Origin of the sequence: Trueperella pecoris (genome assembly GCF_014926385.1) — a bacterium.
Taxonomy (GTDB): Bacteria; Actinomycetota; Actinomycetes; order Actinomycetales; family Actinomycetaceae; genus Trueperella; species Trueperella pecoris.
Genome location: NZ_CP053291.1, coordinates 2,185,992 through 2,243,662, shown reverse-complemented (window position 1 = coordinate 2,243,662; position 57,671 = coordinate 2,185,992). Strand labels below are relative to the sequence as shown.

The 57,671-nt window shown below is 60.6% G+C and carries 49 protein-coding genes, 2 tRNA genes and 1 CRISPR repeat array (2 of these 52 cut by a window edge); of the genes, 22 read left to right on the top strand and 29 right to left on the bottom strand.

The features are described 5' to 3' along the window. Positions 1-1,308, bottom strand: partial view of an EndoS/ChiA family endoglycosidase gene (locus HLG82_RS10215; RefSeq protein WP_193326716.1) — the 5' portion only. The gene continues 1,356 nt to the left of window position 1, outside the view; the window shows 1,308 of its 2,664 coding nt (coding positions 1-1,308); its start codon is at positions 1,306-1,308; its stop codon lies off the left edge, out of view. Positions 1,309-1,820: 512 nt separating this feature from the next. Here HLG82_RS10215 and HLG82_RS10210 point away from each other — a divergent pair. Then, positions 1,821-1,909, top strand: a tRNA-Ser gene (locus HLG82_RS10210). A gap of 274 nt (positions 1,910-2,183) precedes the next feature. Here the strand turns inward: HLG82_RS10210 and HLG82_RS10205 are convergent. Further along, complete coding sequence (locus tag HLG82_RS10205; protein WP_193326715.1) at positions 2,184-2,777, bottom strand: hypothetical protein; 594 nt, start codon at positions 2,775-2,777, stop codon at positions 2,184-2,186. A gap of 441 nt (positions 2,778-3,218) precedes the next feature. Between HLG82_RS10205 and HLG82_RS10200 the strand changes: the two genes are divergently transcribed. Then, complete coding sequence (locus HLG82_RS10200) at positions 3,219-4,790, top strand: SLC13 family permease (protein WP_193326714.1); 1,572 nt, start codon at positions 3,219-3,221, stop codon at positions 4,788-4,790. A gap of 253 nt (positions 4,791-5,043) precedes the next feature. Here the strand turns inward: HLG82_RS10200 and HLG82_RS10195 are convergent, their stop codons facing one another. Beyond that, on the bottom strand, positions 5,044-5,961 hold the full coding sequence (locus HLG82_RS10195; RefSeq protein WP_193326713.1) for a DUF1684 domain-containing protein: 918 nt from the start codon (positions 5,959-5,961) through the stop codon (positions 5,044-5,046). A gap of 87 nt (positions 5,962-6,048) precedes the next feature. Between HLG82_RS10195 and HLG82_RS10190 the strand changes: the two genes are divergently transcribed. Together HLG82_RS10190 and HLG82_RS10185 are read left to right on the top strand one after the other, a co-directional pair. Next, positions 6,049-6,121 (top strand) — tRNA-Arg (locus tag HLG82_RS10190). A 58-nt stretch (positions 6,122-6,179) separates the two neighbouring features. Then, complete coding sequence (locus HLG82_RS10185) at positions 6,180-6,752, top strand: NUDIX hydrolase (protein ID WP_193326712.1); 573 nt, start codon at positions 6,180-6,182, stop codon at positions 6,750-6,752. 75 nt (positions 6,753-6,827) lie between these two features. On the opposite strand, the gene HLG82_RS10180 is transcribed toward HLG82_RS10185, so the two are convergent. The 7 genes from HLG82_RS10180 to HLG82_RS10150 all read right to left on the bottom strand — a co-directional run bounded on the left by HLG82_RS10180 (position 6,828) and on the right by HLG82_RS10150 (position 17,482). Further along, positions 6,828-7,229, bottom strand: a complete 402-nt coding sequence (locus HLG82_RS10180; RefSeq protein WP_193326711.1) for a hypothetical protein — start codon at positions 7,227-7,229, stop codon at positions 6,828-6,830. A 58-nt stretch (positions 7,230-7,287) separates the two neighbouring features. Next, positions 7,288-8,259: a diaminopimelate dehydrogenase gene (locus tag HLG82_RS10175; protein ID WP_193326710.1), complete on the bottom strand. Its 972-nt coding sequence runs from the start codon at positions 8,257-8,259 to the stop codon at positions 7,288-7,290. A gap of 177 nt (positions 8,260-8,436) precedes the next feature. Further along, on the bottom strand, positions 8,437-9,342 hold the full coding sequence (locus tag HLG82_RS10170; protein ID WP_193326709.1) for an NAD(P)-dependent oxidoreductase: 906 nt from the start codon (positions 9,340-9,342) through the stop codon (positions 8,437-8,439). Between the two features lie 364 nt (positions 9,343-9,706). Then, a CRISPR array of direct repeats spans positions 9,707-12,850; the repeat unit is 29 nt; unit sequence GGAATTACCCCCGCTCGCGCGGGGAAGAG. Between the two features lie 21 nt (positions 12,851-12,871). After that, positions 12,872-13,234: a type I-E CRISPR-associated endoribonuclease Cas2e gene (gene cas2e / locus HLG82_RS10165; RefSeq protein WP_193326708.1), complete on the bottom strand. Its 363-nt coding sequence runs from the start codon at positions 13,232-13,234 to the stop codon at positions 12,872-12,874. Further along, complete coding sequence (gene cas1e / locus HLG82_RS10160; RefSeq protein ID WP_193326707.1) at positions 13,234-14,163, bottom strand: type I-E CRISPR-associated endonuclease Cas1e; 930 nt, start codon at positions 14,161-14,163, stop codon at positions 13,234-13,236. The genes cas2e and cas1e overlap by 1 nt, the downstream gene beginning before the upstream one ends. 4 nt (positions 14,164-14,167) lie before the next feature. Further along, entirely contained in the window at positions 14,168-16,816 is a 2,649-nt protein-coding gene (gene cas3, locus HLG82_RS10155) for a CRISPR-associated helicase Cas3' (RefSeq protein ID WP_193326706.1), read from the bottom strand. Positions 16,817-16,822: 6 nt separating this feature from the next. After that, positions 16,823-17,482: a type I-E CRISPR-associated protein Cas6/Cse3/CasE gene (locus HLG82_RS10150; protein ID WP_193326705.1), complete on the bottom strand. Its 660-nt coding sequence runs from the start codon at positions 17,480-17,482 to the stop codon at positions 16,823-16,825. Positions 17,483-17,695: 213 nt separating this feature from the next. On the opposite strand from HLG82_RS10150, the gene HLG82_RS10145 reads away from it, so the two are divergent. The 4 genes from HLG82_RS10145 to cas5e are packed head-to-tail and all read left to right on the top strand — an operon-like array spanning position 17,696 to position 21,740. Then, complete coding sequence (locus HLG82_RS10145) at positions 17,696-19,309, top strand: type I-E CRISPR-associated protein Cse1/CasA (RefSeq protein WP_193326704.1); 1,614 nt, start codon at positions 17,696-17,698, stop codon at positions 19,307-19,309. Further along, positions 19,302-19,937: a type I-E CRISPR-associated protein Cse2/CasB gene (gene casB / locus HLG82_RS10140; RefSeq protein WP_193326703.1), complete on the top strand. Its 636-nt coding sequence runs from the start codon at positions 19,302-19,304 to the stop codon at positions 19,935-19,937. The genes HLG82_RS10145 and casB overlap by 8 nt, the downstream gene beginning before the upstream one ends. Before the next feature lie 22 nt (positions 19,938-19,959). Then, the gene (gene cas7e, locus HLG82_RS10135; RefSeq protein WP_193326702.1) at positions 19,960-21,042 is read left to right on the top strand and encodes a type I-E CRISPR-associated protein Cas7/Cse4/CasC; all 1,083 of its coding nucleotides are present in this window, start codon (positions 19,960-19,962) and stop codon (positions 21,040-21,042) included. Continuing rightward, entirely contained in the window at positions 21,039-21,740 is a 702-nt protein-coding gene (gene cas5e, locus HLG82_RS10130) for a type I-E CRISPR-associated protein Cas5/CasD (RefSeq protein WP_193326701.1), read from the top strand. Before cas7e ends, cas5e begins: the two co-directional genes overlap by 4 nt. A gap of 296 nt (positions 21,741-22,036) precedes the next feature. Here cas5e and HLG82_RS10125 read toward each other — a convergent pair whose 3' ends face one another. After that, positions 22,037-23,788, bottom strand: a complete 1,752-nt coding sequence (locus HLG82_RS10125; RefSeq protein WP_193326700.1) for an RNA/DNA-binding domain-containing protein — start codon at positions 23,786-23,788, stop codon at positions 22,037-22,039. Positions 23,789-23,811: 23 nt separating this feature from the next. Then, a complete protein-coding gene (locus tag HLG82_RS10120) occupies positions 23,812-24,042 on the bottom strand; it encodes a hypothetical protein (protein ID WP_193326699.1) in 231 nt (76 codons plus the stop codon). Between HLG82_RS10120 and HLG82_RS10115 the strand changes: the two genes are divergently transcribed. Then, the gene (locus HLG82_RS10115; protein WP_193326698.1) at positions 24,041-24,565 is read left to right on the top strand and encodes a lipocalin family protein; all 525 of its coding nucleotides are present in this window, start codon (positions 24,041-24,043) and stop codon (positions 24,563-24,565) included. The genes HLG82_RS10120 and HLG82_RS10115 overlap by 2 nt on opposite strands. A gap of 82 nt (positions 24,566-24,647) precedes the next feature. Here the strand turns inward: HLG82_RS10115 and HLG82_RS10110 are convergent, their stop codons facing one another. Further along, a complete protein-coding gene (locus tag HLG82_RS10110) occupies positions 24,648-25,916 on the bottom strand; it encodes a class I SAM-dependent methyltransferase (RefSeq protein ID WP_193326697.1) in 1,269 nt (422 codons plus the stop codon). Between the two features lie 95 nt (positions 25,917-26,011). Here HLG82_RS10110 and HLG82_RS10105 point away from each other — a divergent pair, with 95 nt between their 5' ends. Continuing rightward, the gene (locus tag HLG82_RS10105; protein ID WP_193326696.1) at positions 26,012-26,275 is read left to right on the top strand and encodes a type II toxin-antitoxin system Phd/YefM family antitoxin; all 264 of its coding nucleotides are present in this window, start codon (positions 26,012-26,014) and stop codon (positions 26,273-26,275) included. Continuing rightward, on the top strand, positions 26,272-26,532 hold the full coding sequence (locus HLG82_RS10100) for a type II toxin-antitoxin system RelE family toxin (protein WP_193326695.1): 261 nt from the start codon (positions 26,272-26,274) through the stop codon (positions 26,530-26,532). Before HLG82_RS10105 ends, HLG82_RS10100 begins: the two co-directional genes overlap by 4 nt. 4 nt (positions 26,533-26,536) lie before the next feature. Here HLG82_RS10100 and HLG82_RS10095 read toward each other — a convergent pair whose 3' ends face one another. The 4 genes from HLG82_RS10095 to HLG82_RS10080 form a co-directional block, all read right to left on the bottom strand. Beyond that, positions 26,537-29,227, bottom strand: a complete 2,691-nt coding sequence (locus HLG82_RS10095; RefSeq protein WP_255313896.1) for an ATP-dependent RNA helicase — start codon at positions 29,225-29,227, stop codon at positions 26,537-26,539. Continuing rightward, positions 29,227-29,847, bottom strand: coding sequence for a TetR/AcrR family transcriptional regulator (locus tag HLG82_RS10090; protein ID WP_193326694.1), 621 nt, complete (start codon positions 29,845-29,847; stop codon positions 29,227-29,229). Before HLG82_RS10090 ends, HLG82_RS10095 begins: the two co-directional genes overlap by 1 nt. Before the next feature lie 121 nt (positions 29,848-29,968). Continuing rightward, positions 29,969-30,646 carry a potassium channel family protein gene (locus HLG82_RS10085; RefSeq protein ID WP_197551146.1) on the bottom strand — a complete coding sequence of 226 codons (678 nt, stop codon included), beginning with the start codon at positions 30,644-30,646 and terminating at the stop codon, positions 29,969-29,971. Continuing rightward, positions 30,639-31,979, bottom strand: coding sequence for a TrkH family potassium uptake protein (locus HLG82_RS10080; RefSeq protein ID WP_216858942.1), 1,341 nt, complete (start codon positions 31,977-31,979; stop codon positions 30,639-30,641). The genes HLG82_RS10085 and HLG82_RS10080 overlap by 8 nt, the downstream gene beginning before the upstream one ends. 182 nt (positions 31,980-32,161) lie before the next feature. Here HLG82_RS10080 and HLG82_RS10075 point away from each other — a divergent pair, with 182 nt between their 5' ends. Further along, positions 32,162-34,234 (top strand): choice-of-anchor M domain-containing protein, encoded by a 2,073-nt coding sequence (locus HLG82_RS10075; RefSeq protein WP_193326692.1) that lies wholly within the window; start codon positions 32,162-32,164, stop codon positions 34,232-34,234. A gap of 550 nt (positions 34,235-34,784) precedes the next feature. After that, a complete protein-coding gene (locus HLG82_RS10070) occupies positions 34,785-36,104 on the top strand; it encodes a DUF1444 domain-containing protein (protein WP_193326691.1) in 1,320 nt (439 codons plus the stop codon). A 45-nt stretch (positions 36,105-36,149) separates the two neighbouring features. Here HLG82_RS10070 and HLG82_RS10065 read toward each other — a convergent pair whose 3' ends face one another. From HLG82_RS10065 to HLG82_RS10045, 5 genes are all read right to left on the bottom strand, one after another. Then, on the bottom strand, positions 36,150-36,569 hold the full coding sequence (locus HLG82_RS10065; RefSeq protein ID WP_193326690.1) for a DUF2871 domain-containing protein: 420 nt from the start codon (positions 36,567-36,569) through the stop codon (positions 36,150-36,152). Positions 36,570-36,671: 102 nt separating this feature from the next. Next, complete coding sequence (locus tag HLG82_RS10060) at positions 36,672-37,868, bottom strand: ABC transporter permease (RefSeq protein ID WP_193326689.1); 1,197 nt, start codon at positions 37,866-37,868, stop codon at positions 36,672-36,674. Further along, on the bottom strand, positions 37,861-38,559 hold the full coding sequence (locus tag HLG82_RS10055) for an ABC transporter ATP-binding protein (protein WP_193326688.1): 699 nt from the start codon (positions 38,557-38,559) through the stop codon (positions 37,861-37,863). The genes HLG82_RS10060 and HLG82_RS10055 overlap by 8 nt, the downstream gene beginning before the upstream one ends. Continuing rightward, on the bottom strand, positions 38,559-39,566 hold the full coding sequence (locus HLG82_RS10050) for a peptidoglycan-binding protein (protein WP_193326687.1): 1,008 nt from the start codon (positions 39,564-39,566) through the stop codon (positions 38,559-38,561). The genes HLG82_RS10055 and HLG82_RS10050 overlap by 1 nt, the downstream gene beginning before the upstream one ends. Positions 39,567-39,610: 44 nt before the next feature. Further along, positions 39,611-40,099 (bottom strand): hypothetical protein, encoded by a 489-nt coding sequence (locus tag HLG82_RS10045; RefSeq protein WP_193326686.1) that lies wholly within the window; start codon positions 40,097-40,099, stop codon positions 39,611-39,613. A 467-nt stretch (positions 40,100-40,566) separates the two neighbouring features. Here HLG82_RS10045 and HLG82_RS10040 point away from each other — a divergent pair, with 467 nt between their 5' ends. Together HLG82_RS10040 and HLG82_RS10035 are read left to right on the top strand one after the other, a co-directional pair. Beyond that, on the top strand, positions 40,567-41,229 hold the full coding sequence (locus HLG82_RS10040) for a response regulator transcription factor (protein ID WP_193326685.1): 663 nt from the start codon (positions 40,567-40,569) through the stop codon (positions 41,227-41,229). 14 nt (positions 41,230-41,243) lie between these two features. Next, a complete protein-coding gene (locus HLG82_RS10035; protein ID WP_193326684.1) occupies positions 41,244-42,374 on the top strand; it encodes a sensor histidine kinase in 1,131 nt (376 codons plus the stop codon). 23 nt (positions 42,375-42,397) lie between these two features. Here the strand turns inward: HLG82_RS10035 and tgt are convergent, their stop codons facing one another. From tgt to HLG82_RS10005, 6 genes are all read right to left on the bottom strand, one after another. Then, the gene (gene tgt / locus HLG82_RS10030) at positions 42,398-43,630 is read right to left on the bottom strand and encodes a tRNA guanosine(34) transglycosylase Tgt (RefSeq protein WP_193326683.1); all 1,233 of its coding nucleotides are present in this window, start codon (positions 43,628-43,630) and stop codon (positions 42,398-42,400) included. A gap of 9 nt (positions 43,631-43,639) precedes the next feature. Further along, complete coding sequence (locus tag HLG82_RS10025) at positions 43,640-44,341, bottom strand: queuosine precursor transporter (RefSeq protein ID WP_193326682.1); 702 nt, start codon at positions 44,339-44,341, stop codon at positions 43,640-43,642. Between the two features lie 283 nt (positions 44,342-44,624). Continuing rightward, complete coding sequence (locus HLG82_RS10020; RefSeq protein ID WP_246462310.1) at positions 44,625-45,284, bottom strand: deoxynucleoside kinase; 660 nt, start codon at positions 45,282-45,284, stop codon at positions 44,625-44,627. A 129-nt stretch (positions 45,285-45,413) separates the two neighbouring features. Next, positions 45,414-46,286, bottom strand: a complete 873-nt coding sequence (locus tag HLG82_RS10015; protein WP_193326681.1) for a DUF4261 domain-containing protein — start codon at positions 46,284-46,286, stop codon at positions 45,414-45,416. A gap of 527 nt (positions 46,287-46,813) precedes the next feature. Beyond that, on the bottom strand, positions 46,814-47,344 hold the full coding sequence (locus HLG82_RS10010; RefSeq protein WP_193326680.1) for a DUF4825 domain-containing protein: 531 nt from the start codon (positions 47,342-47,344) through the stop codon (positions 46,814-46,816). Between the two features lie 187 nt (positions 47,345-47,531). Continuing rightward, a complete protein-coding gene (locus HLG82_RS10005) occupies positions 47,532-48,356 on the bottom strand; it encodes a CYTH domain-containing protein (RefSeq protein WP_193326679.1) in 825 nt (274 codons plus the stop codon). Positions 48,357-48,701: 345 nt separating this feature from the next. On the opposite strand from HLG82_RS10005, the gene ilvA reads away from it, so the two are divergent. The 7 genes from ilvA (at position 48,702) to HLG82_RS09970 (ending at position 55,567) form a co-directional block, all read left to right on the top strand. Beyond that, the gene (gene ilvA, locus HLG82_RS10000; RefSeq protein WP_193326678.1) at positions 48,702-49,955 is read left to right on the top strand and encodes a threonine ammonia-lyase IlvA; all 1,254 of its coding nucleotides are present in this window, start codon (positions 48,702-48,704) and stop codon (positions 49,953-49,955) included. A gap of 87 nt (positions 49,956-50,042) precedes the next feature. Further along, entirely contained in the window at positions 50,043-50,870 is an 828-nt protein-coding gene (locus HLG82_RS09995) for a DsbA family protein (protein WP_193326677.1), read from the top strand. A 43-nt stretch (positions 50,871-50,913) separates the two neighbouring features. Then, the gene (locus HLG82_RS09990) at positions 50,914-51,495 is read left to right on the top strand and encodes a 1-acyl-sn-glycerol-3-phosphate acyltransferase (protein WP_193326676.1); all 582 of its coding nucleotides are present in this window, start codon (positions 50,914-50,916) and stop codon (positions 51,493-51,495) included. 57 nt (positions 51,496-51,552) lie between these two features. After that, the gene (locus HLG82_RS09985) at positions 51,553-52,923 is read left to right on the top strand and encodes an alpha/beta fold hydrolase (RefSeq protein WP_193326675.1); all 1,371 of its coding nucleotides are present in this window, start codon (positions 51,553-51,555) and stop codon (positions 52,921-52,923) included. A 51-nt stretch (positions 52,924-52,974) separates the two neighbouring features. Continuing rightward, complete coding sequence (locus tag HLG82_RS09980; protein WP_193326674.1) at positions 52,975-53,805, top strand: aldo/keto reductase; 831 nt, start codon at positions 52,975-52,977, stop codon at positions 53,803-53,805. Positions 53,806-53,954: 149 nt separating this feature from the next. Further along, positions 53,955-54,884, top strand: coding sequence for a bifunctional hydroxymethylpyrimidine kinase/phosphomethylpyrimidine kinase (thiD, locus tag HLG82_RS09975; protein WP_193326673.1), 930 nt, complete (start codon positions 53,955-53,957; stop codon positions 54,882-54,884). A 14-nt stretch (positions 54,885-54,898) separates the two neighbouring features. After that, a complete protein-coding gene (locus HLG82_RS09970) occupies positions 54,899-55,567 on the top strand; it encodes an HD domain-containing protein (protein ID WP_193326672.1) in 669 nt (222 codons plus the stop codon). A gap of 160 nt (positions 55,568-55,727) precedes the next feature. On the opposite strand, the gene HLG82_RS09965 is transcribed toward HLG82_RS09970, so the two are convergent. After that, positions 55,728-57,671 carry the 3' portion of an exo-alpha-sialidase gene (locus HLG82_RS09965; protein WP_193326671.1) on the bottom strand. It continues 852 nt past the right edge of the window, so only the last 1,944 of its 2,796 coding nucleotides appear in the window; its start codon lies beyond the right edge, outside the window; its stop codon occupies positions 55,728-55,730.

Sequence of the window (57,671 nt, the reverse complement as noted above, 5' to 3'; positions counted from 1 at the left end):
GGCGTCGAGCGCCTCCTTCAGGGGGCCGACCTTGTCCTGCGCGACGCCGTTATCCTCAAGCGCCTTCGTCGCCTTCTCGATCTGGCCGAGCAGCGGCTTGATGTCAATCTTCATCAGGCCGGCCTCCAGCGTCGGATCATAGGTGTTTGAGTAGCCCTTACCCCAGTCGTCGCCGAGGAGCGCCTTGTTGACGTCGAAGAGATTCTTCGCGGAGTCGATGGCTTTCCGGATCGATTGATCGACTGGCTTCGTCGGCGCCATACGGTCAAGGTAGTGGTGGGCTGCCGCACGAGCAGTGTCTATGGTCATCGACTGCGTCTCGGCGATCGCAGTCTTCGTCCAAATCATGGTCGAGGGCTTGATAGCGTCGATGTCTGCACCGTAGTTGCGTCCGTCGCGGTCGAGGGCATAGACGAACATTCCTCCCATGTCGTTATCGCGGACATAGCGGGCGACGGCGGCGAAGTGCGACTTTTCATAGTCAGAGGCCGTATCGTACCAGCGGTTATGATCCAGCTCTTCTGGGAACGTCAGACCGGGGAGCACGCCAGGATTGTTCTTCATCTCCTTGAATGAGCTGTCGACCGTTTTCGTCGTCGTCGTACCGCGTCCGTACTGCTGGTAGGCGATGTAATTGAAGAGGTGAGCCACGTTCTCAACGGGCCGGAGGTTGGTGTTGTTCGTATCGTAGATGAGGCGCGTCTCGTTCGGGCGATCCGAGCCCGGGCCGAGCTTCTTCGACAGCGCTACGATGACGCGGTCCGAGATAGCGACATCCGCCGCACTCGGGTAAGTCTCCATGTCGATATCCAGGCCGTCGAGCCCCACAGAAGTCACGTACTCTTCGATGATCTTATCCGCGTATGCTGTGTAGTCGGCGTCGGTGGCCTCCTCCGCACTACTACCCTTCGACGTCATGAAGGCACGGAAGCCGTCGACCATCACGCGGTTGTAGTCAACACCGCGCACCAGCCTGATTCCGCGTTCGTGCAGGCGGGGTGCGTACTCGGCCTTGAGCTTATCGTAGAACGGCTTTGCTTTGGCCTCCTGCCCCGGCGGCACGTAACTAAAGACGTTTACGACGTCGACGCCGTAGGGCACGTCATCCATCGTGATCCAGTTCTTGTCCGGCAGCGTGGTGTTGACCCCATGCATGGTGACGTCACGCCATGCGCGGTAGTAGACCTGGAAGTGCTTCCCCTTGGGGTTGACGACGGGTGCGTGCGTGGACGCTTCGGCGTCGGGCGTGGTGGGCTCTGCGTGCGCAACCGAAGCTGCACCTCCCAGGCCTGCGAGCGCTAATGCCATGGTTGCAATAACACTGTTGAGTTTTCTAAAGGTGTTAGCGCTCCGCCGGCGCTCAGGTAAGGGGGTGTTCTCGCGGAAGTGGTGAATATTCACGCTTTGAACCTTTCGACGTTGAAAAGTTTTCTCAGCTAAACCGTTTTAGCTAGCTTTACGGTAACCTACACACCCGCACGGTGTAAAGGGTTTGCCCACGATTGCCTGAAATCCAGGCGGCCAGAAAACCCGCGGCGGCCAGCAAACCCGCGGCGGCCAGCAACTTCCACCATCGTTGCGACCACCCCAGGCGCACGACGCCGACAAGCCAACCCCACCATCTGGGCCGACGCCGATGCGGCAGGCTGTCGCCGACGGCGTCGTGAAGAGAAACGATACGAAAACCGTGACCGATTCTGGCGCCGCGACCCGATGTGTATCGGGCGGGTCGGGCGAGACGCCGTGCGGATGCAGAATCGGGCAGACGGCATGCTCCAATTGGCGTCACACCGAGAAGATCGGCTAGTCTAGTGGAGCCTGGAGATGTGGCTGAGTGGTCGAAAGCGCTCCCCTGCTAAGGGAGTAGCCGTGGAAACGTGGCTCGCGGGTTCAAATCCCGCCATCTCCGCACTAGACCCCGCTGGTTCATTGAACTGGCGGGGTTTTCAGCGCCGTGGCGCCGAAGATGCACCACCCCCCACTCCGGCGAGTAGACCCTAGTTTCATTTGGAGGACAGCCAGGTCTACTCTCGTCCGCTCTCTACTAAGGTGGCCGGCGGTCGGGTCGCCCTATGCCCGCGCTGTACTAAGGTGGCCGGCGGTCGGGATGCCCTCTACCCGCGCTGTACTAAGGTGGCCGCGACCGCACTAAATTGCGGACATTTCGCACACGTTTTTGCAGGTTAATACAGCGCGGTCGGGGCCGGCGGGCTGGCGTTGGCCGGCGGGCGGGTGTCGGCCGGCGGGCTGGCGTTGGCCGGCGTGCTGCCGCCGGCGACACTCGGGCTTTCGCTGTCCGCCCGGGTGTGATCCTTCCAGGCGGTCTCGATCAGCTCGCGAAGCACCTCCCGATCTAGCTCGGAAAATGGCGGAAGCGCGATGGCGTTGCGGCCATACGGCACACTTCCGAGCCGCTCGAGAATATGGGCGTAGTAGTCGTTGTAGCGGCGCAGCACGAGAATTAACGTTGAGCCCCGGCGAGCGAAACCGATCTCGAATCCGTCCGGCCCGCCGCCCGCAGCATCCGGCTCATCGCCCGAGCCGCACCCGCCGCCCGCGCCACCGACGTCGCACAGGGAGCCCCCAGATTCACCAAGCACACCCCTGGCCGGAGGCCCTTTTTCGCCAAAGCCCACCACCGACGGACCCCACATGACGGCGTCGTGCCCCGTGACGGAGGCCAATAAGCGGTAGAGCGCGTGGGCGTCGGCTTTGAGGGCGGGCGGGAAGCGATCGATGAACGCGCAGGGGTCGAGTGGCGTGCGAGCGTTAGCCACGGCGGCACCCCCTGACAGTCGGGATTTCGTCGCCTGCATTCTATCGCCCGCGACGCCGCAAGTGGCGGGCAACCGATTCCACCGGTGCGTATCGTATTTTTCACGACGCCGTCCAGGCGTTTTTTCGCCCCGCTACGGCGCCGTGCCAATTGTCAGACAAGCGCGCAATTTCAACGCTTTCGCGCTGTAAATATTCCAGAATTTGGCAAAAGCCTCCCACGACCCGAGATTTTATGTAACAATTTATAAACATCTCGACATCAAAGCATCGGAGCGGCGTCGAGATGCACCCCGGGACGGTTCGCCAGCGTGGCGCAACAGCTCGCAAGACCACACGGCACGCTTCGCTACCCGGCACGTAACGCCGCGGCGGCACGCGCCACTGGCACCGATGCCAGCACACAGCACACAGTCACACTCAGCATTTAGAGAGGAAGTCCGATGAGTACCCCAGAACTCCTGCACGACTCCCCGATCTCGGCCGGCTCGCAGGACCACGCCGACGAAACCATCATGCCCCAGGGGCGCCCCTGGCTACGCCACCTTGGCGGGCTGGGCCTCGGCGTCGTGGCGGGCTTGATTGTCTACCTGATTTTCCCCAAGGACCTTTCGCCGGCACTGCTTGAGCAATTCGCTGCGAAGGACATGAAGACCGACGGCAACGCCATCGCCATCACCGCCGGCATCGCCGTCATGATGGGCGCATGGTGGATGACCGAAGCGATTCCGCTGGCCGCCACCGCGCTCGTGCCCGTCACGCTCTTCCCCATCTTTGGCATCATGAGCTTCAAGGACGCGGGAGCGGCATACGCCTCCTCCACGATCTTCCTTTTCATGGGCGGCTTCTTCCTCGCCCTGGCGATGCAGCGCTGGAACTTCCACCGTCGCCTCGCCCTGACCATCGTCAAGGCGATTGGCACCAAGCCCTCCCGCCTCGTGCTGGGTTTCATGGTTGCCACCGGCTTCCTCTCGATGTGGGTTTCCAATACCGCGACGGCGGTCATGATGCTCCCGATCGGCATCTCCGTTCTGACGACAATCGGCCACGTCGACGCCGACGCCGACGGCCCGAAGCTGTCCAACTTCGGCACGGCCCTCATGTTGGGTATCGCCTATTCGGCGTCAATCGCCTCGCTCTCCACCCTCATCGGCACCCCGCCGAACGCCCTCCTGCGCGGCTACCTGCAGGAAAACCATGACATCACCCTGTCGTTCGGCATGTGGATGGTTTTCGCGACGCCAATGGCCTGGCTCTTCCTGCTCATCGCGTGGCAGTTCCTGATCCGCCTGTACAAGCCGGAGGTCGACGAGCTGCCGGGCGGCAAGGAGCTCATCCACCGCGAGCTTCGTGACATGGGCCCGATGTCCGCTCAGGAGAAGATCGTGGCAATCATCTTTGTGCTCGCCGCGGCGTCGTGGATCATCATCCCGACCTTCTGGCCCAACGGCCCGGTGTCCGACTCGACCATTGCCATGGTCCTCGCCATGGTCCTCTTTATTACGCCCGCTAAGCCCTCCGAGGGCGTGGCCATCCTCGACTGGGACACGGCCAAGCACATTCCGTGGGACGTGCTCCTGCTCTTCGGCGGCGGCCTGGCACTGTCGGCCGCATTTGGGAAGTCAGGCCTGTCGGCCTGGATTGGCGAGGTTGCCGGGTCGATGGCCGGCTGGCCGATCGTGGTGATCATTATCGGCGTGACGGCAATCGTCATCTTCCTGACCGAAATGACCTCCAACACCGCCACCGCTGCCGCCTTCCTGCCGATCATTGGCGCTGTGGCGCTCGGTATGGGTGTGGACGTGCAGCTGCTCGTCATCCCGGTCGCCCTAGCCGCGACCTGCGCATTCATGCTCCCGGTGGCAACCCCGCCGAACGCTATCGCCTACGGTTCGGGTTACATCACGATCTCGCAGATGGTCAAGGCCGGCGTGTGGCTGAACATCATTGGCGTAGTTCTCATTACGGTGTGGACGATGGCATTTGGCCCGATGTTGCTCGGTTTTAGCCTGTAGGTCGGGCGCCCGGGCGTGCTGAAGGGCGTGGTCGCCTGGCGGGCCTGGTGGGCCTGGTGGGCCGGTCGGCGCACCAGGCCCGCGCGGCTAGACCGCCCCGGGCACCATCCCGAGCACCACCCAGGGTTAGGCCGACAAACCCGGCACCTAGCATCGTCCGCCCCGGCAAACCGGTCAGGGTCTTAGTCGCACACCGTCCTTCGATGTAGAAATATGGACCGATCTTCGTATATATGAAGATCGGTCCATATTTCTACATCGAAGGTAAGCCCCGCGCCGAGGCCACCGGTTCGGGCCGCCGTTCACCCGCCTCGACAGCCAACGGAATCCGATTATCGGGCAGCGGCCGCGGGCACGTGCCATAGGGAGTGAATGCTGCCGGGAAATTCAGGGCGTAGTTGAAATCGATCTCGACGACATGGCCGCGATCACGGGAAAGGGGCTGGCCAGCGGCCTGACCGGCTTTCCGCGCGCCACCGGCCGCGCCACCCTCGGCACCGGCCGCGCCATCCTCGCCACCCGGCGCGTCCAGCCGAAAGGTCACGAATCGCCAGTCGGCGCTCTCGCGCCCGTTGGTGTCGTCATAGAAATTGAGTACGAGCTCGCCGTCGAGGTCACCCTCGAGCGCGAGCCTGACCACGCCCTGTTCCGCCGACCTCTCCTCCGGCAACTCCAGCTCCAGATCAGCAACGATGCGCGCCAGACTCTGGGTGTCCCGTCGGAAGGTCGCGCGTTCAACCACTTCCGGTTCGCGGGCCCGAACCACGCCACGCAACACGAAGGCCGGGTCGTAGTCCCACGCGGGAACGCCGGCAAATTCGCGTTGTAACGGGACGCTGTTGTCCCGCACCCGCACCGCATACACCCCGCCGCGCTTGGCGACCTCGGCCATGCGCCCGCCGCTGCGCAGCGAGAAATCGGATTCTTCGTCCAGCAATCGAATCACGACATCGCCCTCCACAGGATTGCCCTCTCGCTCAACCCCGTCTTCAGGAACGAAACTCGCCCAGACGGCGTCGTCCTCCACGCGCCAAACGCCCGGGAAGGAGTCAAGGCGGCTGGGCTCATCGCCGACCCACTCGAAGGAAACCAGTGTCAGCCAGCCGAAATCCTCGGCGAGGGAGTGGTTGCGGGAGGCTCGGAAGTTAGTCCATGACGAAGGTGGATTCATAATGCCAGTCTACGTAATCAAGACCACGTTTCCTCAAGTGGCACAACCCCCTGTTCGCGCGTAAAGTAAACCCTGTTGAAAAACAAAGCGCCCATAGCTCAACGGATAGAGCGTCTGACTACGGATCAGAAGGTTGGGGGTTCGAATCCCTTTGGGCGCGCTTCTCGGCTCAGTGGTTGATCTTGAATCCCGCTGGGCCGTTTTTGCTTGGAGGTTCCATGTTTCACGACGACGTGTTGGCGGCTCTCGAATCCTGGCGCGGCTCGGTCGCGCCGGCCGATCCCGATGCGAGCTACACACTCGATGACTACGTGCGTCTCGTACGCGAGGGCGGCGAGGCTGCGCTGTGGAAGGGGCTCGCGGAGCGGCATGTTACGTCGTCGTTGTTCGTCTTCTGCCCCGACTTGTCTGAGATCTTGCTCGATTTCCACAAGAAGGCCGGCATGTGGCTGCAGTTTGGTGGGCATCTTGAGCGTGCGGATGAGTCGTTGCCGGCGGCGGCGTTGCGGGAGGGCACGGAGGAGTCGGGCTTGGCGGGGTTCGTGGCGTTTAGCGATGCACCCAGTGACATTGACGTTCACGTGCTCGGTGGTGGCTTCAGCGTGTGCCGCGAGCACTGGGACGTCGGTTTTGTGGCGATTGCTGATCGCGACGCCGTCGTCCAGGTTTCCGACGAGTCCGAACGGTTGGGTTGGTTCCCGGTTGACGATCTGCCTGACGGCGGGGCTGGCAACATGTATCCGCGGGTGCAGGCGGCGTTGCGCCACGCCCGCGAGGTTTTCGCGCGCTAGCCGGCCGGCTTATGGCCCGGCTTGTCGCCTAGCGGCCGGCTTGGTAGAAGCCTGGCTGGCTAGGGCTTCGGTTGATTAGCGGACCGGCTCGCTGGCGGGTTCGGCGTCGGCGGGCAGGCGCTGGGGCCAGCGGCGCGACCAGTAGCTTTGCATGCCGATGATGACCAGGGCGATGAAGACTCCGTTGACCGCGGCGAAGGCGAGGCCCTCAACGTCAAAGGCGGTTTGTTTGGCGTAGAAGAAGACGCCGAAGGCGAGGCCGGCGATGACGTCGCCCCCGAAGCGCGCCCCCGCCGGAACGCTCTCGACGCGACGCGCGGCGATGTTGACCACGGCGAGGTAGACCACCGTGGCGAGGATGGCGAGCCACATCGGCGAGGATGCGCGGTCGCGTAGAGTGTCGATCCCGATCGCTGTTGCAAGGCCTGTTGCTGCAATGAGAACGACTGTCGCTACTTTCATCCACATCTGGGTCATGAGAAAAGGATAGCCCCTCGCGCCGCGCCCGAGGATCACCGCCCACCTGAACGCGCCCCTAGAGGTAGTGGGCGCGCAGCTCCTCGTCGGATAGCGGCGAGAGCTCGGCGAGGGTCACGTCGAAGAGGGTGATAGCGCCGGTCTGGCCACGCGCAGCCTTGCGTGCGACGGCGCGAGCCGCCGCTACCAGCACCGACCCAGTGAATTCGGGGTTCGAATCGAGGTCGAGTTGGAAGGTGATGGTTTCCCCGACGCCGTCGTCCGTGCTTCCGCTCCGAATCACCTGGCCGCCGTGCGGGATGCCGCGGTGTTCCACGGCGAGTACGTCGGCGGAGACGAAGTTGACGGTCGTGTCGTAGTCGGCGAAGTAGTTCGGCATCTCGACGATGGCGCGTTCGATCGCCGCGAGGTCTGCGCCTTCTTCGGCAACCACGTAGCATACGCGCTGGTGCATGGTGCGCGGGGTGAGTTCGACGTCGCGGCGCTCTTTGAAAGCGGCGACGGTTTCCGCCACGGGGACCGTGTACTGCTTGGCGTCCACGACGCCGCGGATGCGGCGGATAGCGTCGGAGTGGCCTTGCGAGACGCCGGGGCCCCAGAACGTCGTCGTGGAGCCGGTGGGCAGGACGGCTTCGCCGAGCACGCGCAGCATCGAGAAGAGGCCGGGGTCCCAGCCGGCGGAGATGAGGGCGAGGGTGGAGGCGGCGCGGGCGGCGTCGTCAACGGCGGCGAAGTGCGCCGGGATCTTGGCGTGGGTGTCAAAGGAGTCGACGGTGTTAAACAGGCTGGTCACAGCCGGACCCTGCGCCTCGAGGTCGGTGGCGGAGCCGCCGCAGTTGATGACGACGTCGAGCTTACCGACGTATGCGCCCATGTCGTCAACGTGTGCGACGGGCGTGCCGAGGGTCGTCACGGACTCGGGGCTGCGGCGCGTGAAGACCACGGCGGCCTCCATGTCGCTCGCGTGGGTGAGCGCGAGCTCGACGCCACGGCCCAAGTTGCCATAGCCGTTAATTCCTACACGGATCATGGGGGTCTCCTTCTTTTCGCCGGGCAGGCCCGGGCACGCCATGGATGACGGACCATGCGGCCCTTTCCGACGCCCTCGACATTCAGTTAGCGCTTAGTGTGGCACTTCGACGACGTGACGTCGCGCGTGGTCAAGGGGCGGACGCCCGGAGAATTCTCTGCTAGTTCACGGAGTCTGCTACTGGGGCAACACCACGTTGACGTAATCCTCCCCCGCGAGCGCCGCTTTGATCTGGCGTTCTACCAGGGCCTTCATGCGCGGATGCATGGCGTCCGTGTTGCCGCCGTTGTGGTGGGAGATGAAGAATGCGGCGTCCCACAGTGGCGAGTCGGACGGGAGAGGTTCAGGGTCGGCGACGTCGAGCACGATACGCAGGCGGCCAGATTCAGCCACCAGCGCCTCGTTGACCGCTAGCACTCCGCGGCCGGCGTTGACCAGCACCGCGCCGTCCTTGAGTTTGGCGAGGAAGTCGGCGTCAATCAGCCCCTTCGTGTCCGGGGTTGCGGGGATAACGACGACGACGGCGTCGGCCCGCGCCCACACCTTGGCGGGCACGGTGTCGAGGGAGAAGACGTGGCCGAAGTCCTCATCGCGCTCGCGGCTGGCCACGTACGTGACCTCGGCGTTGAATGCGGCCAGGCGCCGGGCAATCTCGGAGCCGACGCCGCCAACACCCACAAGGATGATCCTCTTGTCGGCAAGGCCGGGCGCGTAGAAGGGCTCCCAGGTGCGGGCCGCGGTGTTGGCGACCATGCGCGGAACGTCCCGGAGGGCGATGAGGAGATCGAGGAGCACGGTCTCGGCTGTGGCGGCCTCGTGAACGGTCTTGGCGTTGGCAACCTGGAGGCCCGCGGGCAGATCGGGGTCGATCATGTCAAACCCGATGGAGCCAATCTGAAGCAGGGAAGCACCAACCTTCTGCGCCATTTCCACACCGTTGGGAGTGGCCCAGTGGCTAGTCACCACGATGTCGGCATGCTCGACCGGCGGGTCGGACTCGAAGTCCCAGCGCACCACGGTAGCGCCGGGGATGTCGATGTCGAAGTTCCAGAACGGATGAATGGATACGGTGACGTTGCTCATGGGATAAAGCCTACGCCGGATGGGCGCGAGCCGGGAAGGTGTGTGCCGGGAGGCGAGCAACGGGAAGATGAGGGCCAGGAGGGTTGAAGGTCTCCCCTATCGTCTGGCTACGGATCAGAAGGTTGGGAGTTCGACCCCCTTTGGGCGCGCTTATCGGCTCAGTGGTTGATCTTGAATCCCACTGAACCGTTTTCCCTGATGTACCAGCGGTTCCAAGCTGAAATGTCGCTTGCGATTTGCGCTCGACGAGTGCGCAACGTGTGGCATTGCGCCGTCGTTGGTGTAACCATTCGTGTAGCCACCCGGGAATGCCCCGCTCGCGCGGGGAAGAGACCATTTGCGCCGCGATTCCGAGGCCGGATTGGGAATTACCCCCGCTCGCGCGGGGAAGAGCAATTTGCGTCATCGTCTTTGAAGACCCCGGCGGAATTACCCCCGCTCGCGCGGGGGAAGAGCGGCTCCATGCGGAAAACAGACGGGTCAGCCATGGAATTACCCCCGCTCGCGCGGGGAAGAGTCACGGCCGCGTTTCTCCATCTTCTGAACGCGGAATTACCCCCGCTCGCGCGGGGAAGAGCCGTGCCCCTCCCCAGCCGCTTCAAAGGTGACGGAATTACCCCCGCTCGCGCGGGGAAGAGGCGCTACTGCTGTGGCAATAGTGGATGCGACAGGAATTACCCCCGCTCGCGCGGGGAAGAGGCCACCCAGCCGAACTCGCCGCACTCCAAGGCGGAATTACCCCCGCTCGCGCGGGGAAGAGACTGCCGCCCCATGCCCAGATATTCGCTGATGGGAATTACCCCCGCTCGCGCGGGGAAGAGTCTCGCTCAGGAGTCTGTTTACTTCCCGCATGGGAATTACCCCCGCTCGCGCGGGGAAGAGATGTGACTAACCTAGGGTAAAGCGCACCCAGTGGAATTACCCCCGCTCGCGCGGGGAAGAGTCTAGATCTTGCGCCGTAATAGCTGCGATGCTGGAATTACCCCCGCTCGCGCGGGGAAGAGCGCAGCTGAGGAGAAAAAACAGTATTCATAGGGGAATTACCCCCGCTCGCGCGGGGAAGAGTCTAGATCTTGCGCCGTAATAGCTGCGATGCTGGAATTACCCCCGCTCGCGCGGGGAAGAGCCGCCGCCGCCTGCAGCTCACGAGCAAGCGACGGAATTACCCCCGCTCGCGCGGGGAAGAGCTCATCTGCTTGCAGGGCCTCCTCTTTCAGCTGGAATTACCCCCGCTCGCGCGGGGAAGAGTGCCTATGGCCAAGTTTTACTGGTTCGGCTCTGGGAATTACCCCCGCTCGCGCGGGGAAGAGCGGGTTGGGGGGTTTTTCTAACACGGTAGTCCCGGAATTACCCCCGCTCGCGCGGGGAAGAGCCCGCCCGGTCAGCGATGTGGGCGAGGGTGTCGGAATTACCCCCGCTCGCGCGGGGAAGAGATCAGTCTCGGCGTAGATGGAAACCTCGGGCCGGAATTACCCCCGCTCGCGCGGGGAAGAGCGTTTAGGCCGGGTGCCAAGTATGACTATGTCGGAATTACCCCCGCTCGCGCGGGGAAGAGTTCGGCCCATACGTGTCAATCGTTGACCACTTGGAATTACCCCCGCTCGCGCGGGGAAGAGCGTCCGACGATAAGACCATCCGGCCCGCATGGGGAATTACCCCCGCTCGCGCGGGGAAGAGTCGAAGGGATAGATCAGCTTTTCATCGTAGAAGGAATTACCCCCGCTCGCGCGGGGAAGAGGGCTCTCCTTGATATCGGTGATCGTGCCGATTGGAATTACCCCCGCTCGCGCGGGGAAGAGAATGGGATCGAATCCGACGACTACGGCCCCGTGGAATTACCCCCGCTCGCGCGGGGAAGAGTCCCACTCGGGGGATTCGGTGTCGATGCCGGCGGAATTACCCCCGCTCGCGCGGGGAAGAGACGACCTCACCACTCGGATTGACCAGCTCACTGGAATTACCCCCGCTCGCGCGGGGAAGAGATCAACAGCGCGAGGGAACGAATCTCTTGCCAGGAATTACCCCCGCTCGCGCGGGGAAGAGCAGTGGTTACCTCTGGGCCGACGACGGTCACGGGAATTACCCCCGCTCGCGCGGGGAAGAGTCGGGCCAAACTGCTATGACTGTTGCGGACTGGGAATTACCCCCGCTCGCGCGGGGAAGAGGCGTCGAGCGAGTCCGCCTGAGGTATGAAATCGGAATTACCCCCGCTCGCGCGGGGAAGAGGCGCCAAACGAATACATGCCCAGATTTGGGCGGGAATTACCCCCGCTCGCGCGGGGAAGAGAAGCCAAGCAACGCGAAATCGCCACACAAGGCAGAATTACCCCCGCTCGCGCGGGGAAGAGAGGTCAGCGCCCCGCAGGTCAGCGCCCCACAGGGAATTACCCCCGCTCGCGCGGGGAAGAGACCTTCGGCGTGAAATTCGTGGAAACGTGGCCGGAATTACCCCCGCTCGCGCGGGGAAGAGTCCGCCCACTCCTCAGGCTTATCCTCAGCCGTGGAATTACCCCCGCTCGCGCGGGGAAGAGCGCCTCGGCATCACCCTCGCCACCCTGCGCAAGGAATTACCCCCGCTCGCGCGGGGAAGAGCTCCAAGCGGCCATGAGGATACGAAACTCGGGGGAATTACCCCCGCTCGCGCGGGGAAGAGACTGACACCAAGATACCGGAAGTAGGTGAAACGGAATTATCCCCGCTCGCGCGGGGAAGAGGCAAGGCTGCCCGGTGCGTGAAACCGTTAAGCGGAATTACCCCCGCTCGCGCGGGGAAGAGGTTGACGTCGGGTATTTCTCGAACCCGAAGTGGGAATTACCCCCGCTCGCGCGGGGAAGAGAAAACAGTATCCATAAAGGTTATCCTTTCCGTGGAATTACCCCCGCTCGCGCGGGGAAGAGGGTGTGCCACATTCTCGTTACACTGTGGCTATGGAATTACCCCCGCTCGCGCGGGGAAGAGAAAGTGTGGCGCACACCACCAGATTGGACCTAGGAATTACCCCCGCTCGCGCGGGGAAGAGAATTCTGGAACGATCTCCACCTTCTAAACCTGGGAATTACCCCCGCTCGCGCGGGGAAGAGCTCATTGGTCTTTCGTAACTCGGCGCTCGTGGCGGAATTACCCCCGCTCGCGCGGGGAAGAGCCAACTTGGCTCCCCGCCTCACTGACAGCAAAGGAATTACCCCCGCTCGCGCGGGGAAGAGACGAATTCGATGTTTGTGTCGACTATTTGGCGGGAATTACCCCCGCTCGCGCGGGGAAGAGCGTCGCCTTCGCATTCTTTTCCGTGCTGACCACGAATTACCCCCGCTCGCGCGGGGAAGAGGGGGTGATTTCGACGGTCTTGAGACGCTTGATGGAATTACCCCCGCTCGCGCGGGGAAGAGATCGTCTTCGCGGCCGGGGGTGAGAGCCTCCGGGAATTACCCCCGCTCGCGCGGGGAAGAGGCGCCGGTGAATTGCAGCGCCTTCGGCATCTCGGAATTACCCCCGCTCGCGCGGGGAAGAGACTATCTCACCTGCGGCTTTACTAGCCCTGGCCCGCGTTTTTCACGAAAACCTGGTCCAGAGTTTCAGTCTCACGGGGTTGTGCTTCTGCGATAGCGCAGCCCCGCGACACCATCGCACTCAGAAGGAGTCCGTCCATGTCAATAATCTTACGTGATGTCCTCCCAAGGGTCTCTACGACAAAGCCTTGCTCCGTCTCCGCACTACTACTGATAACAACGATCTTGCCGTCGTCAACAGCCTGGTGGCAGCGGCCAACGAGGTTGTCGCGCACAACGGGCGAAACCTTCCCAACGAATACCCCCGCATCAACTTCCGACAGGAATCGACCAATGTAGCCGTTGAGGTGTTCAGGAATCGCCGTCGTCACAATGGCAACGAACATTACTTCACCCCATATTGCGTATGACCCGCGACTTCGTGGTTGCGACCCCCAATGAGCCGGTCGTCGTCACGATCAGGAAGATGCGGCGAGAGAATCTCCATCAATGTACTGAGCATCCCCTCAAGCACACCCTGCGACACAAAGGCGGCCCTTATTTCTCGGCGTATCGAGGCCATCGCTTCAGGATCATGTGCATGCTTAAACACAATCGGGATCGAGAGCGAAGGTTTGTAGGTATCCGCAAGATCGAACAAGAGCGAGCGTTGGTTTCCGCGATGAATAACCCCGAGGGCCGGGCTCACCCCAATTGCCGCACACGCCGCCGCCGCACAGCCGTAGAGTAGCGAGTTGGCCAGGTTTAACCCGGCGTTGACGTTGTCATCGGCTGTCGTATCGCGATGGAAATTCGCAACCTTGTATCGCTTGGCGAGGTCGCGATACAGGTTTCGCATCGTCCTGCCCTCGATTCCCCTCATCACGGCGATAGACATACCATCAACTTCATCGAGACCAAACTGCTTCTGATAAAGAAGCTTCGCGGCGTCCCGCTGGCGCGCCTCATTCGAAACCAACCGCGCTTGGGCGATAGCCCATTTCGACGACGTCGTCAGCGGCGTCGCAACCGTGTACGCCGACATTCCTCCCCCGCCGCCAAACACGACGGTTGCTCCCGCCCGAGCGCACGAAACCATAGCCGCATGCGAGATGCTGGTCCCTGGCCCAAGAACAATGACTGCGATTTCAGCCGCTGGGATCTGAATCGTTTGGCGGATATCCTCGTCATCCTCGCGGCTATACGCGACGACGCCAGTCTTGTCCTGTCGAATCGTCGTATATTCCAGGTAGAGGTACGAGATCCGGTCTTCCAGCCGGATCTGATGATTGACTGGAATGGTGGAAAACGCCAGTGCTTCTTCGGAATACGCCATCACGTCACCTACCCGTAAATCCTGCTGAGTCGTAATATTTTTCTGCGTTGGTCAAAGCCCAATATCCGGCCAACACCGATTTGGCCTCGGCCAAGGGGTAGAGGTCTTCTTCCATGTCTTTCAATTTGCCTTCTGCGACTGGCATTGACCCAAGCAGGGCCCGCCTCACGCTCTCAGCATCGCTTCCGCGAATCTCAATAAGCGATTCGACGGTGCCCGCCCAGGCTCCTGGAACCTTCTCGGGATCACCAACGCAGATCAACATTCGTCGCTCACTTCCCTCGGTCAGCCGTGTTCCGTTTGCGAGCCCGTCATCGGCGTCTTTCGCGCCAGTTATTCCGAGGAACATCGCTAGTGTCGGTTCGTGATTGAGGATTTCATCGAGATCCACGCGCGCCATTTTCCCAGCGTTCTTGTGCAAGAATGCCTTGGCGGCTTCTGACAGCGAGGCGTCGCTTTCGGGGTCGATGTCAGCAAAGCTGAAAGCTGAGGCATCGATGAACTCCTGGCAGTCATGTGGTACCTGCAGAGATTTGTGTGCACCTAGCCATCGCCACACCCTGGCGAGCTCGCCTGCCATGTACGGCAGTACATTTCCCGCATAAGATCGATCGTTCTCGTCACCTTGAATCTTCACAATGTGAAGTGGCAGCCTCTCAACTCCCGGAAGCCTTTCGCTACGTCGAACGTCCACACGTCGCCACGCGCGCCCCGCACGCTGGATCAGCGAAGGAGCCGGCGCCAGTTCCGTCCTGAGGAGGTCAAGGTCGATATCGAGCGAGGCCTCGATCGCCTGTGTCCCGACGACGAACACGGCCTCCCCCACACCCGTCGGCCCGAGGAGCTCCTCCAGAAGCTGCGCATTTCGCCGCCTATGTTCGGCAGTCATTCGCGAATGAAGAAGAATCGTCTGCCCAACCTTCGCCAATTCGCCGGCCACCGTGCGAGCGTTATCGACCCGGTTACAGATGATCCCAATTCTGGCTTTCGGGAATCGGCGGTGCATGTCCTGGGCCCACGTCACATGGGCGTCGTTAATCTGCCCCGCGAATTCTTCGGACAATGTCAGGTCCAGCACCGACCCTGCCGATTCCGGCCGAACCCGCGTCACCTCTCCTTCCAGATCCACGTGCTCGATCGCCGGAAAATCTGCGCCCTCCAAAGCCGGCTCCGCCCTGTAATGCGCAAGCAACGTCTCTCGTTGCCATGAGGGCATCGTCGCCGTCAGGAATGTGACACGAGCCTTCGTGGCCCGCAACCAGGACACGATCGGGCGCAAAAGTTCGGTTTGATATTGGTCAAGGGTATGCACCTCATCGATGACGACGTGCGCGTTCGCGAGCGCAAGTAGCCGCAGATGAGTCCATTTTCGGGGCAGTGCGCCCATCAACGCCTGATCCACGGTCCCGACGCATACCGGCGCTAGCAGACGACTGCTTCGGCTTCTAACAAAGTCCGTCGGATAAAGCCCGCCATTGTCCGAATAGCGAAGACGATCAGCCGAATCACTCGCAACCGTGACGGGCTTGGCGTAAAAGTCTTCCACAGACGCAAGACCGTGCGCGAGTGCAGCCACGTTCGACGTACCCGCGTAGTATTTCTGAATTCGCCGCATCAGTGCGTTCGATGTTGCCTGTGTCGGCAAGAGGAAAATGAGACGTTCGTTGACCGCAGCGTGGCGTAGCATTGCGGCTTCGGTTTTCCCTCCGCCTGTCGGTGTCATGACATTCAGCAGGCCATAACCCGAATCTTGCGCAATCTTTTGGATCGACCGAGGCTCGTACTCGCCGAGGATGGCCTGCCGGGCGGCTTCTTTCGATTCCCAGCCGCGATAGATTCCTACCGTCCTCTCGACGTAAGAAACAGCTTCACGACGCCGCCGTTCGATCCATGCTCGAGGATCACTTAACTCCAGATCACCGCACCCCATCGCCGCGAGGCCGGCCGCGACAAATTCACCCTGGGAGGCAATTCGATCGGCGAGCACAGTGAGTCCGGATAGCAGGATCGTCGCTGTGGTGCCCACCCGAGAGTCCTCGTCGGGGAAGGTCCGGCCAGTCCCCTCACACAAGGAGTCAAGCAAATCCTGGCGAATATCACTCCAGGGAGCACCTGTTGTGTATTCGCGGTATCGGCGTCTTTCACCCTGTCTAGCGATATCGGAGCCAGGCATTACGAAGCGGCCGTGATGCCCCAACGAAGGCAAGATGCGCCAGTATCGGGAGGCGGAAAGGTTCGGGTCGAACGTCCCGCCCTGGAGGAAGGCTGCCCCCACACGTTCGTGGCGGCGGTAGTCGGGCTCATTGGCCTTCTTGGTGATCTTCTGCGGATCTCCGAACGTTAGCCCTTCCGCGAGGGCGACCTGTTCGCGGGCGAGCTCGATGTTCCGCCCACCCTTGTGCGGCTGGTATTGGAAGATCGGCGAAGCCTTTCCGACGTCGTGAGAACCGACCATCAGGGCGACGAGCGCCCGGGCATCTTCGAGCTCCTCGCCAGGAGTTAAAGCATCCCGGAGCAGAACTTGGAGCCCCGGGCGCAGCCACGAGTCGAAAAGTGCACTTGCCACCGCCGCCGCGTCGAGGAGGTGCGCAAGCAAGGGGTAGAGGCCGTTCTCACCGTCAAGCTTGGCCCAGACACTTTCGTAGCACCGCATCGCCAATCACCCCAAAGCTCGAACCGAGAGCAACCCGCATCCGTATGACTTCGCACGCCCAACACCATGGAGAATAAGCTTTTGCAACCCCTCAGAAGAGGCGACTTTGGCGACGCCGTCAATCGTGTCCACCTGAACCACGTGACTTGAGTTCGGCGCCTTACCCCTGCGGTCAGCCCCGAGGAGCTCTCTCGTGTGGTTCACGACGGAGACCTCAGTAAGGCCGCTTGCCAACTTCTGGGAGAGCCACCCAGAGATTGAATTCTCTCCTTGCTCACCTACGTCCATTGAGACGGGCGAGATCCCGCCTGTACCCTTGCGCCGCACGGCATTGACCGCAATGCGGAAGCGAACAGATTCGCCCGCCGGAATTTCGGGAACGGCAACTTCCTTGACGACAAGTCCCGCGAGCTCACCCTCCCCCGCGGGACGAGTTTTCGACTGCACGAGGAAGAAGGGAGCCTGGCCCGGCACGAGGTCGAGCCGGAACAAGATGTCGTGTTCCGCACGGGGATTCTTCTCAGAAAACTCGCCAAAGAGACCCATGACGGCTCGATGCCTAAAGACGGGATCGTTCAACTGCCAGCCATTCGAGCCTTTATGCAGGTGAGGCCTCTTAAGTGCAAGGTGTACCGGATACTTGGAAAGGAAAACCGTCTCTGACATGCCAGCCCCTTATCTGCTGTAACGTAATCAATGCGCCTCTCCGCGGAAGCGGAGGTACTTCTTTTTACCGACAGCGGTCTAGATAGTAGCGCGACTTTCCCCGCGCAAGCGGGGGTACTTCAAAGATACTAGGGATTTAGAAATTTTTAAAGACTTTTATCGACATCGTAACACTATGGTGATAGCCTCGTACCAACAGCCCGAGGAGGCGCCATGAATGACAACGCACTGACAGACATCGCATGGGTACGTGTGCGCAACGGCCGCGCAACATTGAGGGAGACTCTCCTCCATGCCCACGAGCCTGAATATCGGCTCGACTTGTCACTACCCGGTTTTGCCATATCGGCCGAGTTGCGCCTCTTTGCACATGTGCTCGCCGTTGTCTTTCGTCACCTTGAGCATACGACAGGCGAAGCCCGCTATGGGCAGATTTTGCACATCTTGAGAAACGGACTTCCGTCCGAGGCGGTAGATGCGGCACTCGCAGAGTTGGAGCCCGGCGCGCACCTACGAGACCCCGAGATGCCATTCCTGCAGCGCCCAGCCCTACCGGAGCAAAAGAAGAATGACACCGCCCGCCGCCTCGGACCGAACGACCAAGCAGTCAAGAAGTTGCTTCCATCCATGCCGTCGGATCAGGGCGAGGACTTTTGGAACCTCAGCTTCTCCAGCACGGGACGCCTTCCCGTCGAGGATGCCGTCCTCCATATCGCCATTGCATATTTCTTCTCACCAGCCGGCAACAATGCTTATGACGGAGACAAGTGTTCGATGGGCACCCCCGGCTTCCGTTACCTAAGGAAGGGAAACACCGCAACGGAGGTCGTGTGGTGGGGTGAAACGCTTCTTGAAACGCTCCTGCTCATGACTCCACGATCATGGATCGAGGGAGATGGGCTTCCCGCCTGGGCGGATCGCACGGCAGCCCGGTCGTATGACTCCGGCGAGCTTCACCCTCTATGGAGAGCATCCTGGTCGTCTAACGCTTCAGTGTGCCATTGGGAAGGAACGGAGCTTACCGGCGTACGAATTGGTGGAGTGCCTGACGCATGGTTCCCTCCCGGCATTAGCACCGACAAGGATGCCCGCAAGCAATGGTGGGATCAGCGCAATATCGAAGACCCCTTCTATCTCTACCGAGACGGGAAGGCCGTTCGCGTCGATTTCGGACGCGATGCCACTGCACTCGCTGTTGAATGGGCAGCCGATTCGAACCTTGCGTTGGCTCGCGAAAGGTCGGCCGCCTCCCTGCTCGCTCCTGGTAGTACGGCTCTCGAGTCCGACACCCGTCTCCTTTTCATTCGCCACCAGGTCGAAGGAACCGCAAGCTCGCCCTCTATTCGGGCCTCATCGGTCTTTGTGCCTGACGACGCCGTCTGGTCGTTCGACGTCGACGAAGAACTCGTGGATAACATCGCCGAGCACGCAACATTCGTCAAGGAGCTCCTCTCCGACGTCGTAAGGCCGTTCCGCGCACCCTCCAAGAACGACAAGAAAATTGCAGCCAGCGGCCAGGTTCCAAACGTCCTCAATGCGCTGGAGAACCAACGAGACGACGCCGCCAACGCATTCTGGCGTCGCATCCACGACGTCTATGCGGACCTCATCTCCTCTGCCGCATCCGATACCGAGATTCCAACGGAGACATACCGGAGGGCCCGCAACGCCGCACTTGAGGCGTTCGACTTTGTGACCGCGCCCCATATCGGGCAATATCCCGCGAAGATAGCCTTTGCACGATCACGGCTAGATTCGACACTCTCACGGCGAATTCGTCAAAGAATTGCCCCCGTAGCAACTTCTGAAGGAGATTTCGATGAATAACAGCGACGCCTACGAATGGTATCCATACATTCACTACCTTTCGCGACCAAAGGACGACAAGTCAGCTCCATCAAACAAGGAGATTGCTTCCGTGCGCCGCGGTCTGACGGCCGCAACCGAAACATACGCCTACCCGTATGTCCTACCCAGGCTCGCCCCAGGCAGCCCTCGCTCAACGGAGCAGGCGCTCCTGCGCGGAGCAGCGCTCGTCGCCGAATTTAAGGACAAGATCCCGGCATACCATCCGGGAGAGAAGCAGGAAGGACGCCGTCGTCGTACATTTGGGCAATGGGCTGGTCTGGTTGCACGCAATCGCGGCGAACTCTTGGATCCAGATGCACCAGGGATGATTGGATCGCGGCTCGCTTATCTCCATACTCAATCCCTCGACGAGGCGGCAATGACCATCAGGCGCATTCTCCTCATCGCATCGGCGAGCGAATCCCGAGTCCCCGCAATCGACTACATCGACCTGGTCCGCACCCTGTTCTTCTGGGGTCGGGGGCTTACAGAAAGTTCCCGACAGCATCGCCTTCGCACCATCCGCGACTTCTACCGACCGATTGTGCAGGTCGAATCTGACGACGAGTCAGCCACCGACACAACTCCCTCCCCCGAATCCCTCTAACTATTTGACCTCAAGGAGAATCATGTCCCGCAACCTCACGCTCCACATCGTGGCATCCGTCCCTTATTCCAACCTCAACCGAGACGACTCGGGCACACCTAAGCGCGTCATCCAGGGTGGCGCTCTCCGTGCCCTTCACTCATCACAGGCAATCAAACGTGGAATTCGCACGCTGTACGAGGAGGCCAGCCAGGATCTGTCGGTTCGTTCGGGCCAGCTCGTCGCAGAAATCGTCGAGACGGCAAAGGAACTGAACTCGGACGCGGATGAGAAAGCTCTGACGAAGGCTGCGAAGACCGTCGTCGGCAAGCTGACCAAGGGAGACAAGGGTGGCCCCTCCGGCGGCGAGGGCTCCGAGAAGGAATCTGATCGCTCCATCTGGATGAGCGGCGAGGAAATCCAGACCGCCGCGACGGCAATTCTCAACGGAGACGAGGACACCGAATTCATCAAGGCCGGTATCACCGGTTCCCTTGCCATCGCCGCCTTCGGCCGAATGTTTGCAAACGCCCCCTCAAAGGGGACCGAAGCGGCCATCGCCGTCTCCCCCGCGGTGACCACGCACGCCGCCACGATCGATTCCGACTACTTCTCCACGGTCGATGACATCCGCCAGCGCAACCACGATTCTGGCGCCACCTTCCTCGGAGTGTTCCAGTACACCAACGGCGTCTTCTACCGCACCATCACGATCGACAAGGTCCAGCTCAAGGACAGTTGGGCAGGCTGGGATCTTCCCAATGCTGAGGCCAATCTGAAGGAACTCATCAACGCCATCATTTACGGTCAGCCGCGTGGCAAGGAAAATGGTACCGCCCCCTACATCCAGCCCGCGCTCATTCTTGCCGAAGAGCAGCGCTACCGAGTTGCCTACGATTTCGAGACGCCAGTTGATACCGACCCACACAGCGGCGGATACGTCATCCCGACGATCGATGCCCTCGCTTCCCAATACGCGCAGGCGCGTGCCTTCGATCCTGACAACTTCGGCCCTCTCCAGGTTCTCAGTGGTACCTCCGACCATCTCGCAGATGCTTTCGAGAAACTCCACCCCGTTTCCAAGGGGGAGCTCGTCGATCGTGTAGTTGAGTGGATCAAGGCATGATTTCCTCCATCTACCTCCGGTTCGCCGGCCCGCTACAGTCTTGGGCCGGCGCTGCCGTGACGGGAAATATTGTCCACACAGAATCCGAGCCGACACGCTCGGGACTCACCGGCCTCCTTGCTGGAGCTTGTGGGTTCTTGCGTGGCGAGCGACCGGGGTGGCTCGACGACACACACTTCGCGATTCGAACCGACAACCGTGGCGTGATCACCGACGAATTCCAGACGATCAATCCCCGTACGGAAGAGACCCGGTTCCGACGTCGACTGCTCCTGTCTCAGGGAATCAATGCGAGTAGCGCGAAGTCGCTCATCTACACACCGGACGCGCAAGGCGGAACGTCGATCGTGAATCGAACCTATATCGGCGGAGGAGAGTTCATCGTTCAAGTAACGAATACCGACCACACCGACGAGCTTATCTCGGCTCTCCAAAGCCCGGTGTTCTCCCCCTACCTCGGCAGGAAGGCTTTTGCTCCCGTGTTCCCCTTCGTGTTGGGAATGGGCGAGCCCTCGGCGATCTACGAGATTCCAACTCTGCGAAAGCCGAAGCGCCATCCCGAAGATACGGCCACTCTGAGCTTTAGCCTCTACAGCCCTGAGTTGCCCACGCAACGCCACCTCAGCCAAGTTTCGGTGGTCCATGATCGCCGGAATTGGCTCGACTCCATACGGGAGAAGTTAACTCCTCTCTCGTAAGGCTGCGCCTCTTGACATGCGGCCGGATTCCAAATCGCATAGCCGGTTTGGAATCCGGCCATCTCCATGCCGCCGCCGCGATTCAAGGCGGTACGCGCCGCGGCTCGTTTCCCGGCGCCTCGACAGCAGCTCGACCTCACAAGTTGTTTCAAAGTTGTTTAAACAACTTTGAAACAACTTGCCGCCCACCAAACTCTTTCCAACGGCCAGAAAACCGTGATAACTCGCCGAAAAACAAGTTGTTTTCAGTTGTTTCAAAGTTCTTTCGAAGTTGTTTTGGACTGCCACACGAGAGCTTAGTGCCGCATTCGGGCAACCCAACGGGTATTCGAGCCACGTTGTGGGCCGTCGGGGTCAATCATCGCCACGCCTTCGGACCGCAGACCCCTGAGGAGTTTCGTTACATCGGCGGTGGAAATATTCAGCTGGTTCGAAATTTCGCGAGCAGTAAGTGCTGCGCCCTCGGCCAGATGCTGGCGGACCCATTTTTCGGCCTCGCTCCTGGTTGCCCCCACATTCGTGACATTAAAGAGCATGCGGAGTTGTGGCGTCAGCACCCACTCATCGATACGATCACCGACTTTCTCGACAATCCCTTTATCCGTCAACCAATCAACGCTCTCACGAGTCTCGAGGTCGTTAGTCTGCAACTTCTCAGCAAAGACTTTCCAGTCAATCCCCGGATGGTCGACTAGATGCCGAAGGACAATGAGGGCGTTAACGGATTGGCGGATATCAACACCGGCTTCCGCCATCGCCGCAAGACCTTGCACAAATCGCAGATCGGGATTTCCAGCGTCCAGCGTGACGGACACATCGAACTCAGACACTTTCACAACAGGCGCTCGCCTGCCACTGGCCAACATTGACACCCACATTCGATCAAAGCCGCGCGACGATTCTTCTGCTAACCCTAAACGCCTCACCGCATTCATTAGCGTTGGATTGCGTGGAACTGATCGAGTCGTCAACAAGTTCGACTCACTTACCGAAGGCGGAAATCCGCCTGGGGAAATGACGGTCAGCGTCCGTGGAGTTTGCTTGATGACGATCGGACAGGCCGACACCCAGTCCCGATGCAGAAGCGCGTTGGAAACAACTTCGTCAACGGCCTGGCGAGGGAAGGCTGGAATAGGCACTTCCTGCCCCTGACCGAGGTCTACTCGCGCAACTTCCTGACTTGCGTACGAATCAATCAGCAGCTGGACTTCTCCGAACAAGCTCACTAACGGACTGTTGAGCTCTCGTACTCGTGGCTCAGCTCCGGGAATCGGATAGTACAAGTGCCGGACGGCAACTTTGCCGTTTGCGGGACGAGCAAGAAGAATTTCCCCGGCAAGTAATAACTTGTCGTTGCCATCAACCAAGCCAAGCTCCCGGACGAGGCCATGATTAGTGTCTGGCACATCCATAGAGCCCATCGCAGCTCTTTTTGCCGCGAGCAATTGGTGGGCATGTTCCAAAGCACCTAAATCAAGGTCAGCTTCCCCGATATTCGCCGGTTTCGCAGTGAAATCCGGATTGCGCCGCTCCCAATCCAACCTTGTTCGCTTCTCCTGCGTCATCACGCGACAGCCGGAACCTTCCCGGTACCAAGAATCGCCTCTTGTACGAGAGTAGACGCGTAAAGGCCGTGGAATCCGGATGAGCAGTAGCCTCTTTCCTTGGAAATAGAATTCCTCGACGCCGACGTCGAGTCCCGGCCTTGTCCCTGAATAGACCTTCCCTCTTATCCAATCAACATCCCGCTCCGTACCCACAATGGCGCCAACTCCGGCAATCTTGTCCTTAACTCCGAGCACGATAAAAGAATCGCCGTCGTTACCGTTAGCCATACAGATCGCGGCTTTCAGCAGGATCTCGACCAGCTTGCTATCTGGGTTGACGCTTTCCAACGTAGCCGTCGCCGGATCTTCCTTGAAATCGAGGGTCTGACTCTCTTGAGAATCCGCGGTCATCCCTTGTTCGACAATCGCACGGAGCGCGGAGCTGACTTCCTCGGGGAGGTTCATTGCAGATAGTTCGTGGGCGAGAGGTGGGTTTTCCATGCGTTCAGTATAACTAAGTTGTTTCAAAGTTGTTTAAACAACTTTGAAACAACTTGCCGCCCACCAAACTCTTTCCAACGGCCAGAAAACCGCGCTAACTCGCCGAAAAACAAGTTGTTTTCAGTTGTTTCAAAGTTCTTTCGAAGTTGTTTTGTGCCACCTAAACCTCTCCCAGCGATGGCAATCGGGGGTAGCGTAGGTGATACGGCGTCGTGAGACTCAAGGCCGGCGTCGTTGAACGGAGGAATCAACATGACGGAACGCGACGTACGCTCAGTAGAGCACCTCGACCTCGACAAGTATCTTGGCCTCTGGTATGAGATCGTGCGCCTACCGCTGAAGTGGGAAGACACCCACGCCACCAACATCACGGCTCACTACTCGCTCAAAGAGAATGGCAAGATCCGCGTCGACAACCGGTCCTTCGACAACGAGGGCCACCCCGGGCAAGCCATCGCTGAAGCAACACCTGTCGACGGCGAGCCCGGCCAGCTCAAAGTGAATTTCCTACCGAAATATATCCGCTGGATTCCGTTCACCTCGGGCGACTATTGGGTGCTCAAGATCGATGACGACTACCGCGTCGCGCTCGTTGGCACGCCCGATCATGAGAACCTCTGGGTGCTTGCCCGCGATCCCCACCTCCCCGAGGAAACCTTGGACGAGTATCTCGCCGAGGCGCGCGCTCAGGGTTTCGAGCTCGATAAGCTGATCCGCCCGGTTCACGACGGCCGTGTGGTCACCGACGACCTCATCGAGGGCGCTGACGGCGACTAAGGGCAACTAAGGCCGAAGAAACTCCCCGGCGCGAGGTGTCACCTCTGCCAAGAGAGTCGCCTCAGGCTCCGACTCCTTGAGCTTAACGACGCCGAAGCAGCACGACCGTCTCGAAGTGGGCCGTATGCGGGAACATGTCCACCACCTGCGCCTTGACCACGTCGAATACCTCCATCGCCGCAAGGTCGGCGGCTAAGGTGTGCGCGTTGCACGAGGAATACAGCACCGTCTCCACGCCCGACTCCGCGATCCAGCCCGCCAACTCCGGCCCGATTCCGCGCCGGGGCGGATTGACAACGACGACGTCCGGCACCTCGCCCGCGCCCGCACCCTCACCGGTGGCTTCACTTGCACCCGCGCCGCCCGACCCGCTCTGCTCCCGGGCCCACACCGTGGCATCGGCGGCAACGAATGTCGCGTCAACATCCGCGCCCCGCCTGCGCATGGCCTCCACCGACTCTCGGGCGGCGTCGATCGCCTGCGGCTGCGCCTCAACGCCCACCACCCGCATGCCTGCACTCGCGAGAGCCAGCGCGAAACCGCCCACGCCACAGTAGAGGTCCCAGGCATTCAAGGAGCCAAGATCCTGGCCGACGGCACCCGAAACCCAGTCGACCGCCCGCGAATAGAGCACTTCGGCGGCGTCGGTGTTGGTTTGGAAGAAGGACTGCGGGCGCAGGTTGAGCGTGAGGTCGCACCCGGCGACGCGGAGGGTCATGGGCAAGGTGGCTGCGTCCGAAATAAGGATTTCTTCGTCGCCCTCGAGGACAGCTTTACGCTCGGGCTGAACGTTCAGCGACACGACGCGGGCGGCCGGCACAAGCTCGCGCAGGCGCTCAAGCTTCTTGAACAGCATGCCCTGCACGCCACGTCGCCGCGCCACGAAGCGAACCATCAATTCGCCCGACGGCGACTCGGTCACGATGACGAACTTGAGCACGCCGCGGTCCGCGGACGGGTCGTAGGGCTGGAAGCCGCACTCGGCCACAAAACGCGCCAAGGCGGGCGTCGCCATCTGGATGCCCGGAGTGGGCAAGGGGCAATCGCGCAGGTCCTGCCCCTGGCCGCGCGGCCCGGTGATGCCCAGCCGCGGGTGCGCCGCCGAGCCCGTCACCACAAGCTTGACCTTGTTACGGAATCCCTCACGCGTGGCGGCCCAGGGCGAGCGCCAGGCTACGGCGTCGTGAACGAAGGGAGCCAGGAGCTCCTCGGCGCGCGCCTGCTTGGTGGCCAGCTGGACGTCTTGCGGGACGTCAAGCAGGGTGCACGAACGGCACTGCCCCGCGGCGAAATAGCGGCAGTCGAGGAGCGGTTCGGCGTCCGCGCGGCGGACGGGGAGAGGCATGCGCATGGGCCTATCCTACCGGCGTCACGTGCGCGGCTTCGCCCTGCGGGTGGGCTCAGCGTTCTTGCGTACACATTGGACACATGTGCTAGTCTTTACACATGAACACGATCACCAGCGAGGTCTCGACTCGCGAACTACGCAGCCAGCTCTCAGACGTTCTTGGGCGGGCCATGTACGCCGGCGAACGCATCGGCGTCACCCGTCACGGAAAGCTAGCAGCTGTCGTCGTGAGCGTCGCAGATCTTGAGGCGCTCGAGGAATTCGAGATGGCTCAGGATGTAGCCGCCTACCGTGCCGCTCGCGCGGAAGACGATGGCGGACGGGTGAGCCTTGATGAACTACGACGCACATTGACACAGTGAGCTATCGCGTTGAACTAACAACAGCCGCTGCTCGCCAGATTAAGAAACTGCCTCACGAAGCACGCGGTCGCATTTTGGACGCGCTAGAGAAATTGGCGGACGATCCTCGGCCCCGCGGCGCAAAGAAGCTTGTCGGCGAACAGAATGCATGGCGAATTCGCCTCGGAGATTACCGAATTATTTATGACATCTTTGACGACATACTGACTGCAACAATCGTTCGCGCTGGGCATCGTCGCGAAATTTACCGCAGCTAATCCGTCACGTGCGCGGCTTCGCCCTGCGGGTGGGCTCGGCGGTGAGTGGATCCTCCGGCCAGGGGTGGCGCGGGTATCGGCCGCGCATCTCGGCGCGGACTTGGGCGTAGGGTCCCGCCCAGAATGATGCCAGGTCCTCGGTGATCGCCAGCGGGCGTTGCGCCGGGGAGAGAAGCTCGAGCGTCACGGGCACGCCGGCAACCGTCGGCGTGTCCACCCACCCAAAGGCTTCTTGGAGCTTGAGCCGCGCGGTCGGCTTGTGGCGCGAATAGTCCACGCGCGCGCTGCCCGTCGGGGTGGGGATACGCTCCGGGGCGAGCTCGTCGAGCCGCGCCGCCTGCGGCCACGGCAGCAACGCACGCAACCCTGCCAGCAAATCCGGCTGGCCCGCGCCTAGAAGCGGCGTCAGCCACTCGTCCACGCGTTCGGCCAACGCCTCGTCCGACACGTCCGGCCACGGCTCTCCCACGACGTCGTGTAGGAAAGCCATACGACGCCGTAGCGCCGTCGCCGCCTCTCCCCACGCCAATCCGCCGACGCCGACCCGCGCGATCTCCTCCGCCCTGGCCTTCGCCACCTCGGCCCGCGTGAGCGACACCGGTTCGGAGCCGAGCTCGATCGCGCCGAGGCTGCGGATCCTGCGGCCGGTCACCTTCGTTCCGTGCACGGCGGTTTCGACGCGGGCGGTCAGCATGTCGCTGCCGTAGGCGAGCGCGTCGTCCTGCGTGAGCGGCACAGCGGCACGGATCACCGCATCCGCCCGACCCTGCGCAGCGCCCAGCTCCGCCACCGCCAGCCATTCCTCGCCCGCGAGCGGCGAGCCCTGCGGAAGCACCGCTCCCGCGCCGCCCGCCAGCACGTATCCCTTTCCGCGCCGGCGCGCGATCCACGTCGGGTACGCCAGCGCCACCACGGCCGCGAGCGCTGCGTCCGCCGTCGATGCCTCGCGTCTCCTCCCGCCGCCCGGCGCCTTTCCCGACGCCGCCAGCCCGTCTTCTCCTCCGTCCGCGTTTGCTTCCTCAAGGCTGCTGGCCGCGAGCGCTGCCGTAGCGATCTTTTCCAGGCGTGCCTTTTCTCTGGTCCATTCGCGGTCCGCCCGTGAAATGGCAGTGCGTAGTTCGGCAGCAAGGTCAGCTCCCCGGGCGCGTACACCTATCGACAGGAGTGCCGCGACGCCGGCCGCCGTCGGCGCTCCGACCGCCCGGGCGCCCTCGATCAGGCCACGGCCCAGCTGGGGCGTAAGCGGCAGTTCGGCGAGGAGACGGCCCACACGCGTGATGGTGCCTGGAACGTTCGTGCGGCCAAACCCGGCGCTGCCGGACTCGGCGCTACCTGACTCGGCACTAGCGGACTCGGCGGCGCCACCGGGCGCTACCGTCCCACCAGGCTCGACCGCGCCGAGGGCGGCGAGGGTGCGCTGTGCGGCGTCGGCGGACGCGGGACTCGGGTCGTCGAGCAGGCGCAAACCCTCCATGCGGGGGTTGCCCCACGCGGCGGCCTGCAGGGTGGCGTCGGTGACGTCACCGGCGAGGATTTCGGGCTCGGAGAACTCCACGGCCCGCGCGAAGCTCAGGCAGCGGAAGGCGCGTCCGAGGCCCTCGCGGCCGGCGCGGCCGGACCGCTGGGTCATGCGTGCCCGCGAAGCGTGAACGGTTACGAGCCCCGAGATGCCGGTACGCGGGTCAAAACGCGGCTCGCGCGCCAGCCCGGAATCCACCACCGTGTTCACGCCAGGCACAGTTAGCGACGACTCCGCCACCGACGTGGCCACAATAATCCGGTCCTCGCCGCCGGCGAGCACGCGGTCCTGCTCGCGCGCGGGCAGCGAGCCGTGCAACGCATACACCGGCAGGGCCGCCCCAGCTAGTAGGGCACGCATTTTCTCAATCTCACCCACGCCCGGCATGAACACCAGCACCGAGCCCCGCCCGGACGGGCGGCTCGCCACGGCGTCGTCGGTCACGCGGGCCACATGAGTCAAGAAGTCCCTACTGACCGCGACGCCGTAGCCGAAGTCTCCCAACGCCCGCGGCCCCACGGCATCAATTGTTTCCACAGGATGAATCGCGCCCGGCACGTCCACAACCCTTCCGCCGAGGAGCTCGGCGAAGCGTTCGGCGGCCACCGTCGCCGACATGGCAACAATGCGCAGGTCCGGCCGCAGCGTCTCCTGAACGTCGAGCGCGAAGGCCGTCACCAGATCGGTGTCGAGGTCGCGCTCATGAATCTCATCAATAATCAGCGCCCCGACGCCAGCCAGCTCAGGATCGCGCTGCAACACTCGGAGCATCACGCCCGGGGTCACCATCTCGATGCGGCTACCGGGCCGGGTCTGCCCGCGCACGCGGAACCCCACCTGGCCACCCACAGGCTCGCCGATCAGGGAGGCGATTCTGCGCGCCGCAGCGCGCGCCGCCACCCGGCGCGGCTGGACGACGATGACCTTGGGCGCCGGGCCATCCGGCTGCCCGGCTTCCGCCCTGGCCAAGGCTTGTAGCCCAACTAAACCTTCGGCCCCGGCCCACATGTCAAGCCCGGCCCCGTGCACAAGTGCCGCCATCAGCGGCGGGACAAGGGTCGTCTTTCCCGACCCCGGCGGGGCCGTAATAACGAGGTTTCCCGGCGTCGTCGAGATCGCCGCGAGTCCAGCAACCACCGGCAATTCCGGCGGCGTCGCGATGAGTCGCTCAACCACTATCGGCCTGCGAGCGTCGCGATCACCCGCAGGGCAGTTTGCTTTACTTTCGCAAGATCATTGCCCTGATCGAGGAGCTTGAGCCCGGCGTCGAGGACGGAACGGGTCATCTGGGCGTTGACGACGGCGTCGTCCGGCGTAATCTCCCGCCACAACTGGACGATGTTGCGGGCCAACTCCATGTGGAAGTTCAGCACCGCACCTGACCGTGCCTGGATCTCGCGGCCCGTGGGCGTCTCGGGGGCCTTGCGCCCGCGGCCAACGCCGGCCGTGACCACGTCGATCAGCCACTGGTGGCCCGCCTCCGCGCCGATGGTCAGGCTCAGTTCCACAAGCGTACACAGGCGCTCGTAGGGCGCGGCCTCCATCTCGAGGGCCACGTTCAACCGGCTACCCCAGCTGGGCACGTACCGTTCGAGCACGAGGACTCGGAGGTCATCGACGGAGTCCACGTACCGGTAGATCGAATTGCGCGCAATCCCGGCCCGCCTCGCCACAGCTCCGGCCGTCAGCGCAGCTGGGCCCTCTTCGCGAAGGATCGCCTCGGCAGAGTCCACTAACTTCGCGTACATCATCGAGTGATGTTCCTTGACGGAGGGAGCAGAAATCTTCGGGCTCATGGTCTTCTTTCCGTGTCGTGGCGCGAGGGATTCCCCTTCATGCTAGCCCAGTTTCACACCCACGACGCCGTCCGTGCACGTTTCGTCCTACCTTCCGTTTTCGTTACGTGCGGCATCGTATCTAGCTTCGCTCGGTCTCACGATCGAGCCGGCTGGTCGGACCTGCGATGATGATGAGATCGCCCGATTCGAGGGTGTCCGTATCGCGCGCGACCCGGAAATTGCCGTCCCCGCGCTGGACGGCAATGATCTCCAGCCCGGGGCGCTTGGAGTTGACCTCGCCGACGGTCTTGCCAAGGAGACGCGCGGGCGGCGTCGCGGCCGCGACAGCGAAACCATGGGTAAATTCGAGGTAGTCCTCCACGTGGTTCCGGATCAGGTGTGCCACACGCTTACCCATGTCGGTTTCCGGGCGGACGATATGGTGAACGCCGATCTGTTGCAAGATGGTTGCATGGGAGTCCTTCGAGGCCTTCGCCCACACGTCGGGCACCCCCATAGCAATAACCGCCGACGCAGCAAGTACCGAGGCTTCCACCTTGGTGCCGATCGCGATCACGACGCGCGAGGCCTCTGCCACACCCAACTGGCGAAGAACCTCAGGATTGGTGGCGTCTGCCTGCACGATGTGATCGAATTCGGTGGCGTATTCCTGAACCACAGCCGGATCAGAATCGACGCATAGGACCTCCACACCACTGTTGGTCAATTCTACGGCGAGCGCTCGGCCGAAGCGGCCAAGTCCCAAGATGACTACCGCGCCGTCGTCGATATTGCGGTGGGCAAAAATGTTAGCCAATAGCGGGCCTTTCTTCGGGGTACTCATACAGGCGGGTGGTTACGCGCCCGGCCAAGGTGGTGGCAAGAGCGAGCGGTCCCACACGCCCAGCGAACATGAGGACGATGAGAATAAATTGTGCATCGCGCGGCAGGCCGGCGGTGATGCCTGTGGATAAACCAACCGTACCGAAAGCAGAGGTGGTTTCGAAGAGAATTTGGTCGGAAGTGAATTGGGGAGCCATCCCGAGGATGAGGAAGGTAGAGCCAAGAACGAGGATGACGGCCGCGGCCGTGACCGAAAGCGCCTGGCGAACCACTCGGCGGTTGATCGAACGCCCGTGAGCGGTGGCCGTTCGGCGGCCCTTGATTTCCGCCCCGATCGCCGCGAGGAGCACGGCAACTGTGGTGATCTTGATTCCTCCTGCGGTGCCCCCCGAACCGCCGCCAATGAACATGAGGAAGTCGGTCGCCACAAGCGTCTGGGGGTGTGCGTGAGCATAGTCTATAGCGTTGAATCCCGCGGTGCGGGGGCTGATGCCTGCGAAGAAGGCGTTGAGGAGCCGGTATGGGCCGTCAAATTGCGCCAACAGGCCCTGCCATTCCGATGCCGCCACTAAGACTGTGCCGGCCACAATCAGGATCGCCGTGCCCGTCCACGTGAACCTGGCAGTAAGTGACCAACGGCGGCGAATGCGTTGCCGGGAGGTGAAGTGGCGGTAGGTCTCGAGCAAGACGGGAAAGCCCAAGCCGCCCACAATCACGCCGAAGGCCAACGGGAGAAGTATCAGCGCATCGGTAGCAAAACCAATAACGTTGTCAGAATATAGCGCGAAGCCGGCGTTGTTAAACGACGACACCGCGTGGAAGAGTCCTTCCCACGCGGAACGTTGCCAGTCATAGCCATAGGTGTAGTGGAAGCGAAGCGCGAGAGCGATAAAAATGATCGCCTCCACGACCATGGTAAAGATCAACGTCGCACGCACGATCCAACGTACGTCCCCCAAGTCAGCGCCGCGCCCTTCAGCTTGGGCGCCCAGACGGCGTCGTAAACCGAGACGGGCTCCGAGCGCGATGGAGAGCAGGCAGGTCATCGTCATGAAGCCCAAACCGCCCAGTTGGATCAGCACCATGATCACCCCCTGGCCGAAGGGTGACCAAGCGGTGGCGGTGTCAACCGTGATGAGGCCCGTCAGACACGAAGCGGAGGTCGCCGTGAAAAGGGCATCAAGGAAGGCAGCGCGGCCTGTTGCGGCTGCCCACGGGGTAGACAGAATCACCGTGCCGATCGCGATGAGGCCAAGGAAGCCGATGGCGGCGGCTGTCGCTGGACGAGGATTCCAGTTGAAAGTCACACGCACACTGTAGACCTGTGCGAGCCACAGTCATAGCCCTTAAGGTGTGAGCTTTCGCGACGCGCCCCGTTACGGTTGCCCAAATTGTGTTAGGTATACCTCACAAAAACCATTGCTCTTGAGAATCGTTATCATTATTCTTTGAGGGGCAAACACACGATCAAACCGTGAAGGATCCCAATATGAGAAAGACTTTCTCACGTTCGGCAAAGCTGGTTGCGGCAGCCCTAGCCACCTCACTGGTGGCACTGACCGCTCCCGCTCACGCCGATACCGACCGCACCGAATTCAGGGGCGGACACATTGACGCCTTCTACGTCTACAACAGGGACAACGAGACGTCCGTTGACGACGACGGCAACTACAAAACGACATTGCATCTCGATCTTATCGAAGACGTCACTGCCCATCGCGTACTACACAAGCCCGAGCACGTACGACTAGTCAGCGTCGCCAACTCTTATACTTGTTTCGACAAGAAGACGTCCGAACTATTCAAGGATGTAATCCCTAACATCACCGGCGCCTACGTCCCAGACAGTGACAAGCTTCAGGCTAAAGAGTCTCTCAATCCTGGTTACAGCCGTTACGTCTCATTCCCCGACCCCGAAGAACCAGCGTCCCCCTATGTCATCAGTGACGTAAAAATTAAGTTCTCTAATGTTGAATTCCCCGACGGTGGGAGCCTTATCCCCTACGAAATGCAGTATAACTTCGCGGAGAATACCCAAAAGCCGCGCCCTGTGCTTGAGAAAGACCAATATGCGATTCAAAACGAATCCGTGTGGTCGTTAGATAAGGCACACGAGCATGCCAAGTGGCTGATCACGAAGCCCGGCACGTACAAGTTCAGCGCCACGGCAACCGCCGAATTCCAGGGGCAGACATTCACGTCAAAGACCGAAGACTATGAATGGGTAGTCGAGCCCTCCGATCTTGAAGGCTCCTGTGACGGCGCGTCCTCCGATGACGCTCAGCCTTTGAATCCGCCTGACGCCAATGATGGGGACGACACCGGCTTAACAGATCCCGACAACGAAACCACAGCTGATCCCGACAACGAAACCACAGCTGATCCCGACAACGAAACCACCACCGATCCCGACGACGAAACCACAGCTGATCCCGACAACGAAACCACAGCTGATCCCGACAACGAAACCACCACCGACCCCGAGGATAAGGACACGTCATCTAACGGCAACTCGTCGACAGGTGGCACTAACACCAGGCCAGAAAATACGTCTTCCGATGCTGTTCAAGGGACTTTCACCCTTGACCGCGGACATGCGGACGTCTTTAACGTCGTCGCGCAGGGTAACAAGCTCGTTCTCAACCTTAAGGAGGACGTGTCCGCTCCCGATACGATTCGCAAGCCAGAAGACGTCGTTTTAAAGGTGTCAGAAAAGATGCGCCAAGAAGTGTCTGCCGAGGCTCATCCAGGAATTATCACCTCGGGTTACCTGCTTCCACAGGAACAAGAAACTGGAGAGGCCTGGCCTGGCGGAACTCTGTGGCCAGGATGGGAGACTCTACAAGTCCGGCCGAACTTCTCAAAGATCGACATCACTTTCGATGAGGTTTCTGGCCCTGGACGCGTCCAGATTTTCTCATTCAAGGGCTTCGGCAAGCTGACACCAGTGCTTGCTAACAAGTCAATCGACCTCGAGTCAGGGTCTGTTATCCCGGTACCCGAACCGACACATGTGCACACCAATTGGCTCTTCGAAAAGCCAGGCATTTACACCATGAAGGTCAAGGCTTCCGGTAAGGACCAGGAGGGTAAAACCGTCACATCTAATACCGCGACCTACACGTGGCACGTAGGTGATTTCAGCAAGGAGAAAGCCCAGTCCGCTCCGGCAGGTACCGATTCCAAGAAATCCACCGACGCCGGCAAGACGGCTGACACCAAGAAATCCACCGACGCCGGCAAGACGGCTGACACCAAGAAATCCACGGACACCGGCAAGACGGCCGACACCAAGAAATCCACGGATCCCAACGCATCGAAGACTAATCCGAACACCGTCATTAAAACGGCATCGGATTCCGATTCTGGCACCGGATCGGCACCTGAAACCTCGGATGTCAATGATGATTCTCAGCAGCCCCAGACCAAGACTACTTCCAAGACAGCGAATTTGGCCCACACGGGTTCGTTCACGATTGGTTTGATCACGCTATCCACATTCCTTTGTGTGGCGGGCGCAGCGATCATGCTCGGCCGTCGCGATAAGCACACCAACCGTTAAGGTTGACACATAGGGAGGAAACAGACTCGCTCCAGGGTCTGTTTCCTCCCTTTATTCATACGCATCCACTACTCATACGTGCACCGCGCGACGAGAACGAATCGGCGTATGTCAAGTTGGTTTGGCGCTTTGTGGTTGATTCCAGAGCACTGATTGCGAGGGCTTGGGTGTGCTCCCGGGTCCACACCCGGGCCCGCGCCCGCACCCCAAGTTCTCCCAACAGCCCCAGCAGCAGCCCCAACGCCCGCGCTGCACTAAGCTGGTCCGCACTGTATTAATCTGCAGCAGATTAATACAGCGCCAAGCACCTTAATACGGTTTCGGCAGGCCGGACCCCGTCGGCAGGCCCGCCAGGGAGCACACGGCACGAAACATGAATCAGAGCCCACCTCACCTCAGCATCTCAAAGCCCGTATACCCGCCCCCAACAACAAACCTCACACTGACCCATATTCATATTGACAAATAGGGATCTTCAATTATGTCTAGTCATACCCCAATCTCGATACGCTATTTTCATTCCGTCGCTCGACTTTGAAAGAATGACAATATGGAATTCATTGAGTGGGCACTCTTTCACGCCTCGAGGCACCCCGAATTGGAACATGCTGTTGTCACTGCCAATGATGAGTGGTTGGACATTCTTCTCAGCGACGGAAGAACTTTCCGCTTCCGCCCGGGCGCACTCATCAAGCCAGATGCTCCTCTCGATCGACGCGAGGATCTGTTAAATCGTCTTATCACAATTGGTGTCCAACAAGCACGAGAGGCGGAGACGAATGGTGCCGATCTAGGTTTAACCGATTCACCTATCCCCAACCCTGCTCATGAGAGCTCTTCGCAGGCCGTGCCCGGTTACGCTTTAGCTCATCAATCTGCCGATCAGTCCCTCATAGAAAACGCTGCAATTGTCCCAATCGTGCGGGTTGCAGATTTTTTCCTTCCTCCATCACCGCAAGCAGAATCAATGGTTTATTTACCATTGACCGACTTTCTTGCCGTCGGTATTGCCTACGATCTTCCTGATACTATCCAGCCTATTTTCTACGCAGATTTGGATGACACGGATCGTGATCTGGGGGAAATGATGGCCGAAGCCGTCACCACTTTGCGTTTCTTGACCAACGAGAATCAGCAAACTGTTGAACTGGGAATTACGACCATCGCTGGCGCCCATGTCATGACGTTCCTTCGTCCCACTAACTACGAGCTTTCGTGGTTCGCCGATCTAGATATGATCCAGCAAATCGCCGAACGCATGGGTCAAGAACGTCCTGACGAGATCCCGCTCTTCGTTCCAGCTTCACGAACGAAGCTGTTTGTTGTTTATTCCGAGGATCCACACCTTGTTGATTTCTTTAAACTTCTGCTTGCGCAACGAGATTCTCCCGACGCCGTCTACCCACTACCCCATACCGTCGCGGCTGATGGCTGGCTCGAGTGGCAGCCATTCCCTGATTCTGAGCTTGCGCAGATACTTGGTGCACTTCGCAACCACTTCCGTGAACGGATTTATGGTGCGCAAGAAAAAATGATGAAGCAGTGGCTCGGATTTGGAGAAGTGAAACCCTTTGCACCTCGTCGCCTTAGCACCGGCGAACGGGTGTCAACCACGACTTGGGATGCAAGCGACAAACACGGCAGCATCCCAATGACTGATTTCCTGACGTTTACCCGATCGGCGTCGCCACATCCGTGGGAAGAACTCACGCCGGTCAATATTACTGTGCGCACGCATGTTGCACGTGAAATATGGCCAGAAGGTTTCACACAGGATGAGACTGTTTGGCCACCGCGCTTAATTCTTGACGGCTTCCCCGATGAAGATACGCTAAACAAAATGGAGGAAGCCGCAGGGCGCCGGTTCTAGGTTCTTTGCAAATGGTTTGGGGACGCCCACAGCATCCCCAAACCATTATTCGCGCTCGGAAGCTAACTTCTTCACCGGGCCAGCGAGGCTGACGAGGAGTGACACGATTCCAACGGTCAAAAGGATGTGCCCGACGCCGGCTATACCTGCAATCGCGGGTCCACCTTCGCCGCCACCGATTTGGACAATGCCATGCCACATCATGACGCCGCCCGTAAGGATCAGCCCTGCATTATATGTCCAGCAGAAGACTCGAAACGCCCTGCTCTGTGAGATTTTCATGGTTGCTTCAAGGCCGAGCACGATCAGCATCACCATCATGCCTAAGGCCAAGAAGTGCGTATGGGTAGTGGAGAGCTGATTAACGGGGACGACCTCCATCTTCATCGTCATTGTTCGATACACGAGTCCAGAGATGAGGCCAACGGCCGCGTAAGCACAGGCGAGATACCATAGATTCTTCATATCGCTCCCTCAGAAATAATTTATGAGACACCTACACCTGTAAGTGTCTCATAAATTATCGGAATGACGTTATTCCTTCACTCTACGCGCAACACACTAAACTTACTGTAGTGCCGCCGTAGGTGAGACTTGCGCTGCCCTCATCGCAGGCATCATGCCCGCAACAGCCCCGACCGACAAGGTAACAACAAGGGCGAGCACCCCAAAAATTGGAGGAATAGTAGGCGTCCACCCGTTGAAATAGGACACCGCACCTGTGCAGATCATGCCTAACACGACCCCCGCGATTCCTCCATACGTTGACAGCAAAATCGCTTCAACCAAGAATTGTTGACGAATATGAGACTTAGTCGCACCCAGCGCGCGGCGAAGCCCAATCTCGCGACGCCGTTCGATCACAGTAATCACCATCGTATTAGCCACGCCGATACCGCCAACAAGCAGGGCGATCGCACCAACCCCAACTAGAAGCCCGGTGAAAGCCGTGTCAATTGCATATTGCGCGGCAAGAGTGTCAGACGGCCTGCTGACTCTCACCTCATGCGGAGACTGTGGATTTACGGTACCTGGAATAAGCTCGCGAACCCGCGCGACGGCGTCGTCCTTCGAACGCTCAAAGAGCAACGTGGGCGCCCCGTTAAAGCCCAGTCTTTCAATCGCGTTCGAACGTCCAACCATCACCATCGTGTTCAGTTGCGGCGCAAGTGCAGAGGGCTCCAATATCCCGATAACCGTATGAGCAATGCCTCCAACTTCTATCAGTCCTCCCGGAGAAACAACACCCAACCGTTGCGCCGCGGTTGCCCCCAACACGGTAGTCGGATACTTTTGTGTAGCGTCATTAAACCAAGAACCCCGGCGTATTTGCGTAGACGTCGTTGACAAAACATCACCATTTGCTACTGCAACAGACAGGCCATTTGTTGCACCACGCTCAATCAAACCGTTTCGATAAGCATGAACACTGGGCAGTTCGGCAGTCCAACCAACGTGTTCCACCCCATCAATCCTTGCGATACTTTGCGGAGAATTGACAGGCAAATGTGCAGGCTGACCACTAAAAGAGTCACCCGCGCTGACAGTCAACAAATTGGTACCTAGCTCGGCGAGTTTCTCCTGGATCTTCGCCTGGCTCGACAGCGAGATACCGATGACGGCGATCATCGCACCTATTCCAATCGCGACACCCAAGGCAGAAAGGCCTGCACGAAGTGGATGTGCGCGCAAGCCTTGAAAACCTAGGCGCAGAGTATCCCTCTTAAAAAGGGTCGCCGGGGGAATCTTCAGGTCTTTACTCATCGTTTTCCCCTAACGCACTGTCTGATTCAATTTCCCCGTCACGGATCCTGATCACGCGCGGGAATCCTTTGGCCACATCACGATCGTGAGTAATCACCACCACTGTCGTGCCATCTGCATGAAGACTGTTCAAGACACGAAGCACTTGCTCGCCCGAACGCGAATCTAAAGCGCCGGTTGGCTCGTCTGCAAGGAGAAGCGGAGGATTACCCGCAACTGCTCGAGCGATCGCCACACGTTGGCGTTGCCCTCCGGAGAGCTGAAGAGGGGTGTGTTGCGCACGATCTGCAAGCCCAACCCTCTCTAGCGCTACAGTGGCGCGTTCAATCCGCTCCCTACGTGGCATTCCTGTGTACAGCAAGCCATCAGCAACGTTGTTCAATGCTGTCTGAGTATCATCAAGATGATATTGCTGAAAGACAAAGCCGATCAGGTGTGCTCTTAACGCCGAAAGCTGAGCGTCACTCGCCTCGGACGCCATATGTCCTGCGATTCTAATAACACCCTCCGAAGGCCGATCAAGAGTCCCCATCATGTTCAAGAGGGTGGATTTTCCTGAACCGCTTGGCCCCGTAATGACGACCATCTCTCCTGATTGGACACTAAAGCTTGCATCACGCAAAGCGACGACCGGCGGAGACCCGTAAGCACGTGAGACGTGGGACAGCTCTATTAGCGGTTCTTTTTGCATTATTCAGCTACCACAACCTTATCTCCTTCACTGAGAGCACCCTCGCGAATCTCTACGCGAGAATCAGCAAAAACTCCCAGCTCTACTGGAACACGGACAATGTCCCCGTTTCTGACCACCTCAACCGCGTATGCGTTTCCGGGTTGCGCAAGAAGCGCACGCACCGGAACACTCAGCACATTCTCTTTAACGACACGATTGACGTGTATCCCCACGCTGACATCAAGATATTGCTCCGCAACAGACGGATCCTTCAAAGAGATCGTTACGGGAATACGGACCGACTTCACCCCCGTCTTATCCTCAGTCTCCACAGCCTGTCCCACGCGTTTAACCAGGCCTTCGACGGTTTTTCCGTCGGGAAGCTGGACATTGACGCTAGTTCCTTCAGGCAGCAAGTGTCGGCTATGAGGTTGGACCTCTGCCGTCACTTCTTTAACAGACCCGGTGCACTCAATCGTTTGCTCACTTGCTGGCTCACCGGGCACTACCTTATGTGCGGCAACCACTACATCTGAAGGGATGAACACTATGCGCCCAAGCTTAATCCTGCCGTTAACGGGCAGTCCCCGTTCCTTTTGCCATTTTGTGACAGCAGCCCGGCTATCACCATCGAAGTGTGTATCAGGCTCGCGGGTGAAATAGCCGAGCTGTTGCAGATTCTTTTCAAGTTGCATGACGTCGCGGCCATCCGACATGCCAGGTTCAAAAGCACGCCAGGCTGGTATCTCACCTCGCATAGCGACAACGGGAGCGTCATTGACTCTCATCATTTCTGAGCCAGCCTCAAGCTTCGTTCCGAGCGCGGCGATGGATGTGACGATCCCAGATAGTTGCGTCCCGTAAGCCCGTTTCTGACCTAAGCCAAGGGTGCCCTTAACCTCTACACGTTCTGAAAGATCGCCTTGATCAACAGTTGCTGTTGCTACATCAGAAGTGAACTTTTTCGTCGATTTCTCAGCTTCAAAAGTACCGCCCCGCAATGCGAGCATGGCAACAATGAGCACCAATACAGTCAACGAAGCTGCGGCAACATACACTCTTTTGCGCATCACTTGACTCCAAGGATAGAGCCTAGCCCGGCCTTCTCACCGCACCTCTTTATATCAGCGGGATTAGCATTTTCTGGCTCAAGGTCAAGCGTAATAGGACCATTTCCACTGAGCTTAGGATCGGGCATGTCGTAGCCACTTTCTCTCATGCATCTTGCATAGGTCAGCAGCTGGGATTCGAATTTGCCCTCATCAAATGATTGGCTTTGTTGTGGACCAAGGCCAAGTTTGCCCACGCACGCTTGCAAAGCTTCTTGAGTTTTGGTGTCCTGACCGCCTTTCTTTCCGGAGCCGCCAACAAGTTCAGAAAGATCGACACCGTGCTTTTCCAAACAACGCTCAAAGTCATGTTGCCACTGCTGTGAACTCATCGCAGATACTTTTGGTTCTGGCTTAGCGGGAGAAGAACAACCAACAAGAGCGAGCGCCGAAGACAGAAGAAGTCCGATTCCCACATAGGCGCGACGTGAGGTTTGGTAGAAATGCATCGACATGTCCTTTCATAACAACCTGATGCAACGCGAGCTGCATCATCCTGCAATGCTTCTATTAAACTGACGGCGCAGTTAAAAAGAGGTAAAGACTTTTCGGCTCTTCAGCACCTAGCCCTAGCGCCCGCGTACCCACACCCGCGTACCCACACCCGCGCCGCATTAAGCTGTTCCGCGCTGTAATAAGTTGCAGCAGATTAATACAGCGCCAAGCACCTTAATATGGTTTCGACAGGCTCGCCCGGGCCGACAGGCCGGGCTCTATCGGAGAGCCGGTTAAACCACCTGAGCCTCCGCACCCCAGCACTTCACAAGCGCCAAGTTCGCGCACCCAACAACAAACCTCACACAGGCCCACAATCATCTTGCAGATAGAGCTTTTACCTCCTTTCCTGATTTAGTACGCTCGGATCGACGTTCACCATAAAGCAGATGCGAGCGTGCAGTATCAATCAGGAGGCCATATGCGTGTACTCATCGTCGAAGACGAGTCATTTCTTGCCGAGGCAATCCAAGACGGTCTTGCGCTACACTCCATCTCCTCCGACATCGTTTCCCGAGGCGAAGACGCTTTAGCCGCAATCGACACCTACGGGTACGACGTCGTCCTCCTTGACCGTGACATCGTTGGCATCAGCGGAGATGAGGTATGCCGTCAGCTAAACATGCGCAATGAGCGCCCCGCCATCCTCATGGTCACAGCAGCTCGGCGAACTGACGAAAAAGTCCACGGATTCGAGCTCGGCGCAGACGACTATCTGCCAAAACCCTTCGCTTTCGAAGAGCTCGTCGCCCGCGTGCGTGCTCTAGGAAGAAGAAGCTTCAGTGTCCGCCCCACACGATACGAAGCGTGCGGGGTCAGCCTTGATCCTTTCCGCCACGAAGTGAACCGAGACGGCAGGCCAATACGGCTGAGCCGAAAAGAATTCGCCGTTTTAGAGTCATTGATGCGTGATCCCGGCCGAGTAGTAAGCGCTGAACAGCTACTCGAAGAAGCGTGGGACATGAACGCGAACCCCTTCACGCAATCAGTTAAAGTCACGATCAGTTCATTACGCCGTAAACTTGGTCAGCCGTGGGTGATACGCACAATATCCGGTGTCGGGTACGTTATTGAAGAAGATTGACCAAAAGGGCTGACATGTTCCGCAAAATTCGCCTCACCGCCCGCGCCCGTCTTGCGCTGTCATATTCAATCTTGATCATTATCTGTAGCATCATCTTGCTGGCTGCGATGACGATCTACCTCAGCTTTATCCCTAACAACATCTTTGATTTTTCGCCCGACGACGACGCCTGGCACGCAAGCCCGATCATCTATCTACATGAATCTAATGTAGAGCTGACGGTAGAAAGCGGTGCAGACCTTTTTGCGCTCTTACTTCGGTTATCTGCCATAGCCTTGCTTGTACTTACTGTTTTGAGCTCGCTTGTAGCGTGGTGGCTGGCCGGTAGAATGCTACGCCCGTTGGCGAAAGTCAGTGAAGCTGCTACGCAAGCTGCGAAGGGACATTTGGATCACCGCATCTCCTTCACCGGCCCCAAAGATGAGATTACAAACCTCATCGATTCTTTCAACACAATGCTCGACGCCATCGAAAGGTCCGCTGCAGCGCAACGAAGATTTACGGCTAATGCCTCCCACGAGTTGCGTACACCCTTGGCCACAACCCGCACGATTCTTGAAGTCGCGTTAGCAAAGAAAGGTGATGTTGACAGGACAGTGCTGGAAAAACTGGTCAAAGTCAACGAACGAAGCACCCAAACCATCGAAGCGCTCCTAGATTTAGCTCAGCTCGAGTCCGATGCTCTCGAATTGGCCCACATTGATCTTGCCGACGTCGTACACAAGGTTCTTCAAGAGGCGCAGGACGATGTCTCTTCAAGGCACCTGTCCGTCTCGTGCGATCTTCAGCCAGCGATCACCTGCGCAGATGCCCGACTCGTCTATCAACTTGTACGAAACCTCATTCACAACGCGATTCATCACAACGTCGAATCAGGAAACATCTTCATCGAAACAACAACCACTACCAGGACAGTTGGGACACACGCACATCTAACCGTGAGGAACACCGGCCTGCACCTGGACCCTTCAACCATGAACGAGCTAACCGAACCGTTTTGGACCTCCCGAGGGCGCGTCGGCCAGGAACACCGCGGCCTAGGACTGTCGATCGTCTCAGCCATCGTCGATCGTTTCGGCGCCCAACTGACACTAAAAGCACGCCACGAGGGCGGCCTCGAGGTTCGCGTAGATTTCGCCGCGTAAAGCTACCCCAGGGTTGTCCTGTTCTACTTCGCGCTGGGACCTTTCGCCCCATAGAACCGTCCGAGCGTTTCCTCCTTGAACTCCCAGTAGGTGCCATTCTCGATGGAGGCACGAATGCGGTCTACCAAGCTAACCGTGAAATGCTCGTTGTGAATCGTACATAACGTTGAGGACAGCATCTCCTTCGCCTTAAACAAGTGGTGAATATATGCTTTGGTGTAGTTACGGCACGTGTAACACTCACATCCCTCCACCAACGGGGTGAAGTCCCGCTTAAATTCGGCACGCGTAAGGTTAAATCGTCCATCAGGCGAATAAATCGCAGCATTGCGGGCTACCCGCGAAGGGTTCACGCAATCGAAGGTATCGGCACCAGACTCGATACACGCAAAGAAATCGTCAGGCTCGGAGATGCCGAGCATGTGCCGAGCGCGATCTTCCGGCAACTCCTGCGCCACCCATGACGTAATCGTGGACAGATTCTCTTTCTCCAGCGCCCCACCAATCCCGAAGCCGTCAAAACGCTGACCATCGACCTCCATGCGCCCTAAATCGCGCGCGGCTTTGCGCCGCAAATCCTCGTACTGTGCTCCCTGAATCACGCCAAAAAGCTGCTGATACGGCTTACCCTCGCGTTCATCGGTGAGTTGCTTATGCGCGGCAAGGCAACGCTTAGCCCACAGTCGTGTGCGCTCAAGCGCCTCCTCCTGATAGCTACGCGAATTCATCAGTGTGGTGAGCTCATCGAAAGCAAAAATGATGTCAGCACCCAGCTCATGCTGGATCCTCATCGAGACCTCCGGCGTGAAGCGATGTTTGGATCCGTTGATGTGCGAACGGAACCACACCCCGTCGTCGTCGACATTAGCGAGGCGCTCTTTTCCAGGCGCCACGGCGTCGTCAGCCACTTTCTTGCCCGAAAACTCATCCGACAGGACTTTCTTAAAACCCGAACCGAGGCTCATCACCTGGAAGCCACCGGAGTCGGTGTAGGTCGGCCCAGCCCAATTCATGAAGGCGCCGAGCCCGCCGGCTTCGTCAACGACGTCGGAACCCGGCTGAAGATAAAGATGATAAGCGTTCGACAGCACGGCCTGTGCCCCCAGCTCCTTGACCGAATCCATCAGGGTCGCCTTGACCGTTGCCTTCGTGCCGACGGGGATGAACGCGGGCGTGCGAATATCGCCATGCGGAGTATGAATGATGCCTGTCCGCCCAAGTGTTCCTTCGAGCCGGGTTCCGAGTGTAAAAGCCATGTTTGTAGCCTAACTGTTCACGACGCCGTAATTCGGCTCGTACTTCTTGATCAGGTTGATGACGAGGTAGGTCAGCGGAAGGAAGACCACTTCGACGGCGACCTTGTAAATGAAGCCGACGACGGTAAGGTTGAAGATGACTCCCCAACTCATGACGCCAACCCATGCGATGACACAGAAGATGAGGGTGTCAGCAAATTCTCCGACGACAGTCGAGCCGATCAGTCGCGCCCACATGTGCTTCTCACCCCAGCGGTCCTTGATGTAGGTCAGTACCTTGGCGTTGAGGAGTTGGCCGGCGAGGTAGCCGGCCAGGGAGGCTACGACGAAGCGCCACACGACGCCGAGGACCTCTTCGAAGGCAGCCTGGCTAGTGTAGTCGGGGTGGGCAGGAAGCTTGATGACCAGCCAGAATGTCAGCGAGGCCATGAAGGAGACGACGAAGCCCATGAAGATTGCCCGCTTGGCGGCTTTGAATCCGTACACTTCGGAGAGCACGTCGCCGATGATGTAGGTCAACGGGAAGAGGACGGCGCCGCCGTCGAAGGTGAGCGGGCCAACCTCGACCAATTTCGTGGCGCTGATGTTCGACAGCAGGAGGAAGGCAACAAAGAACACGACAAAGTAGTCGAAAAAGCCGCGGCGAATCGGCGCGTACTTGACGGGCGTGGTGGGGGCGGCGTCGTGTGCAGGTGCGGATGTGGCAGTCATGATGTCCTTTCGTGGGCGCACGTGCAAAGGACTGAAGTCAACGTGCGCAAGAAACCGCCGGGCACTGCCACTACCCGGGCGCGCCGCCGGCCGCGGGTGCGGGCGGGGCGGGACGTGGATCGCTCACACGTCCGCGAGACATCGTAGCATCGAGTGCGCTTTCACGACGACGTCGAACCGGTCACGTCCCCGCGCAGGGTTTGGCCGCGCCGGGTGCGCGCTGATGCTGCAACGGCCGCGGGCCTGACACCGATCGCGAGGAAAGGCCGGGTCCAGCTCGGAGTTAGGCCGACTGCAACTGGGCGTATTCGGCGAGCTTGTCGTCGACAAGTTGGAGGAGGAGACGCTGATTGTCGGGCTCGCTCAGGTCATAGAGGTCGGTGTCGAAGACGAGCACCGGCGACTCCTGGTAGCGGTTCTCCACCCAATCCCGGTAGCCTTCCCACAGGCGGCGGAAGTAGGCTAGCTGCGAGGCATCCTGCTCAAAGTCGCGCCCGCGGTTGGAAATGCGGCGGATGATCGTGTCGAAGTCGGCGTGGAGGAAGACGAACAGGTCGGGCGACTTCTTCGGGAAGACCTCCAGTTCCTCCATCATGTTGGCCAAGAGGTTCTCATACAGGGAGAATTCGAGGTCGGAGATGCGGCCCATGTCGGTGTTAACGCGGGCGAAGTACCAGTCTTCGTAGATCGAGCGGTCGAGCACGGCGTGGCGCGATTCGAGCGCCCGCTTGATGTCGGTGTAGCGCGAGTTGAGGAACGCCAACTGCAGCAGGAACGGGTATCGCTTAGCCTGTTCCTCCTCGGGGGTGGCCGTGTAGAACTTTTCGAGGATCTCATTGCCCTCGACGCTCTCCAAGTGGAGCGGCGCATCCAAGTGTTGCGAGATGAGATTCGCCGCCGTCGTCTTCCCGACGCCGATCATTCCACCAATGGCAATAAGCACGCTCAACACTCCATATTCCGGCTGGTTTTCTCCATACCACTATATCTAGGGTCGTACGGCAGTCCCCCATCAATAACGCGCATGTGAATTTTCGGACATGGCGTGGAAGGGGCGGGCGGCGTCGTTATCCTAAAAGTCGAGCCGGATGACCGTTGCGCCGTCCGCCTGCGAAACCTCCTGCGAGATAACGATCTGGCCGCCGTCGGTGTAGCCAAGCGTCTGGCTGGGTAGCAGATACGTCTCGCCTGTGACGATATAGTTCGCCACGTTCATCAGCAGGTTGTATACCTCTTCCTCCGAGCGCGTCGAGTCCCGTACCTGCAGGTCAAGGTGCCCAAAGTTCGTCAGGCCGAGTGTGCGCCCGAAGGTGAGGTCGTGCTTGTGGACGCGAACGTTGACCCACAGGGGCAGCGGCGCCTGACCCGTCGTGAGGAGCTCGGCCAGCTTCGTCACCATCGACGGCGGCATGAGCACGCCCAACTCATCCCGGTAGACGCCGATCGCCGCCGGCTCGCGCATCAGCGCGTCCATGACCTCAGTAAACACCACATGTGCGCTTACCATCCGATGACGACGCCGTAGCTCCTCCATCTCCTCAGCCGGCCCGTGCGCAGGATCGCGTTCGCAGGAGGCCGCCGAGGGTGCCGACGCGGAAGCCGATGGTTCGTCGTCGGGGTTAGCTTCCGCATCGGAGGTCTCGGGAGCAAAGAAGGAAGCGGCCACGTGGAAGCGGTGCAACGGAAGCTGCCCCTTCTCGAGCGTCAACCCGTGATTAACGGGGGTGAGCAGCACATGCACTCCGTCGACTTCGAAGTGGAGGACGCGACCGGCGTCGCCCGCATCCTCGTCCACAACCTCCCAGCGCGGCACGATCGTTTCGCCCCAAAGGGAGGCAAAGCGGTCGGCGGCGGCATCGACATCAATTGGCGCTCGCATAATTGCGGCGGCCGAAAACATCGCGGGTGCGTCGGGGTGGATGGAGGATATTCCGAGCTCATGCATGGTGGCAGTCTACCGGCCGCGCTAGCTCCAGGCGACACTGCGGGCCGTTGCCGTGGCCGGCGGCGCCTGGCGTGCGGCCTTGGTCCGGCGCGCGTCCCGGCCCGCCCTCGGCCTCGCCCGCGCTGTACTAAGGTGACTCGCGCTGTACTAAATTTCCGTATTTTAGTACAGCGCGGATCAGTTTAATAGGGTCTGAGCGAGGGGCGGCCCCGCCGGGCAACACCGCGCCCGGCCACCCCATGCCCCAAAACTCGACTGGCTGGTACGAGAGGACAGCAAACTCCTCATACCAGCCAGTCTTGGGATGGGGGCGGCAACAATCGCTCACCTCGATTGGTCGTCACACATCCCATCCAGCGCGGTGCGGCATTGAGCCGACGCGCAAGCTTCACCCTTATATTACCGCCAACGGCCCCGAGTCAACGGCGTTTTTCCTCATCTTGCAACGATTCGAAGACCTCGAGCCGCAAGCACTCATGCAGGGTAAACCCAGCGCCGCTAACCAAACCCAGCGCCACCAAGCAGCCCTAGGCCACTAGCGAGCTGACCTCCACGGGAACGAGCGTGCGCACCCGTTGCCATTCCTCTTCCGAATCCAGCAATTTGCTCAGTGGCGCCCCGAAACGTTGCTCGACCGCCTCCCGCGAAATTGTGTATTCGCCCAGCCCGGATTGGAAGGTTACCGAGCTGGCATTGTCGACAGCCGCCATGAACGCAACCGCGGAGTACAGGGCGTTTTCCCGCTCGTTCGTCGTCGTCCCATCGGAGAGAACAGCAACGACAGCCGTATCGTGAATCTCTACTCGACTAATCCGGGATCCCAACGGGAGCATGTAGAGAGCTTGCGCCGTGTTGGAATTGTCGCCGACGTAGGGCGCGCGATAGCCCTCGAGCGCCTTGATGTCGTGGGTCTCGTAGGTCGACTGCTGTTCAGCCCTGACCTCTTCGGCCGTCCCCGTCACGCGCAGGGCTGTAAAACCCACGATCACGATGAGGGCGAGCCCCAGCGAGATCAGGACTTGGACAATGAGACTGCTCCGCGCTGTCGATTCGGTCATATGTATATTATTCGTGACTCCCGTTCGGCCCGTGTCGTCCCCCAGTCTGAATACGCCGCGCGCCATCAACGCCGCTGGGATGATCAGCGGTTTCGTTCACGACGCCGTTGGGCAGCTAGCGTCAGAAGCTCGCGGCCGTGTGGGACCGGGGAGCGTCGGGCAGGCTCGTGGCGAATCCTCGGATCCTTCAGGAATTCTCGCCAAGGTTGAGGAAAAAGGGGCCGCGTTGGGCGAGCTCTGCCATGTAGAGGGCGTCCCAGTGCTGCCACGGAGTTTTGGAGAGGGAGTCGTTGGTGAATCGGGGGTCGGCGGTGACTTCAGTGACGCAGAACTCAGGGATCTCGAGGTCAACCACGGGCGTAAGCCTCTCAATCTCCGCGACGATCAAACCGGCGTTCTGACCTGCGAACACGTCGAATTCCCAGCCATCCTCGCCGACCCACAGCGAATGGCGCGTCTTGGCGACGATCCGTCCGGAGCGTTGAACGATTTGGACGGCCACATCGGGGTCGAGCTCGGTTTCCATCTCGTAGCGTTCGCCGTTGATCGACGGCGACTTCACCGCCACCGTCGCCACCGCCAGCCCGGGGTTGTCCTTGAGGAGTTGGGCGAGTAGGCGGCGCTCGTAGGCGCCGAGCTCGTCGACCGCCGGGTCGAACACCGGCATCTTAGCCGCCGGCGGGATCGGCTCGGGCGCGTTCGCGTCTGCCGAGTGTGCTTCTGGCGAGTGTGCGTCTGCCGCGTTCACCGCTAGATCGTTCTGTGACATCGATCTTGGCTCTCGCGAGCCCATCGCCCCCGGTCGTGCGGACTCCCGGATCGGCGTCGCTGCCGCCCCCTCGATCATTACGCCGCGGAAGGAAAGTCGAACTCGGATCGCGTACCCGGCCTCGGCGAAAACGTAGGCCTGGATGATCACCTGCGGAGCTCCGTGTTCGGCCACGCCGTCCGGCAAGCCGCTAACAAGGAACTTCCGTTCAAACTCAAAGGGAAAATCGGGGGATTCACTCATGTGCCAAGGATAGCCAAACCGTCACTAAGTCCGCGTGCCAAAGCCCAGCCGGCGGCGGTCCCCGCCGCCCGCGCCGCCCGCGCTGCACTAAGCTGATCGCCGCTGTACTATGCTGATCGCCGCTGTACTAATTTTCCGTATTTTAGTACAGCGCGGATCAGCTTAATACGGTTTCGGCACAACGCGCACGCGGCGAGGCACAGCTTAATACGGTTTCGGCACAACGCGCCCGCCCCGCACGCCCGCCCTACCCACCCCACCTGCCTCACGCCCCGCCCTAGCCACACAAGCCCACCATGTGGAAAATAATTTGGCATCGGCCTCGCCACGGGGAAAGATGGGGGTATGACTTCTACACCCGTGACCGGAACCGACGTGGTTCTCGCCGCCCAAACCCTGGGCACGACAGTGCGGACCACCCCGCTTGAGGAATCCGTCCGCCTGTCTGCCAAGGTGGGCCGCCCCGTGTTGCTCAAGCGTGAGGATATTCAGGTGGGTCGATCGTACAAGGTGCGCGGCGCATACAATTTCCTTGCCACGCTTTCGGCGAGCGAGGCCCCGAATGGGGTCGTGTGCGCGTCAGCGGGCAACCATGCCCAGGGCGTGGCTTTTGCCTGCAATGAGAAGCGCATTCACGGCACGATTTTCGTCCCCTCCACCACCCCGCGCCAGAAGCGCAATCGCATTGCCACGATTGGTGGGGAGTGGGTGACTTTGCGAATTGTGGGTTCGAGTTTTGACGAGTGTTCCGAGGCGGCGATGTCTTTCGCCAAGGAGACCGACGCCGTCTACGTCCACCCCTTCGACGACGCCCGCACGATCGCGGGTCAGGGAACGGTGGTCAAGGAGATCTTTGAGCAGGCACCGACTCGCCCGGCCGCCGTCGTCGTCCCGGTGGGTGGCGGCGGTCTGCTGTCGGGCACGCTGGCGTGGGTGAAGCAGTTCCACCCGGATGTCAAGGTCATTGGTGTGGAGCCGGCGGGTGCTGCGTCGATGGCGGCGGCGCTCAAGGCTGGTGCCCCCCAAACCCTTGAGACTGTGGATAATTTTGCCGATGGCACGGCGGTGGCCCGCGCTGGCAACCTCACGTTTGAGATCGTGCGGGAGTTGTGCGACGAGATTGTCATCGTCCCCGAGGGCGCAATCTGCACGGAGATGCTGGAGCTGTATCAGGTTGAGGGGATTATTACGGAGCCGTCGGGGGCGCTTGCGCCCGCCGCTTTGTCCGGGTACATCACCGACCTGCCGGACGGCCCGGTGGCTTGCATCATTTCAGGTGGTAATAATGACGTGATGCGTTATGACGACATAGTCGAGCGCTCGATGATCCACGAGGGTCTGCGGCATTACTTTCTTGTCACCTTCCCGCAGAAGCCAGGCGCGCTGCGCGGTTTTCTCAACGAGGTGCTTTCCGAGGGTGAGGACATCATCCAGTTCGAGTACACGAAGAAGAATAATCGTGAGACGGGTCCGGCACTGGTCGGCATTGAAATCGAACACCGCGACAACATAGACGTCCTCTTGGCCCGCATGGCCGCCTCCGACCTGCAGATCGAGAAGCTCGAGCCGGACTCGCCCGCCTTCTCGTACGTGCTCTAGCGCGGGCGGCCGCTAGCCCCCAAGCAACCCAACCAACCCGACCCGTCCGTCTTCCGGAGATCCCCGCACGAGTAACCAGGAGTACCCATGACTGAGCTTCCAAGCACCCCGCCCGCCACGTCGAACCGCTCGATGATGATCGCCCTGATCGTCATGGGGCTGACGGTGATTGCGCTGGTCATTGCCCTGCTGATTACGCAGACGGGTAAGGACGACGCCGTCGCCCCGACTCCCACCCACACGGGGGCGCCCGCCCAGCCCGGCGGCCAGGCCTCTCCCAACGGCCAGTCCACCCCCGGCGACTCGACCGCAACCCCCGCCGAGCTGCCGGCTCTCGACCCCCAGGTCAAGGCCCTGGTCGAGGGGAAGTGGCGCAAGTCCGAGGATGACCCGATGGCGGTGGGGAAGGTCGATGCCGGCGTCGTCGTCCAGATCTATTACGACTTCCGGTGCGGCTACTGCGCGATGGGTGCCGTGGAAACCGAGCCGAAACTCAAGCACTACCTCGATGACGGCACGATCCGGATCGAGTACCACAACCTGCCCGTGCTCGGCCCGGATTCGGTGATGTTGGCCCAGGCGTCGGTCGCCGCGGGCAACCAGGGCAAGTTCCTCGATTTCCACTCGTTCGTCTTCCAGCACCAGTACGATAAGGACCCGGTGTCGGCCACCGAGGACGGCCTCGTCGAGGTCGCGAAGCAGATTGGCGTGCCGGATCTGGAGAAGTTCCGTGCCGATATGCTTGCCCAGGAGACGGTCGACGCCGTCGAAGCAGCCCGCGTCGAAGGCACCCAGCGCCTGGGGATTACGGGCACCCCAGCGTTTATCGTCGGATACAGTTACATTCCGGGATTCATTCCCGCCGAGACGATGGACCAAGTCATCGCGGCCGAGCTGGCTCGGCCCGCCGCCTGACGCCCCGGGTCAACGCGCGCCGACGGCGTCGTGAAGGAGAAAAATGGGATTCAAAAGGCTGTTTTCCAAGACCTATCAGCGCTTTTCGAAGTGGACCTTCGAGGGCCCGGAGCTGCCGGAGAAGAGCATCGTCATCGGCGCCTACCACACGTCGAATTGGGACGGCTGGCTCATGCTCATGGCCATGTGGGATCGGGGCGTGCCTTTCAAATTCCTCGTCAAGGATTCACTGACGAAAGGCGTGGTGGCACCGGTGATTCGGGCTGTTGGAGGCATTGGCGTTAACCGCAAGCACCCCAACGGGATGGTCGCCGGGATTGTGGAAAGGCTCGCGCAGGTGGATCGTTTTTCGCTGGTCATCGCGCCGGAGGGGACCCGGAAGAAGAAGGACTACTGGAAGTCGGGCTTCTACCACATCGCGCGCGGCGCGGACCTACCCGTCACGCTTGGTTTCATTGACTCTAAGCGCATGGTCTACGGCTGGGGTGAATCCATCACCTTGACGGGGGACGTGCGCGCTGACATGGACAAGATCCGCGCGTTCTACGAGCCCACGGCGGGCCTGCGCCCCGACCAGGGAACCTACCCGCGCCTGCGGATCGAAGAAGAAAGCCCCCAGGGCTAATACGACCGCTCAAGAATCAGCCGACCGCCCCACGACTCAGACGAAGACCCAGGACTCATGCGTACACAAACATTCACAATCCCGTGGGAGCACCCCACCATGTTGCTTGAGCACCGCCTTGAGGTGCCCCTCGTCCACCCGACGCTCGGCTATCGCGCACCGGCTCCGCTTGGCCAGGGGGCCACAATTGAGATCTTCGCGCGCGAATATGTGAGGGTCGGCAACGAGGATAAGCCTCGCATGGTCTACTTCCAGGGCGGGCCCGGTTTCGCCGGCACTCGCCAAGAGACCGATTCGGGCTGGGTGGCCCGCGTGTTGGAGGACTATCGGCTCGTGATGCTGGACGAGCGCGGCACCGGGCAGTCTGCCGCGCTCGACGCCACCGTTCTCAGCGAGCTGGGCACGCCCGCGGAACAGGCCGACTATTTGGCGTGTTTCCGCCAGGATTCCATCGTCGCCGACGCCGAAGCATTGCGTCGCTCCCTGCAGGGCGAGCAGCCGTGGGCCGCGCTCGGCCAGTCCTTTGGCGGATTTTGCGTCACCACCTACCTGTCCCAGGCGCCGCAGGGCCTGAGCTCGGCCATGATCACCGCCGGCCTGCCCTCGACGTGGCGCCCAGCCGACGACGTCTACCGCCTCACCTACGCCCGCACCGAGGCGCGTAACGCCGAGTTTTTTGCCCGGTATCCGGCTGATGAGGAGACCTGCTGGAAGATCGTCGAGCACCTGGCACAAGCCGACGCCGACGGCCACGGCGAGCGTCTCCCGACGGGCGAGGTGCTCACGGCTCGCCGTTTCCGGATGCTCGGCATTGGGCTGGGCCGCTCCTACGGTTTTGAGCCGTTGCACTACCTGCTCGAGAATCCCTTCGTGGAGGGCAAGGACGGCATCCGGCTGAGTTCGCGCTTCCTAAACGCGGTGGGCTGCGAACTTTCGTACGGGCCGAACCCACTGTATTGGGCCCTCCACGAGTCCATCTATCAGCAGCCGAGCCTCGCACCCAACTGGGCCGCACACCGCATCCGCGCCGAATTTGCGCAGTTCCGCCAGCCCGATCCGAGCCTGGGCGCGCAGGCCGAGCGTGAACTGCGGGCGGAAGGGCACGGTTTCCGCTTCACCGGCGAACACGTCTTCCCCTGGCAGGGGGTGGAAGATCCCGCGCTCGCCGCTATGGTTCCGGCAGTCAACCTGCTGGCCGCCCGGGAAGACCTCCCGCCGCTGCACAACCGCGAGGTCCTTGCGGCTAACCGCGTCCCCGCGGTGGCGTGGGTCTACCGCCCTGACATGTTCGTGCCCTTCGACATCTGTATGGAAACCGCTGCCGACATCCGTGGGATGAAAACCCTCATCTCCGAGGACTGGCACCACGACGCCCTGCGCACGCATGGCGCCACCGTCGTCGAGGCGCTCTTTGAGGCACTGGCCTAGCGCAGAGCGAAAGCCCTCCCAACGGCGTCGTGAGAGTGGAAGAATGGCCGCATGCGAAAGATCGAACTGACCACAGGCTCCATTGACCAACTCGGCTTCGGAACGTACAAGATCACGAACGAGGACGCACCCGAGGCGGTAACCTGCGCGCTCAACGTCGGCTATCGCCACATCGACACGGCACAAATGTACGGCAACGAGCTCGGCGTGGGTAACGCGCTGGCGGCCACGAACATCCCGCGCGAGGACATCTTCCTCACCACCAAACTCAACACGCCCAATCATCGTCCCGACGACGTCCGGCGCACCTTCGCACAGTCGCTCGTGGACCTGCAGACCGACTACGTGGACCTCTTCCTCATTCACTGGCCAATGCCCATGTACTACGGCGGCGACTTCATCACCACCTACCGCGTCATGGAGGAGTTCGTCGCCTCCGGGCAGGCACGCGCGATCGGCGTATCGAACTTCGAAATCCACCACCTCGAGAAGCTGCTGTCAGGGGTGTCGATTAAACCGGCCGTCAACCAGGTGGAGATTCACCCCTACTTCACCAACACCGAACTGGCCTCCTACTGCGCCGAGCACGGTATCGCGGTGGAGGCGTGGTCCCCGCTGGGTCGCGGGCGCGTGTTGAACGACGCCGTCATCGGCGCTATCGCAGATGAGATTCAGGCGACGCCGGCGCAGGTCATCCTCGCGTGGCATCTGGCCAAGGGCCACATCGCGATCCCGAAGTCCACGCATGTGGAGCGGCAACGCGAGAATTTCGGAGCTGTCGATGTGGAGCTCAGCGAGGCGCAGATCGCCGCCATCGACTCCCTCGACAAGGGCGAGCCCGGCCGGACCGGCAAGCACCCGGACGTCTTCGACCGCCTCTAAGCGCCGCGGGCGCGACTGGACCGCGGACACATCTTTAGCGTACTCGTGAGGAGGCCGGGCGGCGTCAGGCACCTTTCGTCTTTACCCACAGCCGTGACTAAAATTGAGACAGAGCGCGCTACCTGCGCGAACACAGTGAAAGGTTTCTTATGGTGACATACGCGTACACGATCGCAGGTTCGGAGGCGACCGGCGGGGCCGGCTTCCAGGTCGATCTGAAGACGTTCCACGAACTCGGCTGCTACGGACTCGGTACGCTGACCTGCATCGTCTCCTTCGACCCGGCGGATAACTGGAACCACAAATTCGTCCCGATCGACGCCGACGTCATTAAAGATCAGATGACCGCGGCCATGGCGCATGCCGACCTCGACACGGTCAAGATCGGCATGCTCGGAACCGTCGCCACGATTGAGGCCGTCGCCGAGGGGCTCAAGAGCCAGGAGTGGAAGAACATCGTCCTTGACCCTGTGCTGATCTGCAAGGGCCAGGAGCCCGGGATGGCGCTGGATACCGACAACGCGCTGCGGGAGAAGATCCTGCCGCTGGCCACCGTGGCCACCCCGAACTACTTTGAGGCCTGCACGTTGGCGGGCATGGACAAGCTTGAGACCCTCGAGGATCTGGCCGAGGCCGCGATGCGCATCTCGGAGCTCGGGCCGAAGTACGTGATCGTGAAGGGCGGCATGGACTTCCCGGGCGACGAGGCTGTTGACGTCCTGTGGGACGGCGAGCAGGCGCTTGCCTACGCCGTGCCGAAGATCGGCGATTCGCGCGTGTCCGGTGCGGGCTGTACCTTCGCCGCCGCGATCACTGCCGAGTTGGCCAAGGGCTGCGATATTCACAAGGCAGTCCGCATCGCCAAAGACCTCGTCACCCAGGGTATCGACGCCCAGGTCACGGCCAACACCCCGTTCTCTACCGTGTGGCAGGGCGCGTTCGAGCCCATGCAGGACGCCGACTACACCTACGCAGCCGAAATGGACTACTCCGACGACTGCTGTGGCGAAGGCGAAGGCTGCGACGGCGACGGCGGTTGCGGCGGCGAAGGCTGTGACGGCTGCGGTTGCGGAAACTAGGAACGCGGACAGTCTTGATTTACCCGGATTTTGATGCCGCCAGGAGCTTCCTTTTCGAGCACCTGGCGGCATCGCCCGCCTCCGCGGGTTCGCGCCGCTATCGCTTCGAGCATTGTTTGAGGGTGGCCCGGATCGGCAGGTCTGTGGCCGAGGCCGAGGGGCTCGACGCCGCCGGCTTGGAGCTTGGCTGCCTGTTGCACGACATCGGCAAGTATGACGCTGCTGTGCCCGTCGACCATGGGCGAGCCGGGGCGCGCATGGTTCGCGAATACTTCGATTCGCTGGACTTCCGCGCCGCCGTCGCGGACGAGATCGTCCAGGGGATCGCCATGCACGTTGACGGCTTGGCTAACCCCCGCGGCGATGACCAGGGCACCGGTCACGACGCCGCCGGGCGCGCCTATCTTTCCTTTTCGGGCGAGCCCAGCATTTTGGCCCGCTCGATCGGAGATTGCGACAACGTGGATCGTTTCAGCACCTACCGCGTCGCCGATACGTTGAAGTACGTGCGCTTGATGGACAAGACCACCCAGGAGCAACGCGACTTCATTGCCGCTTACGTGGAGGGCCTCGAGAGGCAGTACGAGTACACGTGCGCCACGGCCACGGCCCAGGCGTTGTGGCTGGCCAACCTTGACTACCAGCGGGATTTCTTTACGCGCTTGGGCGCCGAGATCGGATAGCTGGCGGATCGGCGGCCGCTCGCCGGTTTGCGAGCACGACGCCGCCAGCGCGATGCCGAACTCGGCCGACACGCCGAACGCAGCATCGTTTCTCATGGCACGAAACAGGGGCAGCCGGTTGGCTGCCCCTGTTCACTCAGTACACATCAAGCGTGCCGGGTTACGCCTGACGACGTCGTAGCGTGACGAGCGCCGCGCCTGCCATCAGCGTCATGAGCGCCGCACCCGCATAGGTCTCGGCGGACATGCCCGTGTGTGCGAGCTTTGACTTCGGAGCCGGAGCCTCGACAACCGGCTCTTCGGTGGGCTTCGGCTTCTCGGTGGGCTTCGGCTTCTCGGTGGGCTTCGGCTCTTCGGTGGGCTTCGGCTTCGGCGTGATTGCCGGCTCCAACGGAATCGCCGGGATGATGACTTTACCCTCAAGCTGATCCGAGTTCGTCGACGTGCCACCGTCAACCGAGCCGGTGCTCACACCGGGCTTGGTGGGCTCGGGCTTGGCGGGCTCAGCCTCGGGCGCCTTCTTGACCTCGAACTTTGCCTCAGCCGCCGAGTAGGCGCCGTCGATTCGAACGGTGTGGGTGCCAACGGCGAAGTCCGCAGGAACGGTCCACGTCTTGACGAGTCCGCCCTTGTCGTCGGCCTTGCCTTCGAAGACGGTCACGGGATCGGAATGAACCGTCACCTTGACGGCCTCCTTCGGGGCGAAGTCCTTACCGGTGATGGTCAGCGTGGAGCCCTGCTCAACGGTCTTCTTGTCGAGCTCGACCTTGCCATCAGACACAATCGCCGGCTCAAGCTCCGTCGACGGTATGCCCGACTGCTCGCCGTAGAGGCGGATTTCCGCTGCCGCAGCGTTGACGCTTGCCGTCTGCTCCCCGGTCACGTGGATCTTCACGCACTGCGCGTCCTTGGCCTTCGCGGCGTCGAAGGCCAGTGGCAGGTAGGCGGACTTGTTGTATGCGAGGGTGCCCGTGCCGGCCGACTTCCACTCGGTCACGTCCTGGCACTTCTTGCCCTCCGGCAACGACGCCGTCAGCACCTCGTACTTCTTGAACGAGCCGTTTTGCTCCTGTCGTTGTGGCGCCAGGTAGGTGATCTTCGTCAGGTCGTACGGATGATCGAGGGTCGCCACGATGTGGTGGTTATTCGCAATATCAGGCGACTTGTCCTTCCACTGCGAATGCCAGAACGTCGATTCGTCACCATCAAAGGCATCCTTAATTTGCCTATTCTGAACTTGATCGAACGAGTTCGCCCACACGTCCGTGATGTGCTCGCGCGCGATGCGGCTGGTGTCCTTGACCTTCACCTTGAACGCCGCGGCCGCAACCGCGCCCTTGTCGCCCGTGTAGCGAAGCGAGAGGTCGTAGTCGCCGTCGTTCGCATCCGCCGGAACGTTAACCTTGACCGTGACTGCGCCTGCGTTGTCCTTCGTCACCGGGGTCTTCTCCGCGGTCCAGCCTGCAGGCAGCTTCTCGACGACGACGTGGCCCGCCGGGTCCGCGCCCAGGGTGTCGATCTTTGCGGTGATGTCGACCGTGGCCGGGGCCTTGGCGACCTCGACATCAGGAGCGGTCATCGTGGCGCATGTCTTGCCCAGCCAGTTGATGCCGAAGGAGCGGTAGTAGATGCCGAGTTCCTTGGTCGAGCCTTGACCGTCTTCGGTCACGAGGCCGATGCGGCCGTCGTGCTGGACGGTGATGGTGGCGTATCCGGTGGAATCCTCGTTGAACACCTTGTGGATCGGCCAGGTCTTGCCGTCGTCGCAGGACATCCAGATGGTACCCTTGTGACGGTTGTTGTTTCCGGTTAGGGTCTGGGCGTTGGCGAAAAGGAGGACCTTCGCGCGCGGGTCGTCGCCCTTGGCGTTCGGGAACGCGCGGACCGGCTGGCCGTTGGTCTTACCATCGACGATGTCATTGACCGTCTTGACGTTCTGCCACGTCTGGCCACCGTCGAAGGACTCAGCCTGCCAACGAACCTTATTGTTGCCAGTCCTGTCGCGGGAGCTCATCAGCAGCGACCCGTCCGAGCGCTCCACGACCTTGTTCTCGTCCATCTCGGTGCCGATGGGCTGACCTGCGGTCCAGGTCTCGCCTCCATT

Excerpts from the sequence above, each read along its gene's own strand:
- HLG82_RS10200 (WP_193326714.1), top strand. The coding sequence starts at position 3,219 with ATGAGTACCCCAGAACTCCTGCACGACTCCCCGATCTCGGCCGGCTCG.
- HLG82_RS10195 (WP_193326713.1), bottom strand. The coding sequence starts at position 5,961 with ATGAATCCACCTTCGTCATGGACTAACTTCCGAGCCTCCCGCAACCAC.
- HLG82_RS10185 (WP_193326712.1), top strand. The coding sequence starts at position 6,180 with ATGTTTCACGACGACGTGTTGGCGGCTCTCGAATCCTGGCGCGGCTCG.
- HLG82_RS10180 (WP_193326711.1), bottom strand. The coding sequence starts at position 7,229 with ATGACCCAGATGTGGATGAAAGTAGCGACAGTCGTTCTCATTGCAGCA.
- HLG82_RS10175 (WP_193326710.1), bottom strand. The coding sequence starts at position 8,259 with ATGATCCGTGTAGGAATTAACGGCTATGGCAACTTGGGCCGTGGCGTC.
- HLG82_RS10170 (WP_193326709.1), bottom strand. The coding sequence starts at position 9,342 with ATGAGCAACGTCACCGTATCCATTCATCCGTTCTGGAACTTCGACATC.
- cas2e (WP_193326708.1), bottom strand. The coding sequence starts at position 13,234 with ATGTTCGTTGCCATTGTGACGACGGCGATTCCTGAACACCTCAACGGC.
- cas1e (WP_193326707.1), bottom strand. The coding sequence starts at position 14,163 with ATGGCGTATTCCGAAGAAGCACTGGCGTTTTCCACCATTCCAGTCAAT.
- cas3 (WP_193326706.1), bottom strand. The coding sequence starts at position 16,816 with ATGCGGTGCTACGAAAGTGTCTGGGCCAAGCTTGACGGTGAGAACGGC.
- HLG82_RS10150 (WP_193326705.1), bottom strand. The coding sequence starts at position 17,482 with ATGTCAGAGACGGTTTTCCTTTCCAAGTATCCGGTACACCTTGCACTT.
- HLG82_RS10145 (WP_193326704.1), top strand. The coding sequence starts at position 17,696 with ATGAATGACAACGCACTGACAGACATCGCATGGGTACGTGTGCGCAAC.
- casB (WP_193326703.1), top strand. The coding sequence starts at position 19,302 with ATGAATAACAGCGACGCCTACGAATGGTATCCATACATTCACTACCTT.
- cas7e (WP_193326702.1), top strand. The coding sequence starts at position 19,960 with ATGTCCCGCAACCTCACGCTCCACATCGTGGCATCCGTCCCTTATTCC.
- cas5e (WP_193326701.1), top strand. The coding sequence starts at position 21,039 with ATGATTTCCTCCATCTACCTCCGGTTCGCCGGCCCGCTACAGTCTTGG.
- HLG82_RS10125 (WP_193326700.1), bottom strand. The coding sequence starts at position 23,788 with ATGGAAAACCCACCTCTCGCCCACGAACTATCTGCAATGAACCTCCCC.
- HLG82_RS10115 (WP_193326698.1), top strand. The coding sequence starts at position 24,041 with ATGACGGAACGCGACGTACGCTCAGTAGAGCACCTCGACCTCGACAAG.
- HLG82_RS10120 (WP_193326699.1), bottom strand. The coding sequence starts at position 24,042 with ATGTTGATTCCTCCGTTCAACGACGCCGGCCTTGAGTCTCACGACGCC.
- HLG82_RS10110 (WP_193326697.1), bottom strand. The coding sequence starts at position 25,916 with ATGCGCATGCCTCTCCCCGTCCGCCGCGCGGACGCCGAACCGCTCCTC.
- HLG82_RS10105 (WP_193326696.1), top strand. The coding sequence starts at position 26,012 with ATGAACACGATCACCAGCGAGGTCTCGACTCGCGAACTACGCAGCCAG.
- HLG82_RS10090 (WP_193326694.1), bottom strand. The coding sequence starts at position 29,847 with ATGAGCCCGAAGATTTCTGCTCCCTCCGTCAAGGAACATCACTCGATG.
- HLG82_RS10075 (WP_193326692.1), top strand. The coding sequence starts at position 32,162 with ATGAGAAAGACTTTCTCACGTTCGGCAAAGCTGGTTGCGGCAGCCCTA.
- HLG82_RS10070 (WP_193326691.1), top strand. The coding sequence starts at position 34,785 with ATGGAATTCATTGAGTGGGCACTCTTTCACGCCTCGAGGCACCCCGAA.
- HLG82_RS10065 (WP_193326690.1), bottom strand. The coding sequence starts at position 36,569 with ATGAAGAATCTATGGTATCTCGCCTGTGCTTACGCGGCCGTTGGCCTC.
- HLG82_RS10060 (WP_193326689.1), bottom strand. The coding sequence starts at position 37,868 with ATGAGTAAAGACCTGAAGATTCCCCCGGCGACCCTTTTTAAGAGGGAT.
- HLG82_RS10055 (WP_193326688.1), bottom strand. The coding sequence starts at position 38,559 with ATGCAAAAAGAACCGCTAATAGAGCTGTCCCACGTCTCACGTGCTTAC.
- HLG82_RS10045 (WP_193326686.1), bottom strand. The coding sequence starts at position 40,099 with ATGCATTTCTACCAAACCTCACGTCGCGCCTATGTGGGAATCGGACTT.
- HLG82_RS10040 (WP_193326685.1), top strand. The coding sequence starts at position 40,567 with ATGCGTGTACTCATCGTCGAAGACGAGTCATTTCTTGCCGAGGCAATC.
- HLG82_RS10035 (WP_193326684.1), top strand. The coding sequence starts at position 41,244 with ATGTTCCGCAAAATTCGCCTCACCGCCCGCGCCCGTCTTGCGCTGTCA.
- tgt (WP_193326683.1), bottom strand. The coding sequence starts at position 43,630 with ATGGCTTTTACACTCGGAACCCGGCTCGAAGGAACACTTGGGCGGACA.
- HLG82_RS10025 (WP_193326682.1), bottom strand. The coding sequence starts at position 44,341 with ATGACTGCCACATCCGCACCTGCACACGACGCCGCCCCCACCACGCCC.
- HLG82_RS10015 (WP_193326681.1), bottom strand. The coding sequence starts at position 46,286 with ATGCATGAGCTCGGAATATCCTCCATCCACCCCGACGCACCCGCGATG.
- HLG82_RS10010 (WP_193326680.1), bottom strand. The coding sequence starts at position 47,344 with ATGACCGAATCGACAGCGCGGAGCAGTCTCATTGTCCAAGTCCTGATC.
- HLG82_RS10005 (WP_193326679.1), bottom strand. The coding sequence starts at position 48,356 with ATGAGTGAATCCCCCGATTTTCCCTTTGAGTTTGAACGGAAGTTCCTT.
- ilvA (WP_193326678.1), top strand. The coding sequence starts at position 48,702 with ATGACTTCTACACCCGTGACCGGAACCGACGTGGTTCTCGCCGCCCAA.
- HLG82_RS09995 (WP_193326677.1), top strand. The coding sequence starts at position 50,043 with ATGACTGAGCTTCCAAGCACCCCGCCCGCCACGTCGAACCGCTCGATG.
- HLG82_RS09990 (WP_193326676.1), top strand. The coding sequence starts at position 50,914 with ATGGGATTCAAAAGGCTGTTTTCCAAGACCTATCAGCGCTTTTCGAAG.
- HLG82_RS09985 (WP_193326675.1), top strand. The coding sequence starts at position 51,553 with ATGCGTACACAAACATTCACAATCCCGTGGGAGCACCCCACCATGTTG.
- HLG82_RS09980 (WP_193326674.1), top strand. The coding sequence starts at position 52,975 with ATGCGAAAGATCGAACTGACCACAGGCTCCATTGACCAACTCGGCTTC.
- thiD (WP_193326673.1), top strand. The coding sequence starts at position 53,955 with ATGGTGACATACGCGTACACGATCGCAGGTTCGGAGGCGACCGGCGGG.